Annotated in this window: 44 protein-coding genes and 1 riboswitch; of the genes, 23 read left to right on the top strand and 21 right to left on the bottom strand. The window is 53.1% G+C overall.

Annotated features, from left to right (window positions below; translation table 11 throughout):
* Window positions 1-30: 30 nt before the first annotated feature.
* From IM700_RS21090 to IM700_RS21110, 5 genes are all read right to left on the bottom strand, one after another.
* The gene (locus IM700_RS21090) at window positions 31-2,415 is read right to left on the bottom strand and encodes a phosphoketolase family protein (RefSeq protein WP_239484110.1); all 2,385 of its coding nucleotides are present in this window, start codon (window positions 2,413-2,415) and stop codon (window positions 31-33) included.
* A gap of 266 nt (window positions 2,416-2,681) precedes the next feature.
* Complete coding sequence (locus tag IM700_RS21095) at window positions 2,682-3,410, bottom strand: GntR family transcriptional regulator (RefSeq protein ID WP_155604687.1); 729 nt, start codon at window positions 3,408-3,410, stop codon at window positions 2,682-2,684.
* Window positions 3,411-3,918: 508 nt separating this feature from the next.
* Window positions 3,919-4,866 (bottom strand): SMI1/KNR4 family protein, encoded by a 948-nt coding sequence (locus IM700_RS21100; protein WP_193418927.1) that lies wholly within the window; start codon window positions 4,864-4,866, stop codon window positions 3,919-3,921.
* Between the two features lie 98 nt (window positions 4,867-4,964).
* Window positions 4,965-5,888 (bottom strand): DUF4180 domain-containing protein, encoded by a 924-nt coding sequence (locus IM700_RS21105; RefSeq protein WP_193418925.1) that lies wholly within the window; start codon window positions 5,886-5,888, stop codon window positions 4,965-4,967.
* 432 nt (window positions 5,889-6,320) lie between these two features.
* Window positions 6,321-7,004 (bottom strand): histidine phosphatase family protein, encoded by a 684-nt coding sequence (locus tag IM700_RS21110; protein WP_239484111.1) that lies wholly within the window; start codon window positions 7,002-7,004, stop codon window positions 6,321-6,323.
* 114 nt (window positions 7,005-7,118) lie between these two features.
* Here IM700_RS21110 and IM700_RS21115 point away from each other — a divergent pair, with 114 nt between their 5' ends.
* On the top strand, window positions 7,119-7,736 hold the full coding sequence (locus tag IM700_RS21115; protein WP_193418923.1) for a TetR/AcrR family transcriptional regulator: 618 nt from the start codon (window positions 7,119-7,121) through the stop codon (window positions 7,734-7,736).
* A 318-nt stretch (window positions 7,737-8,054) separates the two neighbouring features.
* Window positions 8,055-8,699, top strand: coding sequence for a peroxiredoxin-like family protein (locus IM700_RS21120; RefSeq protein WP_155604683.1), 645 nt, complete (start codon window positions 8,055-8,057; stop codon window positions 8,697-8,699).
* On the opposite strand, the gene IM700_RS21125 is transcribed toward IM700_RS21120, so the two are convergent.
* Together IM700_RS21125 and IM700_RS21130 are read right to left on the bottom strand one after the other, a co-directional pair.
* Window positions 8,686-10,584: a heavy metal translocating P-type ATPase gene (locus IM700_RS21125; RefSeq protein ID WP_193418921.1), complete on the bottom strand. Its 1,899-nt coding sequence runs from the start codon at window positions 10,582-10,584 to the stop codon at window positions 8,686-8,688. The two genes, IM700_RS21120 and IM700_RS21125, sit on opposite strands and share 14 nt — an antisense overlap.
* Entirely contained in the window at window positions 10,568-10,804 is a 237-nt protein-coding gene (locus IM700_RS21130; RefSeq protein WP_155604681.1) for a heavy-metal-associated domain-containing protein, read from the bottom strand. The genes IM700_RS21125 and IM700_RS21130 overlap by 17 nt, the downstream gene beginning before the upstream one ends.
* A gap of 1,031 nt (window positions 10,805-11,835) precedes the next feature.
* Here IM700_RS21130 and IM700_RS21135 point away from each other — a divergent pair.
* The 8 genes from IM700_RS21135 to IM700_RS21170 all read left to right on the top strand — a co-directional run bounded on the left by IM700_RS21135 (window position 11,836) and on the right by IM700_RS21170 (window position 20,967).
* Complete coding sequence (locus tag IM700_RS21135) at window positions 11,836-13,089, top strand: saccharopine dehydrogenase family protein (RefSeq protein WP_059041383.1); 1,254 nt, start codon at window positions 11,836-11,838, stop codon at window positions 13,087-13,089.
* Window position 13,090: 1 nt separating this feature from the next.
* A complete protein-coding gene (gene nspC, locus IM700_RS21140; protein WP_193418919.1) occupies window positions 13,091-14,218 on the top strand; it encodes a carboxynorspermidine decarboxylase in 1,128 nt (375 codons plus the stop codon).
* A gap of 352 nt (window positions 14,219-14,570) precedes the next feature.
* On the top strand, window positions 14,571-18,512 hold the full coding sequence (locus IM700_RS21145; RefSeq protein ID WP_193418929.1) for a carbohydrate-binding protein: 3,942 nt from the start codon (window positions 14,571-14,573) through the stop codon (window positions 18,510-18,512).
* Between the two features lie 131 nt (window positions 18,513-18,643).
* A complete protein-coding gene (locus IM700_RS21150; RefSeq protein WP_155604677.1) occupies window positions 18,644-18,889 on the top strand; it encodes a spore gernimation protein GerQ in 246 nt (81 codons plus the stop codon).
* A 13-nt stretch (window positions 18,890-18,902) separates the two neighbouring features.
* The gene (locus IM700_RS21155) at window positions 18,903-19,289 is read left to right on the top strand and encodes a spore coat protein (RefSeq protein WP_193418917.1); all 387 of its coding nucleotides are present in this window, start codon (window positions 18,903-18,905) and stop codon (window positions 19,287-19,289) included.
* On the top strand, window positions 19,286-20,422 hold the full coding sequence (locus IM700_RS21160) for a zinc-dependent alcohol dehydrogenase (RefSeq protein ID WP_193418915.1): 1,137 nt from the start codon (window positions 19,286-19,288) through the stop codon (window positions 20,420-20,422). The genes IM700_RS21155 and IM700_RS21160 overlap by 4 nt, the downstream gene beginning before the upstream one ends.
* 33 nt (window positions 20,423-20,455) lie before the next feature.
* Window positions 20,456-20,674: a hypothetical protein gene (locus tag IM700_RS21165; protein ID WP_155604674.1), complete on the top strand. Its 219-nt coding sequence runs from the start codon at window positions 20,456-20,458 to the stop codon at window positions 20,672-20,674.
* Entirely contained in the window at window positions 20,671-20,967 is a 297-nt protein-coding gene (locus IM700_RS21170) for a spore coat protein (protein WP_155604673.1), read from the top strand. Before IM700_RS21165 ends, IM700_RS21170 begins: the two co-directional genes overlap by 4 nt.
* Window positions 20,968-21,045: 78 nt before the next feature.
* On the opposite strand, the gene IM700_RS21175 is transcribed toward IM700_RS21170, so the two are convergent.
* From IM700_RS21175 to IM700_RS21195, 5 genes are all read right to left on the bottom strand, one after another.
* Window positions 21,046-21,717 (bottom strand): GNAT family N-acetyltransferase, encoded by a 672-nt coding sequence (locus IM700_RS21175; RefSeq protein ID WP_155604672.1) that lies wholly within the window; start codon window positions 21,715-21,717, stop codon window positions 21,046-21,048.
* A 16-nt stretch (window positions 21,718-21,733) separates the two neighbouring features.
* Window positions 21,734-22,411, bottom strand: a complete 678-nt coding sequence (locus IM700_RS21180) for a GNAT family N-acetyltransferase (protein ID WP_193418913.1) — start codon at window positions 22,409-22,411, stop codon at window positions 21,734-21,736.
* A gap of 38 nt (window positions 22,412-22,449) precedes the next feature.
* Window positions 22,450-23,307, bottom strand: a complete 858-nt coding sequence (locus tag IM700_RS21185; RefSeq protein ID WP_193418911.1) for a carbon-nitrogen hydrolase family protein — start codon at window positions 23,305-23,307, stop codon at window positions 22,450-22,452.
* Window positions 23,308-23,420: 113 nt separating this feature from the next.
* Window positions 23,421-24,107, bottom strand: coding sequence for a DNA/RNA nuclease SfsA (gene sfsA / locus IM700_RS21190; RefSeq protein WP_193418910.1), 687 nt, complete (start codon window positions 24,105-24,107; stop codon window positions 23,421-23,423).
* Window positions 24,108-24,281: 174 nt separating this feature from the next.
* A complete protein-coding gene (locus tag IM700_RS21195) occupies window positions 24,282-26,306 on the bottom strand; it encodes a beta propeller repeat protein (RefSeq protein WP_193418909.1) in 2,025 nt (674 codons plus the stop codon).
* 258 nt (window positions 26,307-26,564) lie between these two features.
* Here IM700_RS21195 and IM700_RS21200 point away from each other — a divergent pair, with 258 nt between their 5' ends.
* Window positions 26,565-27,854 (top strand): NCS2 family permease, encoded by a 1,290-nt coding sequence (locus IM700_RS21200; protein ID WP_193418907.1) that lies wholly within the window; start codon window positions 26,565-26,567, stop codon window positions 27,852-27,854.
* Window positions 27,855-27,894: 40 nt separating this feature from the next.
* Here the strand turns inward: IM700_RS21200 and IM700_RS21205 are convergent, their stop codons facing one another.
* Entirely contained in the window at window positions 27,895-28,731 is an 837-nt protein-coding gene (locus IM700_RS21205; protein ID WP_193418904.1) for an alpha/beta fold hydrolase, read from the bottom strand.
* A 175-nt stretch (window positions 28,732-28,906) separates the two neighbouring features.
* Here IM700_RS21205 and IM700_RS21210 point away from each other — a divergent pair, with 175 nt between their 5' ends.
* Window positions 28,907-29,356, top strand: coding sequence for a MarR family winged helix-turn-helix transcriptional regulator (locus tag IM700_RS21210; protein WP_193418902.1), 450 nt, complete (start codon window positions 28,907-28,909; stop codon window positions 29,354-29,356).
* 34 nt (window positions 29,357-29,390) lie between these two features.
* Here IM700_RS21210 and IM700_RS21215 read toward each other — a convergent pair whose 3' ends face one another.
* Complete coding sequence (locus IM700_RS21215; RefSeq protein WP_193418900.1) at window positions 29,391-30,092, bottom strand: MerR family DNA-binding transcriptional regulator; 702 nt, start codon at window positions 30,090-30,092, stop codon at window positions 29,391-29,393.
* A gap of 153 nt (window positions 30,093-30,245) precedes the next feature.
* Between IM700_RS21215 and IM700_RS21220 the strand changes: the two genes are divergently transcribed.
* Window positions 30,246-31,124: an alpha/beta fold hydrolase gene (locus tag IM700_RS21220; RefSeq protein ID WP_239484112.1), complete on the top strand. Its 879-nt coding sequence runs from the start codon at window positions 30,246-30,248 to the stop codon at window positions 31,122-31,124.
* A gap of 58 nt (window positions 31,125-31,182) precedes the next feature.
* Here the strand turns inward: IM700_RS21220 and IM700_RS21225 are convergent, their stop codons facing one another.
* Complete coding sequence (locus IM700_RS21225) at window positions 31,183-32,694, bottom strand: malate:quinone oxidoreductase (protein ID WP_193418896.1); 1,512 nt, start codon at window positions 32,692-32,694, stop codon at window positions 31,183-31,185.
* Between the two features lie 335 nt (window positions 32,695-33,029).
* Here IM700_RS21225 and IM700_RS21230 point away from each other — a divergent pair, with 335 nt between their 5' ends.
* From IM700_RS21230 to IM700_RS21240, 3 genes are read left to right on the top strand one after another with little or no spacing between them, the layout of a single operon-like run.
* Window positions 33,030-33,512: a DUF2975 domain-containing protein gene (locus IM700_RS21230; protein ID WP_193418894.1), complete on the top strand. Its 483-nt coding sequence runs from the start codon at window positions 33,030-33,032 to the stop codon at window positions 33,510-33,512.
* A gap of 13 nt (window positions 33,513-33,525) precedes the next feature.
* Window positions 33,526-33,738 carry a helix-turn-helix domain-containing protein gene (locus IM700_RS21235; RefSeq protein WP_193418892.1) on the top strand — a complete coding sequence of 71 codons (213 nt, stop codon included), beginning with the start codon at window positions 33,526-33,528 and terminating at the stop codon, window positions 33,736-33,738.
* Entirely contained in the window at window positions 33,728-34,552 is an 825-nt protein-coding gene (locus tag IM700_RS21240) for a DUF817 domain-containing protein (RefSeq protein ID WP_193418890.1), read from the top strand. Before IM700_RS21235 ends, IM700_RS21240 begins: the two co-directional genes overlap by 11 nt.
* Window positions 34,553-34,593: 41 nt before the next feature.
* Here the strand turns inward: IM700_RS21240 and IM700_RS21245 are convergent, their stop codons facing one another.
* The 3 genes from IM700_RS21245 to IM700_RS21255 form a co-directional block, all read right to left on the bottom strand.
* A complete protein-coding gene (locus IM700_RS21245) occupies window positions 34,594-35,499 on the bottom strand; it encodes a helix-turn-helix domain-containing protein (RefSeq protein WP_193418888.1) in 906 nt (301 codons plus the stop codon).
* An 81-nt stretch (window positions 35,500-35,580) separates the two neighbouring features.
* The gene (locus IM700_RS21250; protein WP_193418886.1) at window positions 35,581-36,960 is read right to left on the bottom strand and encodes an amino acid permease; all 1,380 of its coding nucleotides are present in this window, start codon (window positions 36,958-36,960) and stop codon (window positions 35,581-35,583) included.
* 134 nt (window positions 36,961-37,094) lie between these two features.
* A riboswitch (glycine riboswitch) is annotated at window positions 37,095-37,175 on the bottom strand.
* Window positions 37,176-37,272: 97 nt separating this feature from the next.
* Window positions 37,273-38,070: an SDR family NAD(P)-dependent oxidoreductase gene (locus IM700_RS21255; RefSeq protein WP_193418884.1), complete on the bottom strand. Its 798-nt coding sequence runs from the start codon at window positions 38,068-38,070 to the stop codon at window positions 37,273-37,275.
* 177 nt (window positions 38,071-38,247) lie between these two features.
* Here IM700_RS21255 and IM700_RS21260 point away from each other — a divergent pair, with 177 nt between their 5' ends.
* From IM700_RS21260 to IM700_RS21280, 5 genes are all read left to right on the top strand, one after another.
* Window positions 38,248-39,099, top strand: a complete 852-nt coding sequence (locus tag IM700_RS21260) for an MmyB family transcriptional regulator (protein ID WP_193418881.1) — start codon at window positions 38,248-38,250, stop codon at window positions 39,097-39,099.
* A 35-nt stretch (window positions 39,100-39,134) separates the two neighbouring features.
* Window positions 39,135-39,701, top strand: a complete 567-nt coding sequence (locus tag IM700_RS21265) for a TetR/AcrR family transcriptional regulator (protein WP_193418879.1) — start codon at window positions 39,135-39,137, stop codon at window positions 39,699-39,701.
* A gap of 132 nt (window positions 39,702-39,833) precedes the next feature.
* Entirely contained in the window at window positions 39,834-40,955 is a 1,122-nt protein-coding gene (locus IM700_RS21270; RefSeq protein WP_193418877.1) for an ABC transporter permease, read from the top strand.
* A complete protein-coding gene (locus IM700_RS21275) occupies window positions 40,955-41,644 on the top strand; it encodes an ABC transporter ATP-binding protein (protein ID WP_193418875.1) in 690 nt (229 codons plus the stop codon). Before IM700_RS21270 ends, IM700_RS21275 begins: the two co-directional genes overlap by 1 nt.
* Window positions 41,645-41,675: 31 nt before the next feature.
* Window positions 41,676-42,005 carry a heme oxygenase gene (locus tag IM700_RS21280; RefSeq protein WP_193418873.1) on the top strand — a complete coding sequence of 110 codons (330 nt, stop codon included), beginning with the start codon at window positions 41,676-41,678 and terminating at the stop codon, window positions 42,003-42,005.
* A 70-nt stretch (window positions 42,006-42,075) separates the two neighbouring features.
* On the opposite strand, the gene IM700_RS21285 is transcribed toward IM700_RS21280, so the two are convergent.
* The 3 genes from IM700_RS21285 to IM700_RS21295 form a co-directional block, all read right to left on the bottom strand.
* Window positions 42,076-42,600, bottom strand: coding sequence for a DinB family protein (locus IM700_RS21285; RefSeq protein WP_193418871.1), 525 nt, complete (start codon window positions 42,598-42,600; stop codon window positions 42,076-42,078).
* A 105-nt stretch (window positions 42,601-42,705) separates the two neighbouring features.
* Window positions 42,706-43,677, bottom strand: coding sequence for a WYL domain-containing protein (locus IM700_RS21290; protein WP_193418869.1), 972 nt, complete (start codon window positions 43,675-43,677; stop codon window positions 42,706-42,708).
* A 138-nt stretch (window positions 43,678-43,815) separates the two neighbouring features.
* Complete coding sequence (locus tag IM700_RS21295; protein ID WP_193418867.1) at window positions 43,816-44,541, bottom strand: 3-ketoacyl-ACP reductase; 726 nt, start codon at window positions 44,539-44,541, stop codon at window positions 43,816-43,818.
* A gap of 159 nt (window positions 44,542-44,700) precedes the next feature.
* Here IM700_RS21295 and IM700_RS21300 point away from each other — a divergent pair, with 159 nt between their 5' ends.
* Both IM700_RS21300 and IM700_RS21305 read left to right on the top strand, forming a co-directional pair.
* On the top strand, window positions 44,701-45,075 hold the full coding sequence (locus IM700_RS21300) for a MerR family transcriptional regulator (protein ID WP_193418866.1): 375 nt from the start codon (window positions 44,701-44,703) through the stop codon (window positions 45,073-45,075).
* A complete protein-coding gene (locus IM700_RS21305) occupies window positions 45,072-45,833 on the top strand; it encodes an SDR family oxidoreductase (protein ID WP_193418864.1) in 762 nt (253 codons plus the stop codon). Before IM700_RS21300 ends, IM700_RS21305 begins: the two co-directional genes overlap by 4 nt.
* Window positions 45,834-45,859: the final 26 nt, after the last annotated feature.

Here is a 45,859-nt window from a genome sequence, read left to right on the forward strand (position 1 = left end):
ATAGGGGAGCAGGCTTAATCATGCATCCGCTTATTTCAGCGGTTTCCAAACCCAGTTTTCCACTTCCGGCAAGTCGATGCCTTCCTCGCGGATGTACGCGTGGTGCTTCTTCACCATCGCATCCATTTCGGCGGCGATCGAAGCGTACTGCTCGGCGTTTGGCAGGTTCAAGACCGCTTCTTTGACCAGGTCGAACCGGTCCATTTGGTTCACTACGCGCATATCGAACGGCGTTGTGATGTCGCCATTTTCCCGGTAACCATGCACGTGCAGGTTATGGTTATGGCGGTCAAAGAACAGGTCCTTGATCAGGCCTTCATAACCATGGAACGCGAACACAACCGGTTTGTCTTTGGTAAAGAATGCGTCGAATTCAGCATCGGACAAGCCGCGTGGATCCAGCTTCTGGCTTCTCAGCTTCAACAGGTCGACAACGTTGATGTAACGGATTTTCAGATCCGGCAATTTCTCATGCAAAATGCTGATTGCAGCCAAGCTCTCCATCGTCGGCTCCGTGCCGGAGGAAGCGAACACGATATCCGGCTCGCCGCCTTGATCGGTGCTGGCCCAGTCGATCACTTTCAAGCCTTTTTCCACCAGTTCCGCTGCTTCGTCAGCCGTAAACCATTGCGGACGCGGATGCTTGGAGGAGACGATCAAGTTGATCTTCTGACGGTCGTTCAGGATCGTATCAAACACGGCCAGCAGCGTATTGGCGTCCGCCGGCAAATACTCGCGGATGAATTCCGGCTTCTTGTCAGCCAGATGGCCCAACAAACCTGGATCTTGGTGCGTATATCCGTTGTGATCCTGCTGGAACACCGTGGAGGTTGCCACGACGTTCAAGGACGGGATCTTCCCGCGCCAGCCATGGTCCGTTGCTTTGCGTAGCCATTTGAAGTGCTGGGTAATCATCGAATCAACTACGCGCAGGAACGCTTCGTAGCTGGCGAAGAAGCCATGTCGCCCAGTCAGCACATACCCTTCCAGCAGGCCTTCCGCCTGATGCTCGGACAGCTGCGAATCGATGATGCGACCATAGGAAGCCAGGAATTCATCGTTTGGCTCCTTCACGGCGTCCAGCCATTGGCGTTTAGTGACGTCAAACACCGGTCCGAGGCGGTTGGACATCGTTTCGTCCGGGCCGAAGATGCGGAAGTTCTTGTTCGCTTCGTTCAGTTGAACGACCTCGGCTACGTATTTACCCAACACAGCCATGTCCTGAGCGACAACTTTACCCGGAACGGAGTTATCGAGGGCATAATCCCGGAAATTCGGGAGGCGCAGATCCTTCACCAGACGGCCGGCGTCGGTAACTGGATTTTTGCCCATGCGGCGGTTGCCCTTCGGCAGGATTTCGGCGAGTTCGTCTCTCAAACGACCGTTCTCGTAGAACAGCTCTTCCGGACGGTAGCTCTTCATCCATTCCAGCAAAGCCGGAGCGTGTTGCATGTTCTTTTGGTCTACCGGAATCGGTACTTGGTGGGCACGGAACGAATTTTCGTTCGGCACGCCGCCCCATTCCTTTGGTCCCGTCCAGCCTTTCGGGGAACGGAATACCAGCATCGGCCATACCGGACGAGTAGCATCCCCGGTTTCGCGCGCATGCTTCTGGATAGCTAGGATTTTCTCAACGATCGTGTCCAGCGCCTTCGCCATCGCCGGATGCATCAACTCTGGATCTTCGCCTTCTACGAAAATCGGTTCCCAGCCCATGCCTTTGAAATAAGCGGTCATTTCCTCGTTCGTTTGACGAGACAGGATCGTTGGGTTGCTGATCTTAAATCCATTCAAGTGCAAGATCGGCAGAACAGCCCCGTCCGTGATCGGGTTGATGAACCGGTTGGAGAACCAAGAAGCCGCAAGCGGTCCGGTTTCGGCTTCCCCGTCGCCTACGACGACCGCCGAAATGAGATTCGGGTGGTCCAAAATCGCGCCTGCGCCATGCGAAAGCGAATACCCCAATTCCCCGCCTTCATGAATCGACCCCGGCGTCTCCGGTGCTGCGTGGGAAGCAATCCCGCCCGGGAAGGAGAATTGCTTGAACAACTTCTTCATCCCTTGAAGATCCTGCGTAATTTCCGGGTAGATTTCCGTGTAGCTGCCATCCAGGTAAGAGTTCGATACCATCACTTGCCCGCCGTGACCCGGTCCTTCGACGTAGAACATATCCAGATCATATTTGCAGATGACCCGGTTCAGGTGGGCATAAATGAAGTTTTGGCCCGGAATCGTTCCCCAGTGCCCGATCGGCTTGACCTTCACATCCGAATCTTTCAACGGCTCCAGCAGCAGCGGGTTGTCCTTCAGGTACAACTGCCCCACGGAGATATAGTTCGTTGCGCGCCAATAAGCGTCCAGCTTGGCCAGGTACGTTTTGGAGGAATAATCGACTTGCGTCATCGTAAATGCCATTTCTTCCACTCCCTTTGTTTTTTCTTTTTCTGATCTTGTTCTGTTGCGTTCGATTCTAACCTTGTGAATGTTTTCACCTATACTTCTATAATAACGACCTTTTCAAAAATTGATACGGTCCAATTACGTGAAATATTGAACATACTATGAAAATTGATCGGTCCGCCGCTGCATCTTTCAGTGCCTTTAGCATGCCCATTTTCCCTCACCGGATAAAAAAAAGCAGGCCGAACCTTGGTTCAGCCTGCTTGGATGTCATTCCGCACTTATTTCTCTTGTACCGAAACGAACGTATTAAATTTCGAATATTTATAGTGGAACCGCATGTGCGAGAACTCGAACGGTGTGCCGTTATCTAAGAAAAAGATCCCCTCCATAATGCTGACCGGCTCATTCGGTGCCAAATGCAGCAGCTCCTGGTCTTGCAAATTGGACGGCTCGGCGTAGATCGACAGGAACGACTTGGTCACGGCCAAGTTCCGCGAGTCCTCCAAATAGTTGAAGATCGATCCCTCGATAATCGTCTGGTTCAGGTCCTGCACGATTTTGATGGGGATGTACCCCGTTTCGATCATAAACGGCTCCTCGTCGAAGAGGCGCAGACGGACGATTTTGTACACGAAATCATGCGGCTCCAGAAACAAATCGCGCTGCAATTCCTCGGTCGGCGGAATCACCTCAAAGCTGAGCACCTTCACCTTCGGCTTCTTGCCGTGCATCTGGAAGTTGTCGGTGACCCCAAGATTGGAGCCTTCGTAGTTGAAGATGGACTCATTTTTTATGTATAGGGGATTGATGAACGTGCCGGAACCGCGCTTCTTAAAAATAATGCCGTCATGCTCCATCTTCGTCAGCGCGCGCTTCACCGAACTCCGGCTCACCTGGTACGTCTCGCTCAGGCTGCGCTCGTCCGGCAGTCTCATATTCGCAAACTGTCCGGAGAAAATCTTCTCCTTTAGGTCGTCTATGATTTGCTTATAGACTAATTGTGCCATGGGGTACCTCTCCTTCTCCTCTTATTCTACCCTTTTTGGACGGAACGAGGAACTCCCTATTCCCTATTCTCAACGAGAGTCGAGAGGATTATCTATGAAATTTCGAGTATAATGGGCCATTCGGCGATGATTCGCCATAATGTATTCGAAAAATCATATACAATTGCTCGTCTGAAGCGGAAAAGGCCTATTGTATATGAAAAATCATATATAATAGGTCGCTGAAAGGGCAAAGTGGCTTATTGTATTCGAAATATCATATACAATGGGCCCTTCGGTGATGATTTCCCATATTGTATTCGATAAATCATATCCAATTGCTCGTCTGAGGTGGAAAAGGCCTATTATATATGAAAAATCGACTCCATGCGGCAAAAAGGGACCGCCAGGACCTAGGATCCTGACGACCTCTTTGGGAATCCGGACCCACACTCGCGCACGGACCGCCGCATTTTAAGCGAGCAACTGTCACACACTCGCGTGACCCGTCATGGTTTGAACATGGCGGCTAACATTGCTGCGCCCCGCCCGTCAACCCGCGGACGAACGCCTCGAAGCTCGGCGCCAGGCGGGTGACTTTCTTGCTCGCTTTCTCGACATAAACCACTTCGGGTTCGCCATCGTTGGCGGATTCGCGATAGTCGAGCATAACCACCCCGGCGTCGGATGGCGTATCGCAGAGGACAACGCCGAATTCGGGATACCCCTCCCGCTCGATCGTCGCGCGGCTTCCGGCGGCTCCGCACAGCGAGTGCGGTTTCTCGCGCCCGATACCCATGAGACCTAAAATTTCGACGGTCTCGCCGGATTCGCTCCGGAAGTATCGGCCCCGGGGGATTCCGCCATTATGCACTTTCATCAGGTTCACGTAAAAAGCCGGCAGACGGAAAACAAGCGACTCCTCCACGGACTCGATTAATGCGTCAGTTGGCGGTGCGGAGACGTACTTTTCGGCCGCGGGATTGCCGTCATCCCAGAAGCTCGCCGCGTCGAAGTCACCCTCGAAAGTAACCAGTGCCGCCAAGGTTTGCCCGGCCTCCGGCTTCGTCGCTTCCGTCTCAGATGCTGCCTCGTTTGGAGTCGCTTCCGATCCAGATGCACCCTCGGCCGTCTTTTCCTTGATCCAGCTCAGGAATTCCAGGGTGTCCTCGTCTCCCGGCTCCAACCGATCGGCGTTCTCGAACGCCGTCCGCGCTTCGTCGTACCGGCCCAAGTAGTAATACGCCAAGCCGATCCGGTAATGCCAAAGCGGATCCTCCTGGCCCTCCGCGGCAACGGTCAGGAACTGCTCGGCCGCCTCATCATACCGCTCCAGATTATTCAGCGCCCGCCCTAAATGGTTAACGAGCTCATAATCTCTTTCCTCCGCCGGCACGTCCATAATGGCTTGAACGATCTGTTCGTACTCATCTTCTTCATGCCACGTTTGCAATTGTTCCAATAGCTCTTCTCTCATCGATTGGCCTCCCAAGCGCATTTTCCATAAGCAAATTATACCATCTCCGGGACATGCATCACCAGCAAGGCCCACTTGGGAGGCGTACAAGCCTCCTCTTATTCTCCTGCCAACCATTCCTCCGCTTCGGCTTGACTGGCAAATACTCGGAACATGTTGCCTCGATTGGATTCGGCGAGCAACTCCTTCATCCGCCCTTTAATCAGGCTCCCGTCGGCAACAATAATGGCGGAGCGGAGCGAGAAGTTCACGAATTTCTGCAGAATTTCTCCGGCCACTCCTGTTCTTAACTTAAAAAAGTCCTCAGACAACGCCTCGGCATGAACGGCGATCCGTCCTACGTTATGCTCGATGCACACTTCGATCAGGCCAATGGCGTCCTTACCGGTCGCGATCGGCGGTTCGGCGGACGACACGACGACGATCGTTTGATTGTTTTTTTCCACAAGTTGATAGTTCATGGTATGGTTCTCCCCTTCCTTCGGATGACGAATTCCCAGGTCTTCGCGCAGTTGGCGGATCCAGTCGAGTTCGCTCCGGTATTGCTCCAGGACACGGCCGTGAATTTGCTCCCATAGATAGGCTTCGCGGGTTGTGCGGCGCGGTGAGAACTCACCCCTGCGCAGCTTCTCCTCTTCTGCGGCGATCTGCAGGTAAATTTCCTGCTCATACCCCGTGAGGAGTGCATTCAGCTCGTTTGAATCTAGCGAATCTGCCCAGGCGAGGCGCACCAGGAAGGTGTTTTTGAACTCCGGCAGCTCCGGCGGAGACAGCACCCAGGCCTTCATCTCTTCCCGCCCGGCATCGGTGATCGTATAGATCTTCTTCGACGGGGCGCTGTCCTGATGGTGCACCTCGTTGGTCACCCACCCCTCTTCCAGCAATTCCACCAGTGCCTTGTAGATTTGATTGTTGTTGCCCGACCAGGGCATGAACGGCGAATCCTGAATGATCTTCTTCAAGTCATAGCCAGTCAGGGAACGGGCGCTCAGCATCCCAAGAATCGCATAGTTGATCGACATTTGACTCACTCCTGTTTTCATTAACCTATGTTAATAGTATCATATGTTTCCGGAAACGCAAGCATATAGGCGCAAGGCTATGATGAGCGGGTGAGGTAAAGACAATAAGCGATGCCGAAGAGTAAAGAGGGAGGGGGTAAACCAAGCGAAGTGGGGGAATAGGGTTAAAAAGCAAGGGGGCTAACGGACCGGAGAGCCGTTATTGGTGCTAAATGACACTCTCCCCAAATCTAACGGACTCCAAAGACCTTATAGGCTCCAAATGGATGCGAATTTAGCTAGCGTCCTTGAAATAACGTCATTCCCGTCCGTAAGCACGGGAAATCTCCGGGAAATTAGACAATAAAGTCTTTACGGTCCGTTAGCGGAATGCTGCCTTGAAAAAAAGCTTCAGGCCGCCTCAATAGCGGCCTGAAGCTTCTGCGGGTTTGCCTACCGGGCCGGCAGGCTGGCCCAAGCGTCCAACGGGACGCGGGCCACGAGATCGTAGCCCTGCCCCCGGCCGCGCGGGTGCACGATGACCGCTCCCAACTCAGGGAGCGGTCCAAACCCGACGCCCGGCGGGAAGCTGTGGGCGACGATCACGCGGTTGGCGCCGGCCGGAGGCGGCTCCTCCAGCAGCGCGTCCAGCGCGCGCAAAGTCGCCTCCCGCTCCGCGGGCGCTGCCGCCCCGCCGGGGACGCCTAGCCGCGCCAGCCCGAGCAGCACCGGCACGGCCTGCACCCGGGCTGGGCCAAAGGCCAGCGCGGCGGTTTCGCGCGTCCGGCACAGCGGACTGGCCAGCATCGGCGTCGCCACCGGGATGCCACGCGCCCGCAGCGCGTCGCCGAATTGGCGCGCCTGGTCGCGGCCGACGGCGGACAAATTGCGCTGCGTCGCGCAGTCCTCCGGCCGCAGCCCTGGCTGGTCCTCGCCGATGTTGGCTTCGCCGTGCCGGACGTAAATCACGTAGCCGCCCTGGCGCAGCGCTGCCGACAGTGAGGCCGAGATGCCCTCCCCTTCCGGCCGGGAAGCCTCTGCGCTTCCCGCCTCGAACGAAAGCGAAAATGCCAACAGGGCAAGCAGCATCGCCAATCTCCCTATGAGACGGATGCCGCCCCTTGCTTCAAGTTTCATTTGTTTGACCTCCTTTGTGACACATATCTCGATCCCTAGTGTGCACCGGAAAGGCGTCATTCATTTCTGGATGGATAACTCCATTTTTGATATACTAAGCTCATGAAGAACACGATGACAACAATCAACTCGGAACAGAAACTCACAAAGAAGGGAAAAGAAACGCGCAGCCGCATCGTCGCGGCCGCCGCCGGACTGATGTTCGAACGCGGCGTTGCCGGAACGAGCGTGGAGGATGTACAGAAGGAAGCCAAGGTCAGCTCCTCCCAGCTTTATCACTACTTCAAAGAGAAGAGAGAGCTGGTGCAGGCCGTCATCCTGTTCCAGACGGAGCAGGTGCTGGGCGCACAAGAGCCTTTGCTTAGCCATCTGGACAGCATGGAGGCGCTGCAAACCTGGCGCGACGCCGTTATTCAACTGCAGGTTGACCGAGAGTATCAAGGCGGTTGCCCGATCGGTTCGCTGGCCAGCGAGCTTGCGGACATGGAACCGGCAGCCCGCACGGCGCTTGCCGCGTGTTTCCTGCAGTGGGAGCAGGCGATCAGCCAAGGGCTGCGCGCGATGCATGCACGTGGAGAAATGCGCGCTGATGCTGACCCGGACCGGCTGGCGTTGGCGCTGTTGACTGCCTTGCAGGGCGGCCTGCTGATGACGCAGGTCCGCAAGGATATCTGTGCGCTAGAGGCTGTGCTCGATGCGATCTTGGAGCATATCCGTTCCTATCTCGTATGATGACGGTGCGCCGTTCGGTCTCCAAGTAAAAAGAGACAACCCGGGCTTGCACCCGGAATCGGCCACAGCAAAGGAGGTTAATCTACGTTTTTAATGGACCCCGTAACCGGCGGTAAACGCCGGGTTGCGGGGTTTTTGTGTGATCTGCGAAGGAGGAACATCCTCCTTTTCTGAAAAATGGAGTTGACAATCCAAAAAAATTTAAATAAAATGAGATCAGCTTAAAAATGGAGTGGTCACTCCAAAATAGAACGAACGGAAGTCCCCACCCCGTACAGCGGAGGGGCCGCCGTATCTACCTAAATGAGGTGTATGAAGATGACATTCACGCAAACCCTGGATCAAATGAGACAAGAGTTTATTGCAAATACCCCAGCCGATGTGTATAACGAGTTATTCCGCTTGATCAATGGGCAACAGCAAGCGGGCAATGCGTTCGGTCTGTCGGAGGGCCAAAAAGCTAAAGACTTTACTTTAAACAACTCGCTTGGGCAAGCCGTGAATCTGTACGACGAATTGTCCCAAGGTCCGGTTGTGCTGACTTTTTATCGGGGAGGCTGGTGCCCCTTCTGCAATATGCAGCTACGTTCGTATCAGAAGGTGCTTCCGCAAATCGAAGCCATCGGCGGCCGTTTGATTGCCGTTAGTCCGCAAAGTCCCGATAATACACTGACTCAGCAAGAGAAAGAAGATCTTCAATTCCAGGTCCTGAGCGATACGAACGGATTAACCGCGGCGGCTTATAACATTCTGTACGATGTACCGGACTACATTCAGGACATCTTTCTTAACAAATTCAACCTGGATCTAGCTGAATACAATGCTACCAACCGCTGGATCTTGCCAGTTACATCCACGTTTATGATCGACGAATCGGGTATCGTCCGCTCCGCCTATGTCGAGCCGGATTTCATGAAACGCCCCGATCCGGAGGACATCCTGGAGCAACTTAGACGCCTGTAATTGCCTTGGGTTCTGCGTCCCGCCCCTTATTCCGGCCGGAACTGCGCCCGCGCCGCGTCAAGCGAAGTGCATTCAGAATCACCAGCAGCACGCTGAATTCGTGAATAAACATACCGGAAGCCAGATAAATATGCTCCGTTAATACGCCTGCCAGCAACAGAACCACCACCGCCACGGCAAACGATACGTTTTGCTTCATGTTGCGGACCGTGCGTTTCGCCAGCTGGCGGGCGTATACCAGTTTATCCAGCCGATCGGTCATGATGACGGCATCCGCCGTCTCAATCGCAACGTCCGTTCCCGTCCCTCCCATTGCCATCCCGATGTCAGCAGCGGCGATGGCCGGAGCGTCGTTGATGCCGTCGCCAAGCATGGCGACGCGGTACCCCTGACGCTTCCATTCCTGGATATGTGCCACTTTATCGGCCGGTAAAAGCCCTGCGTAAACCTGGTCGATCCCCACCCGATCCGCGACGTGTTGGGCGGCATGTCGATTGTCGCCGGTCAGCATCAAGACCCGCTTCACCCCCTGCCGCTTGAGTTCCCGGATCGCTTCCTTCGCTTCGGGCCGCACAGGGTCGGTGATGGCGACCATGCCGATCAATTTCTCGTCAGTTGCCACAAACACGACGGTATAGCCCTGCTTCTCTTGGCGTTCGGCCTCCGTCCACGCTTCCTTGTTCTTCGCAACGCCTAAATGATCCATCCACTCCCGTTTTCCAACTAAAACAGCCTTTCCGCCAACCGTTCCGCTAATCCCGCTTCCTTTGTGCACTTCCACCCGCTCCGGCCGCTCGGCGGGCTCGACTTCCCGCTCCTTCGCCGCGTTCACGATGGCCTGGCCAAGCGGATGCTCCGATGCAGACTCGACTGCGGCGGCCAGCATCAATAGCTCGCGTTCCTGCGTGCCGCCATAGGTGTGTACCGCAACCACGCCCGGTCTGCCTTCCGTCAACGTTCCCGTCTTGTCGAATACGATGACTTCCGCCTTTGCCAGGTTTTCGAGAACCTCTCCGCCCTTGACCAGCAATCCGTTCGCGGCTCCGTTACCGAGTCCGGCCACCATGGACACGGGAGCGGAAATGACCAGTGCCCCAGGACAAGCGATCACCAGAAACGTTAGCGCCAGCTCCGGATTTCGAGAGATAAAGTAAACCAGAACCGCCAGCGCCAGCATGCCCGGCGTATAGTAGGAGGCAAATTTGTCGAGAAACTTTTGCGTCTTTGCCTTGGACTCCTGGGCTTCTTCGACAAGCTCGATGATTTTGGCAAAGGTCGTGTCTTCGCCAACTTGCTCCGCGATGACTTCAAGGTATCCGGTATCCACGGTCGTTCCGCTGAAGACGCGGTCGTGAACCTGCTTAGCGACGGGAACCGGCTCTCCAGTGATCGCAGCTTCGTTAACGAGGGCCTGACCGGAAGCGACCTGGCCGTCGACCGCGATTTTGCTACCAGAAGGCAGAAGCACCCGGTCCCCCCGGACCACTTCGGACGCGAGCAACTTGACCTGGGTGCCGTCCCGCAGGACGATAGCTTCGGCTGGGGCCAGATCGACCAACGCCTTCAAGGCGGAGCGCGTCTTGCCTAGCGTAATCGCCTCGAGGTACGCCCCCAGCCGGAACAAGAAGGCCACTGCGGCCGCCTCGACGTATTCGCCTAGGATCACCGCTCCGATCATCGCGATCGTCACCAACAGCTCGATGCTGAAGGCGGACATCCGAAGCGATTCAACTGCTTTGACCGCGATCGTCCATCCGGATATCGCAGACGCCAGCAGCAACGCCCCATTCTGTGCAACCTCCCAGCCCAGAAGGTGGAACCCGCCCGCCAGGGCTAGAAGCAGCCCAGACGCCAACAACGCTGCCGCTTTACGAGGTTTGGCCATCGCTCTGACCTCCCCCAATGACCGGGTAACCCAGCTTCGCCATTGCGTTTCTCAGTTGCTCCTCCTGCACCTGTTTCTCGTCAAACTCAACTTTCACTTGGCTGGAGTGGAACAACACTTTAGCTTCCTGTACCCCCGGCTGTTTCGTCAGTACGGTTTCGATTTTCTTGATGCAGCTCGGACAAGTTAACTCTTCTACTTTCCATTTCACGTTGACCATTTGGCATATCTCCTTTCGGTTATCGATGGCTTCATCGTAACCTGGATGCCAAAGGGTTTCCTTGATTCGCGTCAAGTTGGTGATTAGGGATGTGCGACGGGGTGCGATGGGGGGTACGGAGGGTTACGGGGGTTACGGGTTCGACTGGGTGCGACGGAATGAGCCTAGTCGTGTAACGCTTGTGACAAACGCTATTCGCGCCAAAATGGAAGTTTTCTACGCGTAACGCTTACCTGGAACTCTATTGGGTCGATTTTTCGAGTTCTACATCTTATTTTCCGTCCATAAGCTCGCTGACAAGCGTCAGAACGCCAGCCCCCCTGTCTTTTGCCAAATAAGACTCGTGGCAAGCGTTAGCACAGACGGACGCGCAGACAAATGAGTAGATGGACGGGCAGACGGACGGGAAGACAGATGAGCAGACGAACGGGCAGATGGATGGGCAGACGCGCGAACAGACGAACAACCCACGTAAAGCACCCTAAAACTCAAGAAAAATTTATTTTAAATTAGCTATTGCCGTCCGAAACAGTTCCTGCTAATATAAAGGAGCATGATTTTTGGAAAGGTTGTATTCAATATATCGCGAGTCTTTCCAAGCAGATAATTTTTGACCACTTTCCTACAAGAGAGTTAAGGCCATACGGACAGCCGGGTCAAATGCCGATTGGCAACTTAGTTGCCTTATTGATTGAGTTAAAAGCTCAAATTTTATAAGTTGGTTACTTTACAACCAGTGCATATGCACATCAACTTGTGAAACGGTCAATAAGAGTGGTAAAGGCGAATTATTTGCTAAATAGACTCTGATCAAAGCATGATATATTGAATATTAAGACTTCCACTACGTGCGTTCGTGCGATGGTTTCGTACGGCGATGCAGACGGGCGTTCGTCCGTCATTCTGGAGCTTACTTAATATTGACTATATCAGAAGCAAGTGATGATGCGCAGGTATGCGTATGTTCGCTTGCTTTTTTTACGTTTCACGCCCGCTATGCCAAAATTCGAAGAAGGTTAGGAGATGGAAAAATGGGAAAAGCACTGATCATCGGCTGCGGCGGCGTCGCTGCTGTAGCCATCCACAAATGTGTTCAAAACAGCGAGGTTTTTGAGGAAATCTGCATTGCCAGCCGCACGAAGTCGAAATGCGACGCACTGAAAGCGAAGCTGGACGGCGGCAAGACGAAAATCACGACGGCGCAAGTCGATGCCAACAACGTCGACGAACTGATCGCGCTGATCAACGAAGTTAAACCGGACGTGGTGATGAACCTGGCTCTGCCTTATCAGGATTTGACGATCATGGACGCCTGCCTGGCAACCAAGACGAACTACATGGATACGGCGAACTATGAGCCGGAAGATACCGCGAAATTCGAATACAAGTGGCAATGGGAATACCGCGAGCGCTTTGAGCAAGCCGGCATCACCGCACTGCTGGGCAGCGGCTTTGACCCAGGCGTAACCGGCGTATTTTCCGCGTATGCCCTGAAACATCACTTCGACGAAATCGAGTACATCGATATCCTCGACTGCAATGCGGGCGACCACGGCTATCCGTTTGCGACGAACTTCAACCCGGAGATCAACATCCGCGAAGTGTCCGCGAAGGGCAGCTACTGGGAGAACGGCGAATGGATCGAAACCGAGCCGATGGAAATCAAACGCGTCTACAACTTCCCTGAAATCGGGGAAAAGGATATGTATCTGCTTCACCATGAGGAAATCGAGTCCCTGGCCCTTAACATTCCAGGCATTAAACGGATCCGCTTCTTCATGACGTTTGGCCAAAGCTACCTCACGCACTTGAAATGCCTCGAAAACGTCGGCATGACTTCGATTGAGCCGATCGAATTCGAAGGCAAGCAAATCGTGCCGCTGCAGTTCCTGAAAGCCGTACTGCCGGATCCGTCATCGCTTGGACCGCGTACGAAAGGCAAAACGAACATCGGTTGTATTTTCAAAGGCAAAAAAGACGGTAAAGATAAGCTGTATTATGTATATAACGTGTGCGACCACGAAGAATGCTACAAAGAAGTCGGCTCCCAAGCCGTAGCTTACACGACCGGCGTTCCGGCGATGATCGGTGCGATGATGCTGATGAACGGCACTTGGAACAAACCGGGCGTTTACAACATCGAAGAGTTCGATCCGGATCCATTCATGGATGCGCTGAACAAATGGGGTCTGCCTTGGCAAGAAAGCTTCAATCCGGAGCTGGTAGACGCGTTCCCGGAAGAGGAGACCTCCGCAGAGCGCAAAGAAACGGAGTACGTTAGATAATATGCGCTTCGAGGAACTGCCAACACCTTGTTATGTGGTCGATGAGAAACTTTTGGAACAAAACCTGAAGATCCTGGGCGGCATTATGGAGCGGACGGGCGCGAAGATTATTTTGGCGCAAAAAGCATTTTCGATGTACACCACTTATCCGCTGATCGGCCAGTATTTGAGCGGGACGGCATCCAGCGGCCTGTTCGAAGCCCGGCTCGGTCACGAGGCGATGGGCAAGGAGAATCACGTCTTTGCCCCGGCCTACCGGGACGATCAGATGGACGAAATCATCGAGCTCTGCGATCACGTGATCTTTAACTCGTTCTCCCAAGTGGAGAAGTACCGGGATCGGGTGCTGGCGGCCGGTAAAAAAATCGGTCTGCGCATTAACCCGGAATGCTCCACGCAGGTGGGGCACGACATCTACAACCCTTGCGCCGTCGGATCGCGGTTTGGCGTGACGCTCGAGCATTTCCGTCCGGAACTGTTGGAGGGCGTGTCTGGCCTTCATTTTCATACCTTGTGCCAGCAGAACTCGGACGATTTGTCGACCACGCTGGATGCGATTGAAGAGAAGTTCGGAACATGGCTGCCGCAAATGGAATGGATCAATTTCGGCGGCGGGCATCACATCACGCGGGAAGACTACGATATTCCGTTGCTGGAAGCGTGCATTCGGCGGATGCAGGACAAATACGGTTTGGAAGTGTATCTGGAACCGGGCGAAGCCGTGGCGCTGAACGCCGGTTACCTGATCACGACCGTGCTGGATACGATGAAGAACGGCATGGACATCGCCATAGTTGATGCCTCGGCCTCCTGCCATATGCCGGACGTGCTCGAGATGCCGTACCGTCCACCGCTGTTCGGTTCGGGCGAAGCCGGCGAGAAGCCGTATACCTATCGACTGGGCGGGCCAACTTGCCTGTCCGGGGACAATATCGGCGACTACTCGTTTGACCAGCCGCTGAAGCCTGGCGACCGCCTGGTGTTCGGCGACATGGCGATCTACTCGATGGTGAAGAACACCACCTTCAACGGCATGCCGTTGCCAGCACTTGTGCTGCAGCATAAGGATGGCGACTGCGAGATCCTGCATGAGTTTGGTTATGAAGATTTCAAAATGCGGTTAGCGTAAACATTTCGCTTGTACTTAAAGGGACTGCCCGGGTCTAGTTTGACCGCCGGGCAGTCTCTTTTATTTTCAATAACCTTAATCCTGCACACCATTCTCATAGAAATACACCTTTATTTGGAAATCAATCCTGATTTATGATGGGGATGCGGTACCTATACCGATTAGCGTGAATAGGGGGAATGCGTCTTTTTCTGATATCGCTTACATTGGTATATTGTGCAGATTTCGTAAAGTAAGTCCCCGCTGGTCCACCACGAAGACTCTACCAGATGTAAGACTCGTAAGATCTTTATTCTGAAAGGAGAATGAAATCGTGAAAAGCCAAAGACGCATCATTGCCTGGATTTGTGTCATGACCCTGTTCGCAGCAACGTTCTTCAGTTCGGCAGGGTGGACCGCACCGGCCTATGCGGCAGGCGGCCCGAATTGGGCTGCAGGAAAACCCGCAGCGGAATCCGGCCATGCTGATGTATACCATGCTTCCAATGTAACCGACGGGAATGTAGCCACGTATTGGGAAGGCACGAATAATGCTTTTCCCGGGTGGGTACAGGTCGATCTCGGCAGCGCTGTACAGATCGATCAGGTTGTCTTGAAGTTGCCGTCCGGCTGGGAGAGCCGGTCTCAGACCTTATCCGTGCAGGGAAGCACGAACGGATCCAGCTTCACCGATCTGAAGGCCTCGGCCAGCTATACGTTTGATCCGAGCGCCGCCAACACGGTGACGATTAACCTTACGTCCGCCAGCGCGCGCTACGTGCGAATTCAGATCACGGCGAACACCGCCTGGCCGGCAGGGCAACTCTCTGAAGTAGAGGTATACGGCGCTTCCCCGGCTACCCCTTCCACGATTCCGGGCAAGATCGAAGCCGAGAACTTCAGCGCGATGAACGGCATTCAGACGGAACCCACCTCGGATACGGGCGGCGGGCTGAACGTCGGCTGGATTCATGCCGGGGATTGGCTGGATTATAACGTAAACGTCCTCAATGCAGGCACGTACACCGTGGAATATAGAGTAGCGAGTAATGCCGGGACAGGAGCAATCCAGCTGCAATCCGACGGGACGACGCTAGCTACGACTGTAGTGCCGAACACCGGCGGCTGGCAAAATTGGCAGACCGTGACCGCCAGCGTCACGCTAAATGCAGGCTCTCAAACCCTTCGCGTCTATGCCAGCGGATATGACTTCAATATCAACTGGATCGGGTTTACTTTGGGGAACAGCGGCGTAGATACCCAGCCGCCAACCGCTCCGGCCAACCTGGCGTTCACGCAGCCGACCTCCAGCTCCATAAAACTGACCTGGAGCGCCGCAACCGATAACGTCGGCGTAACCGGATACGACGTCTACGCCAACGGCCAGCTTCGCGGCAGCGTCAACGGATCGACGTTGACATACACGGATACGCAACCCGCCGACGTTACAGTGACCTATTCCGTCGTAGCCAAGGATGCGGCCGGCAATGCGTCGACACCAAGCAATACCGTGACGCGGACCGGATCGGGAGGAGGAGACGGATCCAATCTCGCCATTGGCAAGACGGTGACGGCTTCCTCATCGACGTTCACATTCGTCGCGGCGAATGCCAATGATAACGATACGACCACCTATTGGGAAGGCAACGGTCACCCGAGCACGCTCACCGCGGACCTTGGCGCCAACGCCAACATCACGTCGATTGTCCTCAAGCTGAATCCTTCCAGCGAATGGGCGACACGTACGCAAACGATTCAAGTGCTGGGACACGACCAAAATTCGACGACCTTTACGAACCTGGTCTCGGCGACTTCCTATACATTTAACCCAACTTCACAAAATACCATCACGATTCCTGTCAGCGCCACGGTGAGTCAGGTACAATTGCGGTTTACGGCCAATTCCGGCGCACCGGGCGGACAAGTGGCTGAATTCCAGGTGTTCGGTACGCCTGCGCCGAATCCGGATCTGACGGTGACCGGCATCTCCTGGTCGCCGGCATCCCCAGACGAGACGCAAGCCGTTACGTTAAACGCCACCGTTCGCAATGCGGGTACCGTTGCATCGAGCGCTACCAGTGTGAACTTCTACCTGGGCAGTACCCTTGTCGGCACGGCTTCTGTTGGTGCGCTTGCTCCTGGCGCTACGGCTAATGTCTCCGCAACGATCGGAGCGAAGGAAGCCGGTTCTTACGCCGTCACCGCCAAGGTAGACGAGAGCAATGCCGTTATCGAAACCAACGATGCGAATAATAGCTACACCCACGGTTCGCAGTTGACGATTGGCCAGGTGCAAAGCTCCGATCTGATCGCGACCGCGGCATGGACGCCATCGAATCCAAGCGCAGGCAACACCGTCACTTTTACCGTCAACCTGAAGAACCAAGGGACAATCGCTTCGGCGGGTGGTGCACACGCCATCACTTTGGAGCTGAAGACTAGCTCAGGGACAACCGTACAGTCGCTAAACGGTTCCTACAGCGGAGCCCTTGCGCCGGGAGCATCAGCCAACGTTACCCTGGGAACCTGGACCGCAGTCAACGGCAGCTATACAGTAACGACTACTGTAGCAGCAGACGCAAACGAAGTCGCCGTGAAACGGAATAACAATACCGGCACCGCGAGCTTATATTCCGGACGGGGCGCCAACATGCCGTTCTCCATACTGGAGGCTGAAGCCTCCTCGAACAGCACGAACGGAACCAAACTCGCTCCGAACTTTACGCCGGGCGACTTCGCTGGCGAGGCATCCGGGCGATCGGCCGTTCAACTTGATGCTACGGGGGAATACGTGGAATTTACCTTGACCTCGCCAGCCAACGCATTCGTATTACGTAATGCCGTAGCCGAAAACACCACCGGTACGGTCAGCATTTACGCGAACGGCGTGGACAAAGGCAACTTCACCGTAACGTCCAAATTCTCTTACTTGTATGCAACGCCTTCCACGCTCGGACGGCTTGGCTATGATAACTCGGGCTCTAAGGCTTACTGGTTGTACGAGGATTCCCAGCTCATGCTCGACCAAGTCTATCCGGCTGGAACCAAGATCAAGATCCAGAAGGACGCCGGGGACGTCCCCTGGATTTACGTAGATATGATTGAAACGGAGAATGTTGCTCCGCCGGCAACCAACCCGGATCCAAGCAAATACGTTCAGGTGTCGAGCAACAAATCGATTGAACAAGCGCTGAACGAATTCCGTCAGGATTCGTCCAAGAAAGGGATCTTCATCCCTGCAGGGGAGTGGACGATCTCGTCCAAGATCTTCTTGTACGGCCGGGCGACGGAGATCATCGGGGCAGGCCCTTGGCACACCAAGCTGGTCGCTCCGCAAGACCAAACAAACACGGACGTTGGGTTTAATATCAGCTCCGCCGCCAACGGATCAACCATCAAGAACCTGTCCGCCTGGGGTAACTATATCTACCGTCAGGACGGCCCAGGCAAATTCATCGACGGAAACGGCATGCAGAACGTGACCATCGAGAACGTTTGGGCGGAACACTTTGTCTGTCTGTATTGGGGCGTAAACTCCTCCTACAATACGTTTAAAAACAACCGCATCAAGAACATGTTCGCAGACGGCATCAACATGACCAACGGCTCCTCCTATAACGTAATCGACAATAACTATGCCCGCGGTACGGGCGACGACTCGTTTGCGTTATTTAGCGCGATTGACGCTGGAGGTTCTTATAATGTGGGCAATAAATATACTAACCTCACCGCCGTCAATGTACGCCGAGCCGCGGCCTTCGCCGTCTACGGCGGCCAGAACAACCTGTTCCAGAACCTGTACGGCGCCGATACCCTCACTTATCCCGGCGTTACCATCAGCAGCTTAAGCTTTGGCTACAATACGCTGGGCTTCGGCGACCAGGACACCGTGATTGACGGCGTCACGCTGGACCGCACCGGCGGGGATTTCTGGACCAGCGTTGGGGCCGACGACAAGATCAACGATTATCAGAACTTCGGGGCCATCTGGTTCTTCGGTGGCGACCGAGACCTTAAGAACATCGTGGTGAAGAACGTGGACATCAATAACCCGGTCTATTTCGGCCTCATGTTCCAATCCAAATCGCCGGAGAATCTGCCGATGCGGAACGTTCGCCTGGAGAACATTACGATCAACAACCCTAGCCGCTATGGCATTAAGCTGGTCGTCAAGGCCGAGGACGGGCAAGGGCCCGCCGTCGGTGAAGCCCGCTTCACCAATGTGAAGGTAAATAACCCGGGCGTCACGGCCATTTATGGCGAGAACCAATCGCCGAACTTCCACATCATCCGAGGAGCGGGGAATAACTGGTGATCCCGATTTAACAACGTAATAAAGACGGTGCCGGTCCATGACGGGTACCGTCTTTTTTATATCCATTCTCGGCATAACTCTCCAAACCCAGGGAAAGCTATCCCTTAAAAACAGGAGGTTGTCCGAGCCGCATGAATAAGCCAGCTTTAGCCCCCCATGAATCGATAGATCTTCATGAAATCCTCAATTTCAAGACATTGTGCTTGGCGAAATCCAAATTGATGCAAGGTCTCGTATTCGATCAGGAGCTCAAGGATTTGATGCAAAAGGACGTGGAGCAAACGCTCCAAGCCCTTCAGGATCTGCAGGCTTTATATGGCCAGGTTCCTTTTCAAGCCCCCGTTCCCGAAAGCCGGCCCGAGCCGATTATCCAATAGAAGGAGCGTCGAGATGAACAACGATCATTTGGATCCGATAAACGCGCTAAATATGCCAGAAATCGCTGACATGACCTTCGCTGTCGACTTCCTGATGCGGGCCAAGGAAGGTGTGCGCAATATTGCGATCGCCCTGACGGAAACTGCCTCACCCGAAGCCCGGATTTTGCTGCGCAACCTGCTAAGGCAGGGCATTGCCATGCACCAGGAAATCACCGAATTGATGATGCGCAAGAAATGGTTCCATCCCTATGATTTAACCGAGCAATACCAACTGGACCAACTTTCGGCTAAGAACACCATCCTCATCGGACAGATGGATTTATTCCCTGCGGATACACGGCGCATCGGCATGTTCGATCGGACGCCGGACGAGCATTTGGAGGGGAGCCAAGCATGAAGGCCGTAACCTATCAGGGAATCAAAAACGTGATCGTCAAAGAAGTCCCCGCCCCGAAGATCGAAAAGCCCAATGACATGATCATCAAAATCACCAGTACGGCGATCTGCGGTTCGGACCTTCACTTGATCCATGGGATGATCCCGAATTTGCAGGAGGACTATATCATCGGTCATGAACCGATGGGGATCGTGGAAGAGGTCGGCCCCGAGGTAACCCATCTGAAGAAGGGGGACCGGGTCATTATCCCGTTTACGATCGCTTGCGGGGAATGCTTTTATTGCAAAAATCAGTTGGAGAGCCAGTGCGATAACGCCAACGAACACGGTGATATGGGCGCTTACTTCGGTTATTCCGGCAATACGGGCGGTTATCCCGGTGGCCAGGCCGAGTATCTGCGCGTGCCGTACGCGAACTTTACTCATTATAAGATACCAGAGAGCTGCGAACAGCCTGACGAGAAGCTGGCGCTCATCTCCGATGCGATGCCAACGGCCTATTGGAGCGTCGATAACGCCGGGGTGAAGGAAGGAGATACCGTCATCATATTGGGTTGCGGTCCGATCGGACTGCTTGCACAGAAATTTGCCTGGTTGAAGGGCGCGAAACGGGTCATTGCCGTCGATTACGTGGATTACCGGCTGCAGCATGCCAAGCAGACGAATCAGGTGGAAACCGTCAATTTCGAACAATACGAGAACGTCGGCTCCTATCTCAAGGAAATCACGAAAGGCGGCGCAGACATCGTCATCGATGCTGTGGGCATGGACGGAAAAATGACGAACCTCGAATTTCTGGCCAGTGGCCTGAAGCTGCATGGGGGAGCCATGAGCGCTCTGGTGATCGCTTCGCAAGCGGTCCGCAAAGGCGGAATGATTCAAATTACCGGCGTATATGGCGGCCGATATAACGGGTTTCCGCTTGGCGACATCATGCAACGCAACGTGAACATCCGGTCCGGTCAAGCTCCGGTCATCCACTATATGCCGCACATGTACGAGCTGATCTCTTCCGGCAAGGTCGATCCCGGTGACATCATCACCCACGTGATCCCACTGGATGAAGCTAAACGCGGCTACGAAGTGTTTGATACGAAGACCGATGCTTGCATCAAGGTAATTTTAAAGCCGTAACTCACCAACACCAAAGCAGGAGGAGGAACCCTCATGAATATAGCGAATCAAGCTTTACATGAAACCCTGGAAGTCCACGAGCTGGCTGCCGCTAAAACGATTGCCTTAACCAAGGCAAAAACGATGCAGCTGCTGGTCTCGGACCCGGAGCTAAAACAGATTTTGCAACATGACGTACAAGTATCCACGCAGCAATTGCACGAACTAAGCGGTCTTCTGTCCCCGGCTCCGTCGGGAGGGAGGGACCTATGAACCCGGTGCTCGAACACTTGATGGGGTTCGATAAGCTGACCGACGAAGTCATCGCTATGGACTACTTGCTAAATGCAAAGACCTCCGTCCGAAACTATGCCATGGCTGTCACGGAGTGCGCCACACCGGAGGTCCGGAATGTCTTGACCAAGCAACTAGAGGAGGCCATCGACGCTCATGAGATGATTATGGGCTACATGATGAGGCGCGGCTTCTATCAGCCCTATGAACTTCAGGATCAAATCGGGCGGGATTTGCAGAATATTCAAACTGCGCTGAATATCCCTTCCTGAACCCGTTGCAAGATAGGAAAAGGTCGATCAGGGGGCGTGCTCCTGATCGACCTTTTTTGTTTCCTGCAATCCCATGAATTAGATAGGCCGCAGCTTTATATTATTTTGAGCTCTTAGGCCTTCCACCATGTCGTACCAGGCCTGCGGTTTGTTCTCCAGCACCGTGTAATACCGCTCCAGGAATTGAACGATCAACCCCGACTCCAGGCTATCGTCGCTGCCGTCCATCGGCAGGAAGCAAAGATCGAGCCCGCTGACCGCTTCCCCGTCATTATTCCAAGACGGATGCACGTATGGGAAGTCCAACCGCATGTAACCAAGGTGGGACAATACTTCGCGGCGCACGTACGGATCCATCGGCTTCACTCCGCCGAATTCGTGATGCTCCACCCGGTAAGGATCGTAGATTTCCGCGAACATGCCACGCAGCTTCTTCCCGTTTGCCTCCGCCAAGGCGTGCAAATCGCGCAGCCGGCGATCCGCCAGGAACCGACCGATGCCAAGGCCCGCTTGGCCGATAATGGTGAAGTCGGTCATCGCCACATTAAAGTCCTCGTAGTACCGATACTCCGTTGCTCCGACAACCCGCCCTTCATGCACCGCGACGAATACGCGAATGCCGGGGTCTTCCAGGGGCTCTTTCCAAAGGTCGAATTCCAGCACTTCCTCCGGTGGGAATACGTCTTGCATCAGCTGATGCATGGATTTAAACAAAGGGTCCTGAATATTCGTGATTCGAGTAAATTCCATGGGCTTCTAACGCCTCCTATTCAAGTAGAGATTGGATAAATGGATTCTTCCATTCCATCAGTGCCGTGTAATTTAGCGATTCCTCATCTTCCAAATAATCGGGTACAACCGCAACGGGCGTACGGCCGCATCGCAGCAGGAAGGTGATCACCGGATCTTTCAGCTCGCCGCTCACGACTGCGCCCAGATATTGCTCAGCCGTCATCTCTGCCGCGTGCTTGTGGTACCCCGGCATTCTCCCGCCGCCGAGCAAACGCTGGAGACCTTGGTGTACCACCCGCTCGTACATGGACAGCATCAACCATTTTCCCAGGCCCCATTGCCGGTAAGCCGGTCGCACGCCGATATCAACAACGTATAACGTGTTCCCCTCGGGGCGGTGGTTCCTTATGTACCCGTTATCGGTGATGTCCGCCCAGGAATGCTCCGGCTTGCCGGGATCGAAGTCGACCTTGAGCCCGGTCATCGATCCGGCCAACTCGCCGTTCACTTCGACGCACAACGCGCCTTCCGGGAACAGCTGAACATGATGGCTCAGCTGTTCCTCCGTCCACCATAACTCCGAAGGAAAAGGCGGCGGAAAGCTCTCCTGCTGAATGCGGATCAACCCCGGGAAATCCCTCTCTTCATAATTTCGAATCACAGCCGGCACGGGCCGGCCTTGATCAAACACATACCATTCCTTGCGATACATCGCGTCTCGCCTCCACGGACAATTGCGTTATTCTAGATTTATTTCCAGTCGGGATACAGATCCGTTCGCCGGTCCCGCCAGGTCGTGACGGAGCCTTTTTCTCGAACCTGATAAAGCAGTTCTAAATCCAGATCGGCAGTCACGATCATATCGTCGTTGATCTCGCCCTCCACCAGGATGCCGCGCGGCGGGAACGGAACGTCATTTGGCGTAATTACCGCCGCCTGTCCGAAGTTGCCCCGCATGAAATCCACCGTCGGCAGTGAACCAACCGTACCGGTGGCGACGATGTACACTTGGTTCTCGACCGCTCTCGCATGGCAGCAGTAGCGCACCCGATGGAAGCCATGGCGGTCGTCCGTGCAGGATGGACAGAAAATGACATCCGCGCCTTTCGCTTTGGCCATCCGGACGATCTCCGGAAACTCGATGTCATAGCAGGTCAACATGGCGATTTTGCCCTTCTCGGTTTCGAACACCTCCAGGCCGTCGCCCGGCGTCATGTTCCATTCGGTTACTTCGGTGGGGGTAATATGCAGCTTGGCTTGCTCCGCGATTCTCCCGTCAGGGTAGAACAGATGCGCCACGTTGTACAACTGATCCCCCTTACGAATCACATGCGTCCCGCCAATGATATGCATCCCGGTTTGCCGGGCCAACCCGCTAAACAGGGTGCGGTATTGCTCCGTGAAGTCCGGCAGCTCCTGGATGGTCAGCGCTCTGCCGTCCGGCGATCCGATGGACATGAGCTGCGTGGTGAAAAACTCAGGGAACAGCACGAAATCCGCGCTGAACTCCTCCGCGGTTTTAATATAATGTTCGGCCTGACGGGCGAACTCGTCGAAGCTGCCAATGGTGTGCAGATGATATTGGACAGCGGATACTCTTAATTTCATGGGGATCCCCTTTCCTGTTCGCAATAGGCTCAGATCGGCGAAAAGTCCGCCTTCGTAAATTTCATCATAAAGTCAGGAAGATTGCAATTCGGCCGCCTTGCTACAGACAACACTCACAGACGAACCGGGAGGCTGCCGCCTAACACGATCTCCCGTTCCGTCACGATGGCTTCATAAGCCAAGATACGGACGCCTTGCCGGGAGGCCTCTTTGAGCGCATCCGCAAAGGCCGGATCCATCTCCCGGTAAGGGGTAAACGCGTGACAGCCCTTCATTTGCACAACGAACAGAACTGTCCCGGCATACCCTTCTAGGACCGCCTTGGCCAGTTCCAACACGTGTTTGGTTCCCCGCGCCGTTGGGGCGTCCGGGAACATGGCGATGCCTCCCTGTTCGAGCGTGACACCTTTAACTTCAATGAACCCACGTTTCTCCCCCTGTTCGTAATACAGGTCAAACCGAGAGTCCCCATACGTAACTTCCCGCTTCGCACGGGTAACGGGGCCAATTTCTGTGATTCTCCCCGCATTCAGCGCCTCGAACGCCACCGGGTTGGGAGCTTGCGAGTCTACGTTCACCCAGCCTCCGTCATGGGCAGCCGCGATCAAGGAATATTTCGTCTTCCGTTCCGGACGATCGGAGGCTTCTAACAAGACTTCGGTATCCGGCAGCAAAAGCTCTTTGAGCCTGCCGGTATTTTTCACGTGTACCTGTTCCACGGCATCCCCCACCATAACCTCAGCAATAAAACGGTTCACCCGCCGCTGTAGCCGGCCCTGCACGATGTCCCCATACTTCATCTATTCACATCCCTAATCGTCTACCGTAGTTGTTCGATCCAATTCACGCCGCGTCATGGTCCAGCCATAGTCATTCATGGAACCACACACCTCTGATTATACCAAACCCGATATCACCGCAAAAAAAGGATGGGTTATGAGGTCCCCCCCATGCCCATCCAGCTTTCTTCAATTCTACTTCGAGCTCGTCAGCCGGTCTACGTACATGATCTCGTCATTTCCGCCAACGAAGATATATTTGCCATAGACCTTGATTCCATCGAACATTCTTTGCGTGCCGGCTCCGTCAATCCCTTGATAGATTGGGGGAATCGCCACCTTCTTCCACTGCACTCCGTCTTTGGACAGATAGTACACGCGGTAAGAAACATACTCCCCGTCCCCGTTAACCTCATAGTCCGTTCCCATTGCGAAGAAGTTACCGTCGAACGACGTTAGGAAGTCCAAGGCATCAAAACTGCCGTTCGGGAACGTCATTTGTTTCTTCGACCAATTCAAACCGTCCTTGGACACCCATGTGTTCGTAGAATTATAAAGATCTAATGCCACATAGGAGCTGCCGTTCCAAGCCAGGTAGGTCTGATTCAAATCGATCGTCTTCACCAGCTTCCAATTCATCCCGTCCGTCGTCTGCATCAGCTTGGTTGTCCCGACGCCGGTGTTGTAGTTATGCACGCGGAAGGCAGCTAGCAGACGCTTGCCGTCCCAGACCATCGAGGTCAGCCAGTTTCCATTGCTCACGCTAGCCACCCGAGTCCATTTCACCCCATCCTTAGATGTATAAGTGCCATAGGATTGATCCGACGCTACAAAAAACTTACCGGTCCACAAAATATTGCGCAACTGACCATACTGATCTTTGAGAGGTACATTGGCCTTCTTCCAGCTATAGCCGTCCGTGGAGTAGTAAATACCGTAATGACCGGTTGCAACGAACTTGTTTGCTCCCCAGACCACATCGTATAAATTCGGTCTACCCAGCCTGTCCCGATAGGCAAACGGATTGCCGCCCCGCCAAGTAATCCCGTCATCGGTATAGATTACGTTGCCAGCCAACCCAACGGCCACGGTTCTCTTCCCGTTGGTCGCGATGCCTCCCAGCTCCCCACCTGTCTGCGAGCCCGTCAACCGGTAGCTCCACGAGCTGCCGTCCTTCGTATACAGAGCGTAGGTGCTATCGGGGAAATCCTGCCGATCATTGGAACCGATTCCTGCAAAACCGCTGGCTACCGGATAGATGATGTAGATATTCGCGTGAAGATAAGAAAGATCCGTCTTCTTCCAACTCACGCCGTCTTTGGATGTATAGGCTACATTTTTGTTGACCCCGCTCGTTTGACCTGCAGCACCGGTAACGATGTACAGGCCATGTCCGGAGGTAATCGTCATCAGCTCGGCGCCGCTTGGGGACTTCGCCTGTTTCGTCCAAGTAAACCCGTCGGGCGAAGTATAGATACCGTTACCGACACCCAGGTATTGCTTCCCGGTCCAGATCATATCCTGAATCCCGGCGGATGCGTTATAGGTTTTGGCGGACCAATTCTGCCCATCCTTCGAGACGAGGACAAATGGATCTTCGTATTGGTTGGAAATCAAATAAATCCCGTTCACATACCTCAGGATATCCGCGCCATAATCATTAAACAGCGTGCGTTTGGTTTCCCAGTGCTCCCCATCCTTGGAGTAGAAAATATGCTTTTGCCCCACCGCGACAAATCCGGATTCTCCCCATGTCAATTGGTAGATTGTCTCGCCCGGATCAAAATCAATCTTCGTCCATGTTAGGCCGTCCGTGGAGACAAATCCCTCAGAGGGCTTCTCATACAGGCGACTAGCATATTCCGTGTTGCTGCCGAACATGACGTATTTGGAGCCATCCCAGTCGATGGCGGTAAAATGATAACTCCCGAACTTCGACAAGGCCTTCCAGGCAACCCCGTCCGTAGACTTCATCACCGTGCCGTAAGGGCCAACGGCGAGGTACTCCTTTTTCCCCTTAGCTAACGCATAGGGGGCATTCGAATTAAAGCTTGCATTAACGGTCCAGCCCTCTCCAATCGAGAAAGGCGACTCCCTCAGCGTAATCGATTCAATCGGCTTGTAATCGGTGCCAGCCTGAACCGGAGGCCCCGATGAAACCCAAAACGACAAAACCAACGACAGACAAACTACCCATACGAACGAACTCTTTCTCTTCATGTTCCCCTCCTGATGTTAAAAATGTCATGATGTTGACACATCTTGTTATCGGTAGTTTGGTCCTATTTTTTTACGGGACTTAAGACTCAATCGCCGTCACACCTTCATTCGCCGGACCTAATCCCCACCAAGGAACAACTTGTAAAAGGCAATCCGTCATAAACCGTGGTATAATAGCCTCTGGCATAAACGAAGTAACTCAGATTCATTTCGTTTGATGCGGGTGGGAGAGGGATATTTTGAAAGTGTGATTGATTCATGAAAGGAGTATTTCAGCTTAAGCAACACCAAACGAATGTGAGAAAAGAACTTGTCGCAGGATTAACCTCGTTCTTCTCCATCGTGTATATTATCGCCGTCAACGCCAATATCCTGAAGGATGCGGGGATTCCGCTCGAGGCCGGGATCTTGGCCACCGTGCTGTCTTCGCTTGTCGGCTGTTTGCTGGTTGCGTTCGTGGCGAACGCGCCATTAATTCTCGTTCCCGGCATGGGGATCAACGCCTTGTTTACCTATACGATCGTTGGTTCGATGGGACTCAGCTACCAAGAAGCCTTGGGTGCCACGGTGCTTGCGGGCATCCTGTTTGTCGTGGTCGCCTTTACGGGCTTGTCCTCCTTGATTTCCAGGGCCATACCGGTTTCCCTAAAGGAATCTATTTCTGTAGGAATCGGTCTGTTTATTGCTTTTATCGGCTTGCAGAAGAGCGGCATCGTCACCGGCAACACCAGCCACTTTGTGGCGCTCGGCGACCTATCGGCGCCGCTGGTTCTGGCTTCGATCATCAACCTGATCCTTACGCTGTTTCTGTTCTTGAAGAAGATTCCCGGGAATTTTCTCATCAGCATTATTGTAGGAACGCTGGTGGCCTGGTTGTTCGGGATCGTGGATTTGGGTTCGTTCGCCTCGGAGCCGATTTCGTTTCAAAGCTACGGTAACGTCTGGATGAGTGCGGACTTCCGTCATATGGCCAGCATTCCGTTCTTGACGGCTTGCTTCTCGCTGGTTCTGGTATTGGTCTTCGAGAATATCGGGCTCGTCCATTCCCAAGTCGACGGCATGCTTCAAGCTCCGGAGAAGAATGGGAAGTCGCTGAAATCTGTATCGATTTCCGCGGTGGCTTGCGGACTCTTGGGTACCAGCCCGACGGTATCGACGGTCGAGACTGCGGCCGGCATTACCGCAGGCGGAAGAACCGGGTTAACCTCGGTCACGACCGGGTTGTTGTTTCTGGGTTCGTTGTTTTTTATGCCCTTGATCAAAATCATCCCGGACGCCGCGATCGCCCCGATCCTGATCATCATCGGCGGACTCATGCTGACGAATATCACGAAGATCGATTTCAGCGATTTCTCCGAAGCGTTTCCCGCGTTTCTCGTCATTCTGATGATTCCTTTAACGTATAGCATTGTCGACGGTATCGCCTTCGGCTTTATCGCGTATCCGCTGCTCAAGATGTTCTCGAAGAAGCGGGAACAGCTGTCGGTCTCCATGTTCGTCATCTCGTTCCTGTTTCTGGCCAACTTCCTGCTGCAGTCGGTTTTATAGAACAAAACAAAGGGCACCCTCTTGGGTGCCCTTCATTCATTTATCCTTGCAGGAATTTCACCAAAGCCGCATTAAATTCTTCCGCATGCGTCACGTTAAATCCGTGTGGGCCGCCTTTGACCACCACAAGCTGGCTGCCCGGAATTTGCTGATGCGCTCTTAGGCCGCTGACTTCTACCGGCACGATCGCGTCCGAATCGCCATGAAGGATCAAGGTTGGCACGTTGAATTTGGCCAAATCCCCACGGAAGTCCGTGTAGCTAAATGCAGCGATGCAATCCAGCGTCCCTTTCGGGGAAGCAAAGGCAGCGATGTCGCGGTTATATAAGCGGAACGGTTCGCTCACCAGGTCGGTTCGACCTCCAGCCGCGAAGAAATTCGTCGTGAAGCCATCCAGGAAGGCCAGCCGATCCGTGAGCACGCCGTCCTGAAATCCCTTGATGGCGGCGTCATCGAGCCCGCCGTCCGGGTTATCCTTGGATTTGTACAGGTACGGCGGAACCGCCCCAGCCAGAACCGCCTTGCTTACCCGCTGCGTCCCGTAGGTCCCGATATATCTAGCCACTTCTCCGCCACCCATCGAGAATCCGACCAAGGTGACATCGCGTAAGCCCAGATACAAGATCAATTGATGCAGATCGGCGGCCAAGGTATCGTAATCATAACCGTTCCAAGGCTGCGACGACTGGCCGAACCCGCGGCGATCATACGTAATCACTCGGTACCCGGCTTCCACCAAAGCAGGCACCTGCTTCTCCCACGATCTTCCGCTCAGCGGCCAACCGTGAATCAAAATCACCGGTTTCCCCGAACCTACATCTTCATAATGAAGCTCCACCGGAATTCCATTCTCTTGACCAACTGTTACTTTTGCCATTGTTAATCCCTCCACGTTTTAGTTTTTCAAAATTATATTGTTCAAAATATTTATATTCACATCTTACCCGCCCTGCACAATATTGTCAACAATTAAATTGTAAAAAATATAGTTTCTTTTTTACGCATCTGTTATGATGTTTGTAAACTTACATTAAAGGCAATCGAGGTGCATCATGGAAATGAATGAGCCAAGCTTGAAGTTAGGGGAACATCTTTGTTTTTCGCTGTATGCCTGCTCCCGCGCTATCCTGCGGCTGTATCGCCCGTATTTGGATGAGCTGGAGCTGACTTATCCGCAATATCTGGTCTTGGTCACCTTGTGGGAGAAGGAGAAGAGCACCATTAAGGAGCTCGGAGAAGCGTTAGATCTGGACACTGGAACTTTAACGCCTTTATTGAAGCGGATGGAAGCTGCAGGTCTAATCGAAAGACGCCGCGATTCCGCCGACGAGCGCGTGGTGAATGTGCTCATTACGCCGAAAGGCAAAGCGTTGCAAGAGAAAGCGGCCTGTGTTCCGCAGTCCCTGCTTGCCGCTTCGGATATGGAGCCTGGGGAGTTAAACCGCCTAAACGAAACGATTATCCAATTGCTTCAGCAGGTGAACGCCTCGTCGAAGAAATAAACGATCCTCCTCCGTTCCTTCCTGGGCGCTCGAATTACGAGAGACATTGGATATAAGCCATCAGCTCTGCGATTCCTCGGTATTGGAACGTGAGCTTCTGGTTTAGTTTCTCGAGAGCCACTTGGAAGGAACGGTCGATTTTGGATAAACGGAAAGCCTCCAAGTCATGCAAAATATCCCGCAGGTTCTCGATATAATAGATCGTTTTACGTAAACTGCTGATCACTAGAATCTTACGCAATTCGGGCACGGAGTACATGCGATATCCGCTTTCCGGATGCCGGGTCGAGGTAATCAGCCCCTCCTTCTCCCAATGCCGAATGGCCGAGGGATTCACCCCCGCCAGCTCCGCCACCTTCCCGATCGTCATCGCTTCGGTCAGCTTCCGGTTCTTATACGAACGGAAATCCGCCTGCCGGATCATGGTTAACAGCCCTTCCACCCTCTGCTTCTCTTCCTGAACCTGGTACAATTGAAGGTTGATCAGCCACAAGGCTTCCGTGACGCTGCCTTCTTTGATTCTTCGCATCACCTCATAAACGACAGGGATCTCATAACCGGCTAACAACGATCGAATGGTGATAAACGCTTGGAGATGGACCGTCGTATAGATTCTATGGTTGCCCGCCGATCTCAAGACCTCTGGAATTAACCCTTGTTCTTCATATCGTCTTAATGTGGTTGTGCTTACGTTCAGCCGTTCCGCAATTTGTGCCGGCGTATACACTTCCTGCATAAGCCCACTCCCTCTGTTTAAAGTAAAACCTTAAAGTGCTACGTTAACCTAGTGTCGTTATAACCATCATAACATCAGGGATTCGGGACACGAAACCGAAAGATTGCATGAATGTTATATGCTGAAGGTATCACATGCGAGGGAGCGATTCGAATGAAACATCAGAAGCTTGTCGCCTTAGCCGATGGTTCAACGTTGGAAGTCGGCCTAACCGGAAAACCCGGAGGCAAAACGATCATGTTGCCTATAGCCAAAAAATCCGCCTACGGCCAAGAGGCGGAAAGCCTTAGGATGTGGGGCGTTGATCCCGAGTTAGGCAAGCGCTTCGTAGAGGGCTTGTCCGATCAGTTTCAAGTTCTGCATTTTGATTATGAAGGGCATCGGTTTCAACACCCTGCGCCCGATCATTTGACGCCGGAAAGTATCGTGCTCGATTTCCTGCGCATCGCCGACGAGATGCAGATCGAAACCTTCAGTTATTACGGCTATTCCTGGCTGGCCCTAGCCGGCTTACAGCTGGCGATTCGGACGAACCGGCTGGATAGCTTGATCATGGGGGGATTTCCGCCTTATGGAGGACCCTACCGGGAAATGTTGACCGTCACTGCCAAAACTCATGAACAAGCGCTGAACGCTTCCCCGTCCTCGAAAGAACCCCTACAGGACTTCGGCAACCCGGAAGAAATCGATTGGGATCAGGTTCAGGTGGCACTCGATTCGAAGCAAACGAAGCAATTTTTGACCCTGTATCTAAGCTTGATCGATTTCGACGACACCTCCGTGCAGGAGAATATAACCCTTCCGAGACTTACCTTTGCCGGCGAAGCGGACTGCATCGTGTATGGCGAGAACTTTGGGAGCGTAACTGTCGATATCGCGGGGACATTACGTAAGCATGAACAAGCGTTACGCCAGCTCGGCTGGGATGTGGCGATCTTACCGGGGAACGAGATGGACCATACGAAAGCCATGCAGCCTGGCACTGTTCTGCCTGTGATCCGACCCTGGCTGGCCGCGAATTTATTAAACTAATGGAAAGAGCTAAGCTCGGTTTGACCCGGCTTAGCTCTTCTACATGATGCAGAACAAATTATGATACCGAAACGGCTTGTGGCTTGGTTTCCGATAAACCAAGTGCCTGTGATGTTGCTCGATGGACCGATTGAAAGAGGTCCGGATTTTCCGACAGCGAATAGCCAAATGAAGGAATCATTTCTTTGATCTTAGGCTTCCAGGTTTCATACTGCTGCGGGAAGCATTTCTCGATAACCTCCAGCATGACTTGCACCGCGGTCGAAGCCCCCGGAGAAGCTCCAAGCAATGCGGCTATCGAGCCATCGGCGGCACTGACGACTTCCGTGCCGAATTGCAGCGTTCCTTTGCCGCCCTCCACTGTATCCTTGATGACTTGCACCCGCTGACCGGCTACGATCAGATCCCAATCCTCGCTCTTGGCCCCCGGTACAAAGTCCCGCAGCTCCTCCATACGTTGTTCCTTGGACAACATGAGCTGCTGAACCAGGTATTTGGTCAGTGACATCTCCTTCACCCCGGCGGCCAGCATCGTCAGAAGATTATGCGGTTTGACGGAGGTGATGAGATCGAATAGAGAGCCGGTCTTGAGGAACTTCGGCGAAAAGCCGGCAAAAGGTCCAAACAGCAGCGCCTTCTGATTGTCGATGAACCGGGTGTCCAGATGCGGAACGGACATCGGTGGTGCCCCAACCGAGGCTTTACCGTAAACCTTGGCATGGTGATGCTCTACGACTTCCGGATTGTTGCACACCATAAACAACCCGCTGACAGGGAAGCCGCCGATCCGCTTCCCTTCCGGGATGCCGGATTTCTGCAATAAATGCAAGCTCCCGCCGCCAGCACCGATAAAGACGAACTTGGCGGTATGGCGCTGGGTCACGCCGCTGCTCAGGTCCTTCACTTTCAACTCCCACAACCCGTCCGGCGTTCGCTTCAGCTTCTTCACACTATGCTTGTAGCGGATGTCCACGTCCTGTTCTTTCAAATGATCCAGCAGCATCCGAGTTAAAGTCCCGAAATTTACGTCCGTGCCCGAATCGATCTTCGTCGCCGCAATCGGCTCCTCCGCCTTCCGTTCCTTCATCATCAGCGGAACCCATTCTCTCAGCTTCCCAGGATCATCGGAGAACTCCATCCCCTGGAACAGAGGATGCGAGGATAAGGCTTCGTAACGTCTTCTGAGGAATTCTACATTCTGCTCCCCACGCACGTAGCTCATATGAGGCAACGGCATGATGAAATCCTGCGGATTCCGGATCAGATGGCGTTGAACCAGATAAGACCAGAACTGCCTTGACACCTGGAACTGTTCATTCACTTTAACCGCCTTGCTAATATCGACGGTTCCGTCCGGCCGCTCCGTGGTATAGTTCAACTCACACAACGCGGCATGACCAGTTCCCGCATTATTCCATTCGTTCGAGCTTTCCTCCCCTGCCCGGGCAAGTTGTTCAAACACCGTGATGTTCCAGTCCGGCGCCAATTCTTTCAGCAGGGTCCCTAACGTCGCACTCATAATTCCGGCACCAATCAAAATAACGTCTGTACTTGTTTGTCCGTGATTCATGTTTACCGTCCCTTATGCCCTTATTTTGCTGAAAGGATGTAAGCGCTCTCGAATTGCTCTCGCTACAACTCTGGAGACGAGCCGGCCCACACCTTTTCCGTAAAAATTGATTTGATTTAAGTGTAACAACAATAGTGAGGGATTGAAATATTAATTTCTAAGATATTTAATAATTGATTTTTTTAAGCCATCCAAAAAGAACTTATCGGGCACTCTTAACAAAAGCATCATTTATCGATATATACATTTCATTTATTAATAAATATTTATTGATTATCGATAAAAAACATGCTAAATTAGCTTCGACACTATCACTACGCGAGGTGCTGTTAATAATGAAACGTGAACAAGGCTCTACCCTTTTCTTAAGAGGCGTCGTATTCCTGATGGGGATCGCGATCCTTGCTGTATGCGCGCTAGGGGTACCCACGATTGCCAAGGAATTGGTGGAGTATTATCCGCCATACATCTACCTGACTCTGCTTATTCCCATGTACGCTTCGGCTATTCCTTTCTTCTATGCGCTATACCAGACGCTGAAGCTATTAAGCTATATCGATAAGAATACCGCATTCTCCGAAGCCTCGGTGAAGGCTTTAAAGAGCATTAGAAACTGCGCGATCGCCATCTGCATCTTGTATGCGGTTATCTTGCCGATTCTGTTCATCATTGCGGAGAAGGACGATGCACCGGGACTCGCCGCTCTCGGGCTGGTCATCTGTTTCGCTTCTCTCGTTATCGCCGTCTTTGCGGCCGTGCTTCAGAGGCTCTTAAGAAATGCTATCGACATCAAATCGGAAAACGATTTAACGATCTGAGGTGAGGGAACCCATGGGCGTAATTATCAATATCGACGTCATGCTGGCAAAACGGAAAATGAGCGTCACGGAGCTTTCGGAGAAGGTCGGCATCACGATGGCGAACCTCTCTATCTTGAAAAACGGGAAGGCCAAGGCCATTCGGTTCTCCACCTTGGAAGCGATATGTAAGGCGTTGGATTGCCAACCCGGCGATATTATGGAGTACCGAAACGATGAGGAGTAGCCTGAGTCAATCCCTGAACAAAGGGGAGTTGCGCGTAGGTAAACGCCTTGATCATGCCCTTCGGCAGTTGGTGCGCTTCGGCTGGCAGCAGGCATTGTCCTGTGTGTTCCCCGTGGTGATTTTTGCATCGCTGGCTTTGACGCAATTTCTTCCGCTGCCTTGGCTCCCCCGTTATGACTGGCTGCTGCTGATCTGCCTCGCCATGCAGGTTTGGATGGTTCGTTCGGGACTGGAAACCCGCGACGAAGTGAAGGTCATCACAGTCTTCCACTTGATCGGATTGGCGCTGGAGATGTTCAAGGTCCACATGGGTTCTTGGGCATATCCCGAGGAAGGCTGGACGAAGGTGAACGGCGTGCCCCTCTACAGCGGGTTCATGTATGCCAGTGTGGCGAGTTATCTGTGCCAGGCCTGGCGACGTCTGAAGGTGGACCTGGTCCGCTTCCCCCCGCTCTGGCTGGTCGTCCCGCTGGCCGCCTCCATTTACCTGAATTTCTTCACCCACCATTATTGGATCGATGTTCGATGGTGGTTGTCGGCGCTGGTGCTACTCGTCTTCTGGCGGACCTGGGTCACCTACGAGGTTGGCGGCAAGCCCTACCGGATGCCGTTATCCCTCTCCTTTGTGCTGATCGGCTTCTTTATCTGGATCGCAGAGAATGTCGCTACATTCTTCAGCGCCTGGAGGTACCCGAACCAATCCGACGGCTGGCATCTCGTCCATCTCGGCAAGATCAGCTCCTGGCTTCTGCTCGTCATTATCAGCTTCCTGATCGTTGCGGCACTGAAGCGGGTGAAGGGGCAACGGGAATAAGCAAAAGGCCATCCAGCTCACAGCAGGATGGCCCTTCCCCTTTATCCCTTCTTCTTAACCGGTCGCAGTACGGCATACCCGTAACCTTCCGGGTAATGGCGTTGATAGTCCTGCTTGATCTCTTCATCCCATTCGTACCCCAGTTGGCTGGGATCAAAGCTCCAAGCAACCTCCTCCACCGTGCTCATCACCGCCCCGTTATCCTTTAGGTAGTCAAACGGCGGATGGAAGAACACCAAGTATTCCGACTCCGGGATCTCCCGGTACTCCATTCCTTCCGGAATCGGTCCGTCATATTCCAGGGGAACCGGGATGCCGTACAGATACCCTTTTTGGCCGTCCCGGTAAAACCATCCCGCCGTCTGCCCCAACTGCCCCTCCAGGGTATGGTTGGACATGCTCTCCAAGGTTCCGCTGACTTCGTCGCAGGAGTGACCGTTCCCCCAGAAATCCCCATAGTTGTTGACGGCCAAATCCCAGATCCCGATAAACTTATGGGCCGGAATGAATTCGACTTTGATCTCCGCCGGTTGCAAGTGAACTTCGCTCATGTGATCCCGCTCCTTGATCCAATAATGATAAGGCGAGAAGACTTCCTGACGAATCGCTAAGGGAATGGGCCTTGGCGCCTTTCGGTAGGCCGCAGGGGTGAGCTGGAAAGCCTTCACGAACGCCCTCGTAAAAGCCTCCTGCGAGGAGAATCCATACTTTACGGCGATATCCAGAACCCGCTGATCCGTGTCGCGGAGCTCCATGGCGGCACGGCTGACTCTTCGCGTCCAGATATAATCCCGCAAGGTCACCCCCGTGTACTGGTTGAACTGTCTGGAGCAATAAAACGGGGAGTACCCTAGTGCGTCCGACATCTTTAATAGAGACGTCTCTTCCGTGATGTGCGTCTCCACCCAATCCACCATGCGTTGCACCGTCTCATTCCATTCGTACATGGAAGCCCTCCTCCTTTCACCCTGATCATATCACCGGGAAATTTCACAAATTTGATTCGAGTTGCAAAGCTGGAAACGCCGCTACAGATGAGTTTGCTCTAGGGGTGCAGGAGTTGCCTGTTCTTTGCGCTTTCTCATCGCATGCAATACGAACAATAGAATGAACCATAATGGAGTCAACAATAGGGCCGGACGCGTCTCATCCGCAAACAACATAATCAGCAGGATCGCCGCAAACAACGTGAGAACGGCATAATTGATAAAAGGGGTAAACGGCGCTTTAAACTTTGACTTGGCCTGCAGCTCCGGTTGCGTTCGCTTATAACGAATATGGCACACGAGCACCACGCCCCACACCCAAATAAAACAAATGGCACTGATCGTCGTCACGATGCCGAAAGCTTGCCCCGGGATCAGTTTGCTTAACAACGCCCCGACGGAAATGACCAGCGTAGAAATCAGCAGCGCGTTGCCAGGCACATGGTTCTTGTTCAATTTCGCCATCCGGGTAGGAGCTTGATTATTCTTGCTTAAGTTATACAAGATCCGGCTGGTCGAGAACATCCCGCTGTTACAAGCGGAGGCGGCCGAGGTCAAAACGACGAAATTAATGATTCCCGCGGCAATCGGAATGCCGACCAGACTAAACGTCTTCACGAACGGGCTCTCCGCCGGAGTCAGCCCCGTCCAGGGGTTAATGCATAAGAGGGCGATCAATGCGCCAACGTAGAAGAATAAAATTCGCAGCGGAATTTTATTGATGGCGGATGGGATATTTTTCTCCGGATCGGAGGTTTCCGCAGCGGATACCCCAACGAGCTCCACGCCAACATAGGCGAACACGACCATTTGGAAGGAAAGCAAGAAACCGGTTATTCCGTTGGGAAACAGCCCCCCATGCCCCCAAATATTCTTCACGGTTACGGCCCCAGCATCGGTCTTGAATCCGATGACCAGCAAAATCACACCGATGGCGATTAACACGAGAATCGTCACGACCTTAATTAACGCAAACCAAAACTCCAACTCGCCGAAATTTTTCACGGTCAATAAGTTAAGCCCCAGCAAGATGATCAAACAAATAACCGCCGGCACCCATTGCGGGATATCAAACCAATATTGCACGTACACCCCGACGGCAATGACGTCCGCCATCGCTGTCATGATCCAGCAAAACCAATACGTCCACCCGGTAACGAATGCAGCCCGCGGCCCAAGATAGTCTTCGGCAATGTCCGTGAACGATTGATAACCGGCCTTGGACAACAGCAGCTCTCCCAATGCTCGCATGACAAAAAATACGGCGATCCCCACAAGGAAATAGGCAAAAACGATGGAAGGCCCGGCCAGTTGGATCGCTTTCCCTGATCCTAGGAATAACCCGGTCCCAATCGTTCCTCCTATAGCGATCAGTTGAACATGTCGATTGGCTAAATCTCTCTTTAATTCTTGTTGCGCCACCCCTAACTCCCCCTTAATTCTTCATGATTGACTACATGTGAAATATTGAACAAATAACGCCAAAAAAAAAGAGATTGGATGCGCTCCAATCTCCGGATCATAAGAATAATAAATAACCTAAATAAACAATTATTTAGTACTCTTCTGTCCTTTTGCCTGAGATTGTGAACCCTTCGGCGCCGCGGAATCTCCGCAGTCTCTCCAGAAGCTGCTCCGACTATAGTGTGATCCATAGCCATCATAGCTTGCGAATTATTCAATTTTTTCAAATACTACTCGCGGATAAATATTTTGTCAATAACATTCCTTCCATTAGTTCTTCGGTCTTGTCATGCGTTCCATGATCAGGGCCACTCGGCGTCGGCTTACAAATCGGATCATTTGAGCCATAAACGAATTGGATCGGCCCTCGATGATAAAGCTTCGCCCTTGGTCAATCCCGCGAAATCCGGCCTGCACTACCTTTTCCGGTGTAGAGAGCTTGTTGCCTGCAGCCATGTCTGCACCACTGCCGACCGCATCGAAGAATCCTGTGTCGGTTGCCCCTGGGCACAGTGCAAGCACGCGAACGCCCCTTCCCCGCATTTCCGCCCACAGCGCTTCAGAGAACGAAATGACAAACGCCTTGGTTGCGCCATAAACGGCCGAATATGCACAAGGCATAAAGGCGGCCATCGAAGCTACATTCACGATGACTCCATCCCCTCGCTGCAACATATGGGGCAGCAAACGATGCGTAAGATCGACTAACGACGCCGAGTTCAGCATGATTTCCTCCTGCTCACGACCCGGGTCGAGCTCCTCGAAGCGTCCATGTGTACCGAACCCAGCATTGTTGATCAAAATATCGACCGTCAAGCCCAGTTCGGCAATTTGATCGGCTAGTTGACGAGGAGCATCTGCTTGGGACAAATCGCAAGCCAATACAACCGCCTGCACCCCGTACTGACGTTTAATATCCCCTGCAATGGCCTCCAATTTATCCTGGGATCTTGCGACCAGCACGATGTGACTGCCCCGGGCTGCCAATTGTTTGGCATATACTTTTCCGATCCCGGATGAAGCCCCGGTAACTAAGGCCAACTTATTCGAATATTCATACTTATTCATGAAATAACCTCCTCCTATGGACAACACTTCGTGTCTTCAATGATCTTCATCTTATCTTCGCCAGGAGGAGGCCAGCCACATCATGTTTATACTATTAATGGAATTACCCGGTAAAGGCGATCTCTTGTGGCAAGAGTCACGGAACTGAGACTATAATGGTCTTGGGGGGTGAAAAATGTGAATGTAAATCGGACCTCATCCGCATTGGGGGAATTCATCAAATCCCGTAGGGAACGGCTGCAGCCTTCCAACGCCGGGATCAAGCCACTTCCCGGACGTAGACGTACCCCGGGCCTGCGAAGAGAAGAAGTCTCCTATCTCGCGAATGTCAGCTTGACCTATTATACCTGGCTCGAGCAAGGCAGAGAGGTTAACCCTTCACCTGAAGTGTTATTAAATATCAGCAACGCTTTGATGTTGGACGAAGACGAGCGAAAATATCTATTCCGCCTCGCCAATCTCGACCCGGCCAGCGCTGGAGTTGTGCACCATCGCGAAGGGTCGGATTTTAGTTTCATGCAAACCATCGTCGACCAAATGGTGTATCCCTCCTTCGTTACAGACGAAGGCACGGATGTCATCGCCTGGAATCGGGCAGCTAAACTGATTATCGCCGATTTCGGCCGTCTACCCAAGAACGAACGGTATATGCTGAATGTCCTTTTTTTCAGTGCAGATTACCGTGAGAAGCTGGTGAATTGGGAGGAATTTGTCCGATTCAGTACGGCTACGCTTCGGGCCAACTTAGATCTATATCAAGATCATCCGCTGTACATGGAAAGATTAGAACGTCTGAAACGGCACAGCAAAGAATTTTCTCGTTTCTGGGAGCTGTATGAAATAAAACAAAAGCGGGTGTCCACCGCATTATTTCGTCTTCCGGGTGCCCAGATGATGGAGTTTAAGGTCCATTCCGCCTCTATCGATAACAATCCGGGGATGCATTGGTGTTTCTTTGTTCCCGTACCTGGAACGGGCACGGAAGAGAATTTATTGCGCATGCTGGAGCAGGCTGAGACGGATAATTAAGCTTTGCACCGCGGTAAAGAAAGGAGGAATGACCCATGGCCAGAAAACAATCCTACTCCCATTCGGAGCTGCTAGACCTAACGAAGCGTTTGGTGCTGGAGCGCGGTTATGACGGGTTTAATCTCAAGCTGCTCTCGGAACACTTGCCCGGTGCACGAAGCACGATCTATCAATATTATGCCAATAAGGATGAGATCATTGCAGCCTGTATGAAACGAAGCATTGGGGCCATCCTAGAGAAAGCCTCTGCCCTTGACGAAACCGACTCCATGCGAGCCCTTCAGGAGTTGCTTGACATCTACCTCGAGGAGTTCCAGTTGCATCAGCTCTTAGCCGATGCGTACAAAATCAAAACAACCGCATCGGAGGCCGCGCGCAGGGATATCGAATATGTGGAGTCCGCGCACGAGTTTCTTAAAGTCCAGCTCACCCGTCTGTTTCAGAAAGCCCAGCAAGAGAAGCACCTCAGAGAAGACATCCCCCTCCCTGTGCATGTCGGCATGTTCTTCAATCTCATCAACACGCCGAATATGATGAACGTTCCCGTCCCCGAGTGGAGCAGGATGCTGTTTCAAATATGGATGGGTGGGGCCAAGCAGTAAGGGCGAAGTCCTTCCATATTTTAATTTTGACACAGGTGTCAAAATGGTGTTTAATCAAGAGGTAGTCATGAAGTGATATCTGATATCCAATTTGACACTAGTGTCATAATACAGAGTGAGGAGCTGAATTACATGTTTTTAGCGATGAGAGAAATCCTGCATAGCAAGCTGCGATTTTCGATGATTGTCATTATTTTTGTCATGATGGCTTGGCTGGTCTTTATCCTGTCGGGATTGGGGAACGGGTTATCATCGCTGGCTGCGTCAGCGTTTAAGAATATGGAAGCCGATTATGTGGTCTTCGAGCAAGGCTCCCAGAATTCCATGAGTAAGTCTCTGTTATCCGATCAGTTGGTAGAGGAAGCCGAGAAACTGCCGAACGTCATTGCGGCAGCTCCTATGGGAAGCACGATGGCGACGGCCCTGAAAGGCGATAGCACGAAGAATGACGATAAAGTCGATATCGCGATCTTGGGCATCGTTCCCGGCAGCTTCCTGGAGCCGAAGGTCATCGAGGGCGATAAGCTTACGAATGATCAACGGACTGGCGTCATCGTCAATGTTTCGATGAAGGAAGAAGGATTTAAACTCGGAGATACGTTCAAATTGGACGGTTCGACAGAGGCTTTGACGATTATGGGGTTTGTTGAGAATCAAACCTATAACCATCTGCCGGCCGTATTTATTCCGATGCCGGAATGGCGCAACATTGCATTCGCCGCGCCCGGCTCCGACAAAGGGATTGAGGGTCCTGTCAATGCCATCATGCTGCAGGGATCCAAAATTGACCCGAATACCATCAGCGACAAGCTTGGGAATACGGATACCGTGACGCGTGCCAAAGCGGTACAGGGCATGCCGGGCTATAAGGAGGAGAATGGCACGATCCTCATGATGCTGGCCTTCTTGTTCGTCATCTCCGCATTTGTGTTGGGTGTATTCTTCTACGTCATGACGATGCAGAAAACGAATCAATTTGGCATTATGAAGGCGATCGGCGCGAAAAATGGATTCCTAAGCAAAGCGATCGTGTCGCAAGTGACGGTTCTCTCGCTTGTCAGCATTGTCATCGGGGTTCTTCTTGCGTATGGGACCGCGGCCATCATGCCTAAGGGGATGCCGTTCAAGCTGGAGACAAATCTTGTCGCGGTGTACTCGGTTGTCCTTCTGGTTATTGCGGTGCTGAGCTCCCTGGTATCGGTTCGTAAAATCACAAAAATTGATCCGCTTCAAGCGCTTGGGAGGGTGGAATAATGACGACAGGTTTGGAAATCAGCAAGGTATCGAAATATTATGGCGAGGGAAACAACAAGGTCACCGCATTAGAGCAGGTATCCATCACCGTCGAGCCAGGTGAGTTCGTCGCTGTAGTCGGCCCGTCCGGATCCGGGAAGAGCACCTTTTTATCGATTGCCGGGGCATTGCTCAAAGCTTCCGAAGGGGAAGTTCGTTTGAATGGACAACCGATTTCGACATTCTCCGAAAAAGAGCTGTCCAGTGTTCGATTGAAGGAAATCGGATTTATTATGCAATCCTCCAATTTGGTCCCCTATCTTAACGTTCTTGACCAACTTCTCATAGTAAAGAAGATGGCGGGCAAGATAAAAGCAGAGGATCGAGCATTCGCCGTTAAGCTGCTGGAAGAACTGGGACTCTGGTCGAAGCTGAAGAGCTTCCCGGAAGAGCTGTCCGGCGGCGAGAAACAGCGCACCGCGATTGCGCGGGCTTTGATGAATCATCCCAACGTGATTTTGGCCGACGAACCCACAGCCAGCCTAGACACCCAGCGGGCGCATGAGGTCGTCAATCTGATCTCGCATCAAGTAAAGACGCGCAAGATTGCGGCGATTATGGTCACCCACGATGAGCGCATGCTTGAATACTGCGATAGAGTGTACCACATGGAAGATGGCAAGCTGCTACTAGCAGAGCGGGCGAAATAAACGAATCCATGAGAAAAAGGAGAGGTTGAAGATGATCGTCATCACGAACCGAATCAAGGTCAGAAAAGGGATGGGTGCCGTCATGGCTCCTGGTTTCACGGCCTCCGGACCGCTAGACCAAACGAAGGGCTTGGTGAAAGTCGAGGTTCTCCTGGCACAACACGAAGATCATGATGAGCTGAATGTGAACATGCATTGGGAGACAATGGAGGATTTCACCGCTTGGAGAAACAGCGATAGCTTCAAGGAGGCGCATAAACGTCCGGAACCCGGTTCCGGTGCCGAGCAAAAGGAATCCCCGATTCTCGACAGCCAGCTGATCACTTATGAAGTGGCCTCTTTGAAAGAAAGAACGAAATAACCTCAATATCTCGGCATACGAAGACGGAAAACCAGCTCATTCTGAATGGGCTGGTTTTTTGGCATGATGGTTAAAGCGACGGCGTTCCCGCCTGCCGCCCCAGCAAGAAGAACAAATAATCCGTAGGGACGCCGGCATACCCTTGCTGCCGCAGCATCGCGGTCACGTTCCCCCGGTGATACGTCCCGTGATTGACCACATGATGCAGAATATCGGAGAAACGCGTATCCAGGCTGCCATATTTCGGGTGGTGGATCGTCATCGCCATATCCGGGTCGGGCGTATGCTGCAGCAGATCGCGGAACCGATCGGCGACGCCGGCGAACAGCTGCCGTACTTCGCCTACGGACTTGCCTTTCGTTTCCTCTGACCAGATCGGCATTTTCGGAAAAATGTCCTCGCTCGGAACGCCCTCAAGCACGGACAGATAAAGCTGATCGAACAGGTAAATATGTCCCAACGCCTGAGCCACGGACGGGAATACGCTCGTCACATCCGCATGGAATACCTCCTCCGGAAGCTGCTCCAAATGAGTGAACAGTTGGTCATTCGCCCAAACATGATAGTTAAGCCATTGATCCGAAGGTCTTTGCATGGATCGTTTCACGCTCCTTGTCATTGTCGTCGTTAGGCTGCCGCTTCCGCTGAAGCCATGTCTCTATCATATACCGGGTTCCATGACAAATGCTGTCAGCGAAGATCAATCGGTTTCATCCAAGTAATGTGTGGCGATGCCGGAGGCGGTCTCCTGAATTCTGCGTTTCAACTCCGGCGGTTCGAGGACTCGGATGGCCGTCCCGAACGTGATGAGATACTTCGGAAGGTACTTGTTCATCGTCGGAACGTCGAGCGCAAAGCACGCCTCCCGGTCGGTGCGTTCCGTCAAATAGTGGCGTAGATGCCAATGGCTGCACACCTCGTTGAGCCTGTCCGGCAATCCTTGGATACGAACGACGACCAACGGCCCTTCCGCTTCCCGCCCCTGCTCGGTCTGGTCGCGGAAATAATCGGATGCCGAGAAGCCTTCCGGCTTTTCAAACCGTCCCTCGGTCGGCTCTAACCGCTCGATGCGGTCCACGCGGAACGTCCGCATCGCTTTCGACCGTCGGCAAAACGCGACCGCGTACCATTCGTTCCGGTCGAAAGCCAACCCGTACGGATCAACGTCGCGTTCTTCTTCCCGCTCCGAGTTGGCCTTGCGGTACACGATGCGGACCGTCCGCCCCTCTTTCGCCGCTTGCTCCAAGTCCCGCAATGCTGCGGTCAAGAAGGGAGGACGCGCCGGAGATATCACGTCAAGTCCGCTCGTTTGCGCCGAAAGATCCTGACGCTGCTCTTCATGCAGGCTGTTCTCCACCTTCTTCAACGCGCTTTCCAACTCTTCCGTAAACGGATATCCGGCGCCCTGGGCAAATTTGTACGCGTCGACAAGCGCCTTTAGTTCTACCGAGTTGAAGAACAAGGGCGTTTCCTTGAAGCTGTCCAGAATGTGGATGCCTCCGTCGTGGCCCGATTCCGCAACGACCGGCACGCCGCTGGCGCATAAAGCATCGATATACCGATACACGGTGCGAACGCTGATCTCCAGGTTGTCCGCAATCTGGGACGCCGTAAGCTTCCTGCCGAAACGCAACATCCATAACATGGACAACATATTATCCCATTTGGCCACGAGGCGGGCCCCCTCTTCTCGTCGTATAACCCCATGTTCGCATATTCGCTGCCAGCAGATCAACCGTTCCCCTACAAAAAGCAAAAAGCCCCCAAGGGGGCTTCCTGTTTATGAGCCTAATAACGCTGGCTCCACCGCTCAAAACGGGTTCGTCGCAATGAAGCTGGCCGTCTTCACATAAACGCGTTGACTAAGTTTCAATTGGCTGACAATAAATTCTGCCAGATCTTCCGGTTGAACGAACTTGGAGTCGTTATTGTCCTTAATCAAATTCAGCTCAAGGGCCAAATCGGTTGCCACTGTGCTTGGCGTTAAAGCCGACACCCGGATGTTATTGCGGCGAACCTCCTGAGCAAGGGACTCCGTAAACCCGATCACGGCGAATTTCGAGGCGCTGTAGGCGCTCGAGGTCGCTGCCCCGTTCAGTCCATTCGTCGAGGAGATGTTGATGATATCTCCGCTATTTTTTTCGACCAGTTGAGGTAGTACCGCTCGGGTTACGTAGTATGTACCCAATACATTGGTGTCAATAATACCCTTCCATTCGGCCGGGTCCATCTCCAGCACCGTCCCAAACGTAGCAATTCCCGCGTTATTGATCAAAATATCCGCTGGGCCCAGCTCGTTCTTCAACGTTTCAACAGCCTGCTCCACTTGTTCTTTCGAGGCAATATCGGCCGCCGCATAAGCGACCTTGACTCCCAACCCTTGCAGTTCGGCTGCGACCTCTTTCAATGTCGACTCCGTTCTTGCGATTAAACCTACGTTTACGCCTTCTTTGGCTAAGGCCACGGCTGTTGCTTTCCCGATCCCTCTAGCTGCGCCTGTGATGATCGCGACTTTACCTTGTAATGATTGTGCCATTTCCCTTGGCTCCTCTCTTTGGGGTCTTTCACTCCTCCCCTATTATACTGTAACCGAGCAGGCTGACGTAAATGCAAACTAACTTGTTGACTTAAACCATAGTTTAAGTCGTATCATAGTCATGTCGACAAGAAACCTTAGATTCGGGGGCCTCCAATCATGAAGTATTATTCCATTGGCGAAGCTTCAGCAACCTACGATATTCCGGAATCCACCTTGCGTTACTATGAGAAAAAAGGGCTGCTCCCGTTTATCGAACGGGACGAGGCGGGCAGACGCTTATTTTCAGAACGTCAATTGGCGCTGCTTCAAATCGTGATTTGCCTCAAGACCACCAACATGCCCATCAGCGGCATTCGGCAGTATATGGAATGGGTTGTCGAAGGGGATGCCTCCATTGAGAAGCGGCTTGAGATGCTGGTGAACCACAAGAAGAAGGTGACGGAAGAGATCGCTTTGATGAACGAGCACTTGCTGGGGATTGACGATAAAATCGAACGTTATCAAAAACAACTTGAGGTGGAAAGCAAATGAAGCTTTCAGAAAATACGATATTGATTACCGGCGGCGGCTCCGGGATCGGGCTGGCTTTTGCGGAAAGATTCGTGCAATCCGGTAATACCGTCATCGTGTGCGGCCGACGGGAGAGCGTGCTCCAGCAAGCCCGGGAGCAAGTGCCCGGCTTGATTACCCGAGCCTGCGACTTGGAGGTGGACTCCGATCGCGTGGCGTTGTTTGACTGGGTGACAACGAACTATCCGGACGTGAACGTGCTGGTCAACAATGCCGGCATCCAGCTGCGATATAACCTGCTGAAAGCAGATGCGAGAGACCACTGGCACGACTATGGCAAGGAGATGACCACGAATATCGAGGCGCCTGTCCATTTATCCATACTGTTCGCTCCGTATTTTGCGAAGAAAGAAACCGCTGCGATTCTTAATGTCACCTCTGGGCTGGCGTTTACCCCCTTTGCGATTGCCCCGGTTTATTCGGCTACCAAAGCGGCGCTTCACTCTTTCACCGTCAGCTTGAGACATCAATTGTCCGATACATCGGTTGAAGTCATTGAAATTGCTCCGCCCGCGGTGAACACGGATCTCGGGGGGTCTGGATTGCATACGCACGGAGAACCGCTGGATGCCTTCACGGATGGGATTTTCAAGGGCTTAGCCGAGGGAAAGAAGGAGATTGGATACGGCTCGTCAGCAGAGCGTTTGCGCATGTCCCGGGACGAGATCGACGAATATACGGAAAAGCTGTATCAAGCCACGAAGGACTCGATAGAGTAATGGGGCGAGTGCGCAAAAATGAAGAA

This window comes from Paenibacillus rhizolycopersici, assembly GCF_014947195.2.
Lineage (GTDB): Bacteria > Bacillota > Bacilli > Paenibacillales > Paenibacillaceae > Fontibacillus > Fontibacillus rhizolycopersici.

Excerpts from the sequence above, each read along its gene's own strand:
- IM700_RS21275 (WP_193418875.1), top strand. The coding sequence starts at position 40,955 with ATGACGACAGGTTTGGAAATCAGCAAGGTATCGAAATATTATGGCGAG.
- IM700_RS21245 (WP_193418888.1), bottom strand. The coding sequence starts at position 35,499 with ATGTACGAATGGAATGAGACGGTGCAACGCATGGTGGATTGGGTGGAG.
- IM700_RS21220 (WP_239484112.1), top strand. The coding sequence starts at position 30,246 with ATGAAACATCAGAAGCTTGTCGCCTTAGCCGATGGTTCAACGTTGGAA.
- IM700_RS21225 (WP_193418896.1), bottom strand. The coding sequence starts at position 32,694 with ATGAATCACGGACAAACAAGTACAGACGTTATTTTGATTGGTGCCGGA.
- IM700_RS21170 (WP_155604673.1), top strand. The coding sequence starts at position 20,671 with ATGAACCCGGTGCTCGAACACTTGATGGGGTTCGATAAGCTGACCGAC.
- IM700_RS21240 (WP_193418890.1), top strand. The coding sequence starts at position 33,728 with ATGAGGAGTAGCCTGAGTCAATCCCTGAACAAAGGGGAGTTGCGCGTA.
- IM700_RS21115 (WP_193418923.1), top strand. The coding sequence starts at position 7,119 with ATGACAACAATCAACTCGGAACAGAAACTCACAAAGAAGGGAAAAGAA.
- IM700_RS21235 (WP_193418892.1), top strand. The coding sequence starts at position 33,526 with ATGGGCGTAATTATCAATATCGACGTCATGCTGGCAAAACGGAAAATG.
- IM700_RS21295 (WP_193418867.1), bottom strand. The coding sequence starts at position 44,541 with ATGGCACAATCATTACAAGGTAAAGTCGCGATCATCACAGGCGCAGCT.
- IM700_RS21120 (WP_155604683.1), top strand. The coding sequence starts at position 8,055 with ATGACATTCACGCAAACCCTGGATCAAATGAGACAAGAGTTTATTGCA.
- IM700_RS21090 (WP_239484110.1), bottom strand. The coding sequence starts at position 2,415 with ATGGCATTTACGATGACGCAAGTCGATTATTCCTCCAAAACGTACCTG.
- nspC (WP_193418919.1), top strand. The coding sequence starts at position 13,091 with ATGCGCTTCGAGGAACTGCCAACACCTTGTTATGTGGTCGATGAGAAA.
- IM700_RS21230 (WP_193418894.1), top strand. The coding sequence starts at position 33,030 with ATGAAACGTGAACAAGGCTCTACCCTTTTCTTAAGAGGCGTCGTATTC.
- IM700_RS21175 (WP_155604672.1), bottom strand. The coding sequence starts at position 21,717 with ATGGAATTTACTCGAATCACGAATATTCAGGACCCTTTGTTTAAATCC.
- IM700_RS21255 (WP_193418884.1), bottom strand. The coding sequence starts at position 38,070 with ATGAATAAGTATGAATATTCGAATAAGTTGGCCTTAGTTACCGGGGCT.
- IM700_RS21125 (WP_193418921.1), bottom strand. The coding sequence starts at position 10,584 with ATGGCCAAACCTCGTAAAGCGGCAGCGTTGTTGGCGTCTGGGCTGCTT.
- IM700_RS21135 (WP_059041383.1), top strand. The coding sequence starts at position 11,836 with ATGGGAAAAGCACTGATCATCGGCTGCGGCGGCGTCGCTGCTGTAGCC.
- IM700_RS21185 (WP_193418911.1), bottom strand. The coding sequence starts at position 23,307 with ATGAAATTAAGAGTATCCGCTGTCCAATATCATCTGCACACCATTGGC.
- IM700_RS21285 (WP_193418871.1), bottom strand. The coding sequence starts at position 42,600 with ATGCAAAGACCTTCGGATCAATGGCTTAACTATCATGTTTGGGCGAAT.
- IM700_RS21215 (WP_193418900.1), bottom strand. The coding sequence starts at position 30,092 with ATGCAGGAAGTGTATACGCCGGCACAAATTGCGGAACGGCTGAACGTA.
- IM700_RS21300 (WP_193418866.1), top strand. The coding sequence starts at position 44,701 with ATGAAGTATTATTCCATTGGCGAAGCTTCAGCAACCTACGATATTCCG.
- IM700_RS21160 (WP_193418915.1), top strand. The coding sequence starts at position 19,286 with ATGAAGGCCGTAACCTATCAGGGAATCAAAAACGTGATCGTCAAAGAA.
- IM700_RS21145 (WP_193418929.1), top strand. The coding sequence starts at position 14,571 with ATGACCCTGTTCGCAGCAACGTTCTTCAGTTCGGCAGGGTGGACCGCA.
- IM700_RS21195 (WP_193418909.1), bottom strand. The coding sequence starts at position 26,306 with ATGAAGAGAAAGAGTTCGTTCGTATGGGTAGTTTGTCTGTCGTTGGTT.
- IM700_RS21150 (WP_155604677.1), top strand. The coding sequence starts at position 18,644 with ATGAATAAGCCAGCTTTAGCCCCCCATGAATCGATAGATCTTCATGAA.
- IM700_RS21165 (WP_155604674.1), top strand. The coding sequence starts at position 20,456 with ATGAATATAGCGAATCAAGCTTTACATGAAACCCTGGAAGTCCACGAG.
- IM700_RS21155 (WP_193418917.1), top strand. The coding sequence starts at position 18,903 with ATGAACAACGATCATTTGGATCCGATAAACGCGCTAAATATGCCAGAA.
- IM700_RS21205 (WP_193418904.1), bottom strand. The coding sequence starts at position 28,731 with ATGGCAAAAGTAACAGTTGGTCAAGAGAATGGAATTCCGGTGGAGCTT.
- IM700_RS21280 (WP_193418873.1), top strand. The coding sequence starts at position 41,676 with ATGATCGTCATCACGAACCGAATCAAGGTCAGAAAAGGGATGGGTGCC.
- IM700_RS21200 (WP_193418907.1), top strand. The coding sequence starts at position 26,565 with ATGAAAGGAGTATTTCAGCTTAAGCAACACCAAACGAATGTGAGAAAA.
- sfsA (WP_193418910.1), bottom strand. The coding sequence starts at position 24,107 with ATGAAGTATGGGGACATCGTGCAGGGCCGGCTACAGCGGCGGGTGAAC.
- IM700_RS21305 (WP_193418864.1), top strand. The coding sequence starts at position 45,072 with ATGAAGCTTTCAGAAAATACGATATTGATTACCGGCGGCGGCTCCGGG.
- IM700_RS21180 (WP_193418913.1), bottom strand. The coding sequence starts at position 22,411 with ATGTATCGCAAGGAATGGTATGTGTTTGATCAAGGCCGGCCCGTGCCG.
- IM700_RS21100 (WP_193418927.1), bottom strand. The coding sequence starts at position 4,866 with ATGAGAGAAGAGCTATTGGAACAATTGCAAACGTGGCATGAAGAAGAT.
- IM700_RS21210 (WP_193418902.1), top strand. The coding sequence starts at position 28,907 with ATGGAAATGAATGAGCCAAGCTTGAAGTTAGGGGAACATCTTTGTTTT.
- IM700_RS21105 (WP_193418925.1), bottom strand. The coding sequence starts at position 5,888 with ATGTCGATCAACTATGCGATTCTTGGGATGCTGAGCGCCCGTTCCCTG.
- IM700_RS21270 (WP_193418877.1), top strand. The coding sequence starts at position 39,834 with ATGTTTTTAGCGATGAGAGAAATCCTGCATAGCAAGCTGCGATTTTCG.
- IM700_RS21265 (WP_193418879.1), top strand. The coding sequence starts at position 39,135 with ATGGCCAGAAAACAATCCTACTCCCATTCGGAGCTGCTAGACCTAACG.
- IM700_RS21095 (WP_155604687.1), bottom strand. The coding sequence starts at position 3,410 with ATGGCACAATTAGTCTATAAGCAAATCATAGACGACCTAAAGGAGAAG.
- IM700_RS21130 (WP_155604681.1), bottom strand. The coding sequence starts at position 10,804 with ATGGTCAACGTGAAATGGAAAGTAGAAGAGTTAACTTGTCCGAGCTGC.
- IM700_RS21110 (WP_239484111.1), bottom strand. The coding sequence starts at position 7,004 with ATGAAACTTGAAGCAAGGGGCGGCATCCGTCTCATAGGGAGATTGGCG.